This is a genomic window from Alkalispirochaeta americana (genome assembly GCF_900156105.1).
Classification (GTDB): Bacteria; Spirochaetota; Spirochaetia; order DSM-27196; family Alkalispirochaetaceae; genus Alkalispirochaeta; species Alkalispirochaeta americana.
Genome location: NZ_FTMS01000004.1, coordinates 1 through 57,671 on the forward strand (window position 1 = coordinate 1; position 57,671 = coordinate 57,671).

Annotated in this window: 49 protein-coding genes (1 of these 49 running past the window's edge); 12 read left to right on the forward strand and 37 right to left on the reverse strand. The window is 58.6% G+C overall.

Going from position 1 to position 57,671, the window contains the following annotated elements; all coding sequences use genetic code 11:
• Positions 1-484: 484 nt before the first annotated feature.
• A complete protein-coding gene (locus BW950_RS03815) occupies positions 485-742 on the reverse strand; it encodes a type II toxin-antitoxin system MqsA family antitoxin (RefSeq protein WP_076487975.1) in 258 nt (85 codons plus the stop codon).
• Positions 739-1,056, reverse strand: coding sequence for a DUF4258 domain-containing protein (locus tag BW950_RS03820; RefSeq protein ID WP_076487976.1), 318 nt, complete (start codon positions 1,054-1,056; stop codon positions 739-741). The genes BW950_RS03815 and BW950_RS03820 overlap by 4 nt, the downstream gene beginning before the upstream one ends.
• Before the next feature lie 216 nt (positions 1,057-1,272).
• Here BW950_RS03820 and BW950_RS14735 point away from each other — a divergent pair, with 216 nt between their 5' ends.
• On the forward strand, positions 1,273-1,623 hold the full coding sequence (locus BW950_RS14735) for an RpnC/YadD family protein (RefSeq protein WP_159438712.1): 351 nt from the start codon (positions 1,273-1,275) through the stop codon (positions 1,621-1,623).
• Between the two features lie 1,077 nt (positions 1,624-2,700).
• On the opposite strand, the gene BW950_RS03830 is transcribed toward BW950_RS14735, so the two are convergent.
• Positions 2,701-3,627, reverse strand: coding sequence for an Rpn family recombination-promoting nuclease/putative transposase (locus BW950_RS03830; RefSeq protein ID WP_076487977.1), 927 nt, complete (start codon positions 3,625-3,627; stop codon positions 2,701-2,703).
• Between the two features lie 199 nt (positions 3,628-3,826).
• Complete coding sequence (locus tag BW950_RS03835; RefSeq protein WP_076487978.1) at positions 3,827-4,456, reverse strand: TetR/AcrR family transcriptional regulator; 630 nt, start codon at positions 4,454-4,456, stop codon at positions 3,827-3,829.
• 103 nt (positions 4,457-4,559) lie between these two features.
• Here BW950_RS03835 and BW950_RS03840 point away from each other — a divergent pair, with 103 nt between their 5' ends.
• Positions 4,560-5,420 (forward strand): ABC transporter six-transmembrane domain-containing protein, encoded by an 861-nt coding sequence (locus BW950_RS03840; RefSeq protein WP_076487979.1) that lies wholly within the window; start codon positions 4,560-4,562, stop codon positions 5,418-5,420.
• 67 nt (positions 5,421-5,487) lie between these two features.
• On the opposite strand, the gene BW950_RS03845 is transcribed toward BW950_RS03840, so the two are convergent.
• The 4 genes from BW950_RS03845 to BW950_RS03860 all read right to left on the reverse strand — a co-directional run bounded on the left by BW950_RS03845 (position 5,488) and on the right by BW950_RS03860 (position 9,857).
• The gene (locus BW950_RS03845) at positions 5,488-6,507 is read right to left on the reverse strand and encodes a hypothetical protein (RefSeq protein WP_143559113.1); all 1,020 of its coding nucleotides are present in this window, start codon (positions 6,505-6,507) and stop codon (positions 5,488-5,490) included.
• Between the two features lie 238 nt (positions 6,508-6,745).
• Complete coding sequence (locus BW950_RS03850) at positions 6,746-7,618, reverse strand: carbohydrate ABC transporter permease (protein ID WP_076487981.1); 873 nt, start codon at positions 7,616-7,618, stop codon at positions 6,746-6,748.
• 1 nt (position 7,619) lies between these two features.
• Positions 7,620-8,498 carry a carbohydrate ABC transporter permease gene (locus BW950_RS03855; protein ID WP_076487982.1) on the reverse strand — a complete coding sequence of 293 codons (879 nt, stop codon included), beginning with the start codon at positions 8,496-8,498 and terminating at the stop codon, positions 7,620-7,622.
• Between the two features lie 87 nt (positions 8,499-8,585).
• Positions 8,586-9,857 (reverse strand): ABC transporter substrate-binding protein, encoded by a 1,272-nt coding sequence (locus BW950_RS03860; RefSeq protein WP_076487983.1) that lies wholly within the window; start codon positions 9,855-9,857, stop codon positions 8,586-8,588.
• 161 nt (positions 9,858-10,018) lie between these two features.
• On the opposite strand from BW950_RS03860, the gene BW950_RS03865 reads away from it, so the two are divergent.
• Both BW950_RS03865 and BW950_RS03870 read left to right on the forward strand, forming a co-directional pair.
• Positions 10,019-11,020: an ROK family protein gene (locus BW950_RS03865; protein WP_076487984.1), complete on the forward strand. Its 1,002-nt coding sequence runs from the start codon at positions 10,019-10,021 to the stop codon at positions 11,018-11,020.
• Positions 11,017-11,763 carry a DeoR/GlpR family DNA-binding transcription regulator gene (locus BW950_RS03870; protein WP_076487985.1) on the forward strand — a complete coding sequence of 249 codons (747 nt, stop codon included), beginning with the start codon at positions 11,017-11,019 and terminating at the stop codon, positions 11,761-11,763. Before BW950_RS03865 ends, BW950_RS03870 begins: the two co-directional genes overlap by 4 nt.
• Before the next feature lie 16 nt (positions 11,764-11,779).
• On the opposite strand, the gene BW950_RS03875 is transcribed toward BW950_RS03870, so the two are convergent.
• Together BW950_RS03875 and BW950_RS03880 are read right to left on the reverse strand one after the other, a co-directional pair.
• Entirely contained in the window at positions 11,780-12,661 is an 882-nt protein-coding gene (locus tag BW950_RS03875) for an SDR family oxidoreductase (RefSeq protein WP_076487986.1), read from the reverse strand.
• Positions 12,662-12,828: 167 nt separating this feature from the next.
• The gene (locus tag BW950_RS03880; protein WP_076487987.1) at positions 12,829-15,264 is read right to left on the reverse strand and encodes a glycyl radical protein; all 2,436 of its coding nucleotides are present in this window, start codon (positions 15,262-15,264) and stop codon (positions 12,829-12,831) included.
• Between the two features lie 227 nt (positions 15,265-15,491).
• On the opposite strand from BW950_RS03880, the gene BW950_RS03885 reads away from it, so the two are divergent.
• From BW950_RS03885 to BW950_RS03895, 3 genes are read left to right on the forward strand one after another with little or no spacing between them, the layout of a single operon-like run.
• Positions 15,492-15,686, forward strand: coding sequence for an OadG family protein (locus tag BW950_RS03885; RefSeq protein ID WP_076487988.1), 195 nt, complete (start codon positions 15,492-15,494; stop codon positions 15,684-15,686).
• A gap of 10 nt (positions 15,687-15,696) precedes the next feature.
• Positions 15,697-17,529, forward strand: a complete 1,833-nt coding sequence (locus tag BW950_RS03890) for a biotin/lipoyl-containing protein (RefSeq protein ID WP_076487989.1) — start codon at positions 15,697-15,699, stop codon at positions 17,527-17,529.
• 12 nt (positions 17,530-17,541) lie between these two features.
• Entirely contained in the window at positions 17,542-18,681 is a 1,140-nt protein-coding gene (locus BW950_RS03895; RefSeq protein ID WP_076487990.1) for a sodium ion-translocating decarboxylase subunit beta, read from the forward strand.
• 33 nt (positions 18,682-18,714) lie between these two features.
• On the opposite strand, the gene BW950_RS03900 is transcribed toward BW950_RS03895, so the two are convergent.
• Genes BW950_RS03900 through asnA form a run of 4 tightly spaced genes read right to left on the reverse strand, consistent with a single transcriptional unit; the run spans position 18,715 to position 23,606 of the window.
• The gene (locus BW950_RS03900; protein WP_076487991.1) at positions 18,715-19,848 is read right to left on the reverse strand and encodes a GGDEF domain-containing protein; all 1,134 of its coding nucleotides are present in this window, start codon (positions 19,846-19,848) and stop codon (positions 18,715-18,717) included.
• A gap of 30 nt (positions 19,849-19,878) precedes the next feature.
• Complete coding sequence (locus BW950_RS03905; RefSeq protein ID WP_076487992.1) at positions 19,879-21,456, reverse strand: sensor histidine kinase; 1,578 nt, start codon at positions 21,454-21,456, stop codon at positions 19,879-19,881.
• Positions 21,453-22,508, reverse strand: coding sequence for a TRAP transporter substrate-binding protein DctP (dctP, locus tag BW950_RS03910; protein ID WP_083943699.1), 1,056 nt, complete (start codon positions 22,506-22,508; stop codon positions 21,453-21,455). The genes BW950_RS03905 and dctP overlap by 4 nt, the downstream gene beginning before the upstream one ends.
• Before the next feature lie 48 nt (positions 22,509-22,556).
• On the reverse strand, positions 22,557-23,606 hold the full coding sequence (gene asnA / locus BW950_RS03915; RefSeq protein ID WP_200796784.1) for an aspartate--ammonia ligase: 1,050 nt from the start codon (positions 23,604-23,606) through the stop codon (positions 22,557-22,559).
• 71 nt (positions 23,607-23,677) lie between these two features.
• Between asnA and BW950_RS03920 the strand changes: the two genes are divergently transcribed.
• A complete protein-coding gene (locus BW950_RS03920; protein WP_083943700.1) occupies positions 23,678-25,936 on the forward strand; it encodes a patatin-like phospholipase family protein in 2,259 nt (752 codons plus the stop codon).
• Here BW950_RS03920 and BW950_RS03925 read toward each other — a convergent pair.
• The 12 genes from BW950_RS03925 to BW950_RS03980 all read right to left on the reverse strand — a co-directional run bounded on the left by BW950_RS03925 (position 25,924) and on the right by BW950_RS03980 (position 38,205).
• The gene (locus tag BW950_RS03925) at positions 25,924-27,252 is read right to left on the reverse strand and encodes a DEAD/DEAH box helicase family protein (RefSeq protein ID WP_076487994.1); all 1,329 of its coding nucleotides are present in this window, start codon (positions 27,250-27,252) and stop codon (positions 25,924-25,926) included. The genes BW950_RS03920 and BW950_RS03925 overlap by 13 nt on opposite strands.
• Positions 27,249-28,418: a site-specific DNA-methyltransferase gene (locus tag BW950_RS03930; RefSeq protein ID WP_076487995.1), complete on the reverse strand. Its 1,170-nt coding sequence runs from the start codon at positions 28,416-28,418 to the stop codon at positions 27,249-27,251. Before BW950_RS03930 ends, BW950_RS03925 begins: the two co-directional genes overlap by 4 nt.
• Before the next feature lie 67 nt (positions 28,419-28,485).
• The gene (locus tag BW950_RS03935) at positions 28,486-28,992 is read right to left on the reverse strand and encodes a flavodoxin family protein (protein WP_076487996.1); all 507 of its coding nucleotides are present in this window, start codon (positions 28,990-28,992) and stop codon (positions 28,486-28,488) included.
• Positions 28,993-29,079: 87 nt separating this feature from the next.
• Positions 29,080-30,123, reverse strand: a complete 1,044-nt coding sequence (locus BW950_RS03940) for an ABC transporter substrate-binding protein (RefSeq protein WP_076487997.1) — start codon at positions 30,121-30,123, stop codon at positions 29,080-29,082.
• Positions 30,120-31,550 (reverse strand): coproporphyrinogen-III oxidase family protein, encoded by a 1,431-nt coding sequence (locus BW950_RS03945; protein WP_159438713.1) that lies wholly within the window; start codon positions 31,548-31,550, stop codon positions 30,120-30,122. Before BW950_RS03945 ends, BW950_RS03940 begins: the two co-directional genes overlap by 4 nt.
• A complete protein-coding gene (locus BW950_RS03950; RefSeq protein ID WP_159438714.1) occupies positions 31,543-32,367 on the reverse strand; it encodes an ABC transporter ATP-binding protein in 825 nt (274 codons plus the stop codon). Before BW950_RS03950 ends, BW950_RS03945 begins: the two co-directional genes overlap by 8 nt.
• Positions 32,364-33,428, reverse strand: a complete 1,065-nt coding sequence (locus BW950_RS03955) for a FecCD family ABC transporter permease (protein WP_083943703.1) — start codon at positions 33,426-33,428, stop codon at positions 32,364-32,366. Before BW950_RS03955 ends, BW950_RS03950 begins: the two co-directional genes overlap by 4 nt.
• A 71-nt stretch (positions 33,429-33,499) precedes the next feature.
• On the reverse strand, positions 33,500-34,273 hold the full coding sequence (locus tag BW950_RS03960) for an energy transducer TonB (RefSeq protein WP_083943704.1): 774 nt from the start codon (positions 34,271-34,273) through the stop codon (positions 33,500-33,502).
• Between the two features lie 3 nt (positions 34,274-34,276).
• The gene (locus BW950_RS03965) at positions 34,277-34,738 is read right to left on the reverse strand and encodes an ExbD/TolR family protein (protein ID WP_076488000.1); all 462 of its coding nucleotides are present in this window, start codon (positions 34,736-34,738) and stop codon (positions 34,277-34,279) included.
• Positions 34,707-35,381 (reverse strand): MotA/TolQ/ExbB proton channel family protein, encoded by a 675-nt coding sequence (locus BW950_RS03970; protein ID WP_076488001.1) that lies wholly within the window; start codon positions 35,379-35,381, stop codon positions 34,707-34,709. Before BW950_RS03970 ends, BW950_RS03965 begins: the two co-directional genes overlap by 32 nt.
• A gap of 19 nt (positions 35,382-35,400) precedes the next feature.
• Positions 35,401-36,150 (reverse strand): HmuY family protein, encoded by a 750-nt coding sequence (locus tag BW950_RS03975; protein ID WP_076488002.1) that lies wholly within the window; start codon positions 36,148-36,150, stop codon positions 35,401-35,403.
• A 33-nt stretch (positions 36,151-36,183) separates the two neighbouring features.
• Positions 36,184-38,205 (reverse strand): TonB-dependent receptor plug domain-containing protein, encoded by a 2,022-nt coding sequence (locus BW950_RS03980; protein ID WP_076488003.1) that lies wholly within the window; start codon positions 38,203-38,205, stop codon positions 36,184-36,186.
• Positions 38,206-38,365: 160 nt separating this feature from the next.
• Between BW950_RS03980 and BW950_RS03985 the strand changes: the two genes are divergently transcribed.
• Complete coding sequence (locus tag BW950_RS03985; protein WP_076488004.1) at positions 38,366-39,181, forward strand: helix-turn-helix domain-containing protein; 816 nt, start codon at positions 38,366-38,368, stop codon at positions 39,179-39,181.
• A gap of 75 nt (positions 39,182-39,256) precedes the next feature.
• On the opposite strand, the gene BW950_RS03990 is transcribed toward BW950_RS03985, so the two are convergent.
• The 3 genes from BW950_RS03990 to BW950_RS04000 are packed head-to-tail and all read right to left on the reverse strand — an operon-like array spanning position 39,257 to position 42,851.
• Positions 39,257-39,613, reverse strand: coding sequence for a response regulator (locus BW950_RS03990; RefSeq protein WP_076488005.1), 357 nt, complete (start codon positions 39,611-39,613; stop codon positions 39,257-39,259).
• A complete protein-coding gene (locus BW950_RS03995) occupies positions 39,610-40,086 on the reverse strand; it encodes a chemotaxis protein CheX (RefSeq protein WP_076488006.1) in 477 nt (158 codons plus the stop codon). Before BW950_RS03995 ends, BW950_RS03990 begins: the two co-directional genes overlap by 4 nt.
• Positions 40,083-42,851 carry a [Fe-Fe] hydrogenase large subunit C-terminal domain-containing protein gene (locus BW950_RS04000; protein WP_076488007.1) on the reverse strand — a complete coding sequence of 923 codons (2,769 nt, stop codon included), beginning with the start codon at positions 42,849-42,851 and terminating at the stop codon, positions 40,083-40,085. The genes BW950_RS03995 and BW950_RS04000 overlap by 4 nt, the downstream gene beginning before the upstream one ends.
• Positions 42,852-43,207: 356 nt before the next feature.
• Here BW950_RS04000 and BW950_RS04005 point away from each other — a divergent pair, with 356 nt between their 5' ends.
• Together BW950_RS04005 and BW950_RS04010 are read left to right on the forward strand one after the other, a co-directional pair.
• Positions 43,208-44,467 carry a uracil-xanthine permease family protein gene (locus BW950_RS04005; RefSeq protein ID WP_083943706.1) on the forward strand — a complete coding sequence of 420 codons (1,260 nt, stop codon included), beginning with the start codon at positions 43,208-43,210 and terminating at the stop codon, positions 44,465-44,467.
• 312 nt (positions 44,468-44,779) lie between these two features.
• Positions 44,780-45,547, forward strand: a complete 768-nt coding sequence (locus BW950_RS04010) for a hypothetical protein (protein ID WP_076488008.1) — start codon at positions 44,780-44,782, stop codon at positions 45,545-45,547.
• An 88-nt stretch (positions 45,548-45,635) separates the two neighbouring features.
• Here BW950_RS04010 and BW950_RS04015 read toward each other — a convergent pair whose 3' ends face one another.
• On the reverse strand, positions 45,636-47,747 hold the full coding sequence (locus BW950_RS04015; protein ID WP_076488009.1) for an InlB B-repeat-containing protein: 2,112 nt from the start codon (positions 47,745-47,747) through the stop codon (positions 45,636-45,638).
• Positions 47,748-47,939: 192 nt separating this feature from the next.
• On the opposite strand from BW950_RS04015, the gene BW950_RS04020 reads away from it, so the two are divergent.
• Positions 47,940-49,649, forward strand: coding sequence for an alpha/beta fold hydrolase (locus BW950_RS04020; protein ID WP_076488010.1), 1,710 nt, complete (start codon positions 47,940-47,942; stop codon positions 49,647-49,649).
• Between the two features lie 50 nt (positions 49,650-49,699).
• On the opposite strand, the gene BW950_RS04025 is transcribed toward BW950_RS04020, so the two are convergent.
• The 7 genes from BW950_RS04025 to pfkB form a co-directional block, all read right to left on the reverse strand.
• Complete coding sequence (locus tag BW950_RS04025) at positions 49,700-51,799, reverse strand: HTH domain-containing protein (RefSeq protein WP_076488011.1); 2,100 nt, start codon at positions 51,797-51,799, stop codon at positions 49,700-49,702.
• 4 nt (positions 51,800-51,803) lie between these two features.
• On the reverse strand, positions 51,804-53,525 hold the full coding sequence (gene ptsP / locus BW950_RS04030; protein WP_076488012.1) for a phosphoenolpyruvate--protein phosphotransferase: 1,722 nt from the start codon (positions 53,523-53,525) through the stop codon (positions 51,804-51,806).
• The gene (locus BW950_RS04035) at positions 53,522-53,812 is read right to left on the reverse strand and encodes an HPr family phosphocarrier protein (protein WP_076488013.1); all 291 of its coding nucleotides are present in this window, start codon (positions 53,810-53,812) and stop codon (positions 53,522-53,524) included. The genes ptsP and BW950_RS04035 overlap by 4 nt, the downstream gene beginning before the upstream one ends.
• A 111-nt stretch (positions 53,813-53,923) precedes the next feature.
• Positions 53,924-55,213 (reverse strand): alcohol dehydrogenase catalytic domain-containing protein, encoded by a 1,290-nt coding sequence (locus BW950_RS04040; protein WP_076488014.1) that lies wholly within the window; start codon positions 55,211-55,213, stop codon positions 53,924-53,926.
• A gap of 1 nt (position 55,214) precedes the next feature.
• Positions 55,215-55,697: a PTS sugar transporter subunit IIA gene (locus BW950_RS04045; protein WP_076488015.1), complete on the reverse strand. Its 483-nt coding sequence runs from the start codon at positions 55,695-55,697 to the stop codon at positions 55,215-55,217.
• Positions 55,698-55,703: 6 nt separating this feature from the next.
• Complete coding sequence (locus BW950_RS04050) at positions 55,704-57,086, reverse strand: PTS mannitol transporter subunit IIBC (protein WP_076488016.1); 1,383 nt, start codon at positions 57,084-57,086, stop codon at positions 55,704-55,706.
• A 170-nt stretch (positions 57,087-57,256) separates the two neighbouring features.
• Positions 57,257-57,671, reverse strand: partial view of a 1-phosphofructokinase gene (gene pfkB, locus BW950_RS04055; protein ID WP_076488017.1) — the 3' portion only. It continues 557 nt past the right edge of the window; 415 of the gene's 972 nt are visible here — the last part of the coding sequence; its start codon lies off the right edge, out of view — the gene reads right to left on this strand; the stop codon is at positions 57,257-57,259.

The following is a 57,671-nucleotide window of genomic DNA, read 5'->3' on the forward strand; positions in this document are numbered from 1 at the left end:
CGCCAGAAGGAGGCGCTTCTGGTTGCCCGCAGGCTGCTGGCAACAGGCATGACCCTGGAAGAGATCGCCCCGATTGTAGACTTCCCCCTGGCCGAGCTGCAGGCCCTGCTAGCCAGGGAGGATTAACCCTTCCCCTGGGACCAGCACACACGCGTCAGGGACAGGAGGGGTGCCGAAGGCAGTCGGGGCCTGCAGGCCCGAGGGTACGGCAGATCCCGCTGCCGGGGTTTCCCCTCAGCCTGTCTGCTCAGCACCTGCAGCAGCTCGAATTCATGATCATCTGCCGGCAGCTGTGAAGCCGGATCGGCCGTGTGAGATAGCTCATTCTGTAGTGATGTATGTTTCTGTGACATTTATTAGAAAGCTGAATTCAAGGGATGGGTGAAAATAATTGAATTTTTTATATGACGACTGCGATGTCTGTCAGTCACTTTATAACCACCGGTAATTGCAAGCTCCTGTGGTGGATCAATTTTCGATTCTGCTACAAGGCAAATTCAGCAAATTCTTCCACCGGGACAGTCACTTCCTGCCGGGCTGTCTTTTCACCGCGTTCCAGGGCTTCAAATTCAGCCTCGATCCTTTTTAGATTTTTAGCGGCATAATAGCGTTCACCACAAGAGTTACATTCCTCACACGGCACATTATTGACTACAAAAAAATGTCCGTCCCTGCGGTAAATATATTGCACACTTTTTTGGGTAAACTCAGACTGACCACAAAACTGGCATTTATCTTTCATTTTTCACCTCGTTGAAACGGCGTAACGAACTTTGGTGGCCCAGGCACATAGATAGTAACAAGAACTAATACGTTTTGCCTGCTTCCGCACACTGCATGCACCGGCAGCCCCTTCGCGGTAAAACCTACCACAAGGCAACTTTCACCTCGACCACTGTCTTCATAATACTCAATAATCCTTGCATTCTCTATAGCCTGTTCCACTTCCAGGATAGTGAGCGCATCATTCATTCTCTCTTCATCAGCATGAGAAGTGAAATAGTAGGTTCCTTCGCGCACACATTGCGCGATCCATTGTTCGGTAATAGAATTCATTTTGTTCTTTCTATATTTTTATTTTACCATAATTTCCACCTGCAGCACAGATATATCAAATTCTGTTTGCGGCTCCCAGGGTGTGGTTTGTACTCAAACTGCGAGGGATCAAAAGTGGTGTGTCGCCCGCCGGTGACTATACAGCCGGATCGGCCGTCTGAGATAGCTCATTCTGTAGTGATGTATGTTTCTGTTATAATCTCACGGCCCTCCCCGATGACCGGATCGGCGGGCCCCCGGTTCCGTCAGGTTCTGCTCTATCTGCTCTACGCCGCAGGCTTGACCCGGGAGGAGTTGCGGGAGAAAATACAATCCGAGGTGACCGATCAGGTTCTCCGGGAGGATATTATGAGTACGGCCCAGCTGTTAAAGATGGAGGGACACCAGGAGGGGCTTCAAGAAGGGATGCAGGCAGGCATCCAGGAAGGTCTCCGGAAGGGCCGCCAGAAGGAGGCGCTTCTGGTTGCCCGCAGGCTGCTGGCAATAGGCATGACCCTGGAAGAGATCGCCCCTATTGTAGACTTCCCCCTGGCCGAGCTGCAGGCCCTGCTGGCCAGGGAGGATTAACCCTTCCCCTGGGGCCAGCACACACGCGTCAGGGACAGAAGGGGTGCCGCAGGCAGTCGGGGCCTGCAGGCCCCGACGGAACCCCCGCATGGCCCGACGGCAGCCGGTTTCGGCTGCCGGGACGCCCCCCTCCCCTCATCAGGGTCAGGATGCGAATACGCTCGCTTGCCTGACCGCAGGCGTCAGTGCAGAAGGAACTGCGCCACAGGACAGACCGGACCAGAATCGAAAGATCCCTATCGAACTCCATCCGAAACACGGGTGGTGGGGCGGATGCAGCCGGTGTGGATATAGCGGCTGCGATTGTCATGATCGCACAACACCGATTGTTCGAGATCGACCGGTATTCGGTCAGGCGGTTGAACTCCGCGTCGTCCTGGGTCGGTTGTATGATTGCTCGAACTGGCAGGCAGTTAACTTGGGATGAGATAGAATCCTTGTTGTCAAATGTGCGGTTCGGTTCCTATGTTGTAGACAATCAGGGACAGCTGGTGGTTTCCGCTGCAGTATCGTCGGATGTCGATTTTGCCCCGGTATATATTCCCGTGCCCGATGGTGGCATTGATGTAGGCCTTTCGTCCCCCCGGGTAATTCTGCATTGCCCAAAGTCGAGCTGACACTGATCCCCGGGTTCCGATTCCTCTTGTGGACGGCGCAACGGTTTCTGCTTCTTGAGCTCCACTGCACCGGTAACCTTGAGAGCCTGAACATAACGCGTCAAAACGGTGGCGCCGTATTGATGCGCGCCGGCAGTATGCCTGGTATTCCTGTTCGCTCATGTTCCAGAACTTTCGGACTATGCCCCGGGCAAGGCCCAACGGTGTTTGTCATATCTGAGAACGCTGCACTGGTCAACAAAAAGTTACTGAATCTTCCTCTTGTTTCCCGTAAGCCTCTTGCAATCCTGAATCTGTTGGTACACACTCACGTTAGCCACCTTGTGGTGCCCTCCTTGTTGCTGGTTTTTCTTCAACTGCAACTATACAGGAGGGCTTTTTTTTGGTTCTACGTGGTCAATCCTGTTTTCCCCGCTCTGTCAGCGCCGGGGTGTTGCCCTCAAAATCGCGCCTTACCTGCTTAGGCGTGGATTTGGGTCTGGTTATGCGGTTCCTGCAGATCCTTGATTTCCTGCTCGGACAGCCCGGTGATGTCGACTATGTCCTGGATGGAGAAGCCCTTGTCCAGCATTCGGCGTGCATCTTCACGAGCCTTTTCCCGCATACCTTCCTGGCGGCCGCGCTGCATGATTAATTGTGCCGTGCTCATGAATTCCTCCTGGAGTACCGGGTTGGTTACCTCGGTATAAATTTGCTGGTGGATTTCCTGTTCTGTCAAGCTGCTGGCGGAAAATATGTAGGTCTGGATCTGTTTGAAGTCCGGACTCAACAGAAATGCGGTTCCGCCCTCGCGGGCCAGGCGGTTAAGAACGCGCAACAAGGCTGTCAGGTTGTCACGAGCGTACTTCAGGCTGTAGAGGGCGGCCGCGACGGTGGCTGAACAGGAGCCGGGAATGGTTTCGGGCAAACTCAAATTGTAGATAATCAAATCCAGCTCCGGCTGCCGGCCCCTAATTTCCGCGCTCAGGCTGGGCGGAAACAGCGAGCGGAGCGAGGGATCAATCCTGCGTGTGGGACCGTGATAAAAGAGGATCGGCAGCACCGGGCAGAGGACGCTGCTTTTCTGCTCCTTTAGCTCCTGTTTCCAGATGCGGTAGATGTAGTGGTACATTTGCAGATGCACCCATTTGTTCGGCCAGGATTTGTGTTCGACCAGGATGTAGATTTTGTGCTTCTGGCCGGCGATGGTGGCCGAGCCAGCGATGTCAGAGAAATATTCGCGGCCTTTCTCGTCCAGATAGCTGTCCGGCTCTACCTTCAGACTTCCGGGATCGAGCTGGCGGAAGAGTTCTGCCGGCAGGATCTGCTGCAGGAGTTCGCCAAGCTCCCTTGTGCGCCCGAAAAAGGTTCGGAAAAAGCCATCGTGCGGCTTATGCAGTATTTCCATTGTTCCCCCACGTATCACTACCGCCTTTTTGATGCTGCTGCATCAATTGGGGGGTGTTTTTGGGGGAAACTGTATGCTGGGGCTCAGCACCGGGTCGGGGGCTTGAATGGGCGGATAGTATGTCTTGCTCAGGAAAATGCACGGTGGCAGTACGACTATCTTCTGAACAAGCTTCCATGCCGGCCATCAGGAAGTTTTCTCACCCCATGTGCTGAATACTCTGCATCAGAAGAGATAGTCCGAAATCAAACTCCCCGTCAGGATTCGCACCGGAAAGGGTCGGGAGAAAACGGGAGACCATCGGGAAGGCCCCGGCATCTTCGCTGTTCATGAAATCTTCTGCCTCCTGGTCACACATAAAGAGCTGACCCGTAATCTCGTCGCAGCAGAAGCCGGTAACATAGGTAATAAGCGTGTTGTATAGCCGTGGCGCCCGTTTCTCATCGATACCGCCGGCAACGAGGGCGCTCAGAATCCCCTCTGCAATGGCAAGCTCACTGCGGCACATCACCTCCTGATTCATGGCCGCAAGGAAGAGCGCGGGGTGCCGTTTTGAAACCTCACGCAGGGAACGACAGATCCTCTCCACGGCCTTCAGGCCGTCGGCCACGCCGGCGGTCTCACATTCGCCAAGGACAATATGAATCGCCCCATGCAGGAGGGCCTGTTTGTCGGGGAAATAATGATAGATCGCCATGGGCTGCACGCCCAGCGCTGCAGCAAGACGGCGCATGCTGAACCCTTCAAACCCCTCACGATCAATCAACGCTACCGTTTCACCCAGAATGCGATCATGGGAAAGGGGGGTCCGGCCTTTGGAACGCGGCATATACTCTCCAGTTGTGTCTTCCAGTTCTATCTTTCAGTTGACATTATTGTACAGCGTACAATAAAATTGTTTGTACACTGTATCATAGCATAGGAGTTTAACGATGTCCGCTGCGACCAGGGTTCTCTTTCACCCGTATCGGTTTCGCCTCGCCTTTACCTACACATTATCCGTGACCGAGTTCGTCTTGGGCCTCCTGTATCCCTTCACAATCGGCTTGGCGATCAACGGGTTTTTGGACGGCCGGGGAATTATAAGTATCGCGCCCCTAACGGCAGTCTGGCTGCTTCAGGCCGCGTTCAGCGCCCTCTACCAGATTACCGCATCCCGCCTCTTTGCAAAAATCTACCGCACCATTGCAGGCAAGCTCATTCTTGGAGAACAGAACACACCGGATACTACCAGCGAGATTGCTGCTCGTGTGATCATGGTGGAAAAGATCTGCGATGCCCTCGCCGATGAGGTGCCCCTGCTGATCAGTGGCATCGTCGGGATATTTGGCTCAGCTGTGATGCTCTTTCTCTACGATCTCCGGGTTGGAGCCGTTGCTGCGGCGTTGATAGTGATTATTGCCCTGCTGCAATGGTGGTTCAGTATCCGGGCGGTTGATCTCAATGAGCGGATAAACACCCTTCGGGAGTCTCACGTCAAGGTGATTTCACAACCAGCACCAGCGCGCATTCGCGACTACTTTCGGGCTATTACGCGATTAAACATACGCTTCAAAGACGTGGAAACCGGCGCATGGTCGATAGCCGATGTCTTTTCGCTGGGTGCTGTCGTTCTTGTGCTGTTTCTTGTAACACGAAACAGCACCTTTGATGTGGGGTCCATCTACGCGATGGTTGCCTACGTCATGACACTCACTGACTCGCTCGAGAACGCTCCCGATCTGGTAGATGAAGGGGCTCACTTCTACGATGTGTCTCTCCGTATTGCCACGCAACTAAGGGAGCGCACCTAAGGGAGCGCCCTGGGGCAAGACGCCCACCCCTGTTCCCGACAGGGCACACCCCGCCGGGAACACCTGGCTAGATCTGGATCTCAAGCGAAAAGGCCAATCCGCCTTTGCCCAGAATCTGCTCGTAATTTTCGCTCCTGACCGCTACTCCGTTAAAAAAGAGGTTCATGTCGAAGCGGGCTCTGTTCATCAGGAAGGCTCCAAGACCTGCCTCGAAGGAGGTGTCAAGAACGCCTTCTCCCTCAACGATGCGGTAGCCCAGGCTCATGCCCGATACCCATTCATCGTTCATTCTGGTTATCCCGAAAAATGTCCAGGAGTAGCCAAAGGTTAAGTAGGGAAGGAAATTGTCTCCCGGCTGCGCTTCGACAAGTATCGAGGTAAAGGAAACGTTGGCGGTCAGGCCCAGGGAACGGCTTTTAAAGGACTCTGCCACGAGGCTCCCCTCTCCCCCTTCCTTGAAGGCAGGCAGGGCAGTGTCCAGGCCGATGTAGGTGATTCCTCCATAGAGCTCCATGAGCCTCTGGTTCTGGCGCCCCGCCCTCATCCCTTCTGTCGATAGAATGCCAAATTTGACGATATCGAGCCTGGTATCATATTCAAGTTCTTCGCTGGTCCTCTTTGTAGCTGCTGGAGCGCGCAGCTTGTAGTAGGTCCGCGTTTCCTGACTCACCCGCCGGTATCCGAGGTACCAGGGGCCCAGATGGAGGTCGGCCTTCAGTTCATCGTAGGAGAGCGAGTCGTCCTGGTCCTGGTTGAACTGGTTGGTCACGTAGCTGAATGCAACGTTGGCACCGGGGAAGAGATCAACCGTGAGGTTCAGCTGATGGTGCGGCTCGAAGTGGGTTTCCAGATCGGTTGTCTCGACCCAGGCAGTGCCGAGACCGCCAGCATCGAGGCGCATTCTGTCGAAGGTATGGGCATTAACGGTAACGTATTGGTAGGTATACATTCCCGATATGCTCCTGCCTCCTTCCTCATCGATCAGGTGAAAGAACGGTCGAGGTCCGAAATCAAAGGCCTGCGCCAGGGGTGCCACAAGGGTTACACAAAAGAACGCAATGCCCACGGTTTTCCTGATTCTTCTCATCTCTGCCCCCATTCTTCCGGAGCGATCTTCCGGAGTGATCGCTCCGGGAAATCGCAGGTTATCCTCCCCAGGCCCTGCACAGGCAGTTGGCCCGGCCGTACCATAGAGACACAATACCGGGAATGGGAATTCCCGACTACCGAATTAATACTATTACATCGCAGATCTGCTGTACAGGAAAGATTGCCCGGGGAGAGGATTCTCCCCGGGGAGGGACTGCGGGTGGAGCCCTGGGTGGTTATCCCTTGACGGACCCCGACATGAGACCCCGCACAAAATACCGACCCGAAACAAGGTAAATTACCAGCGTGGGCAGTGCTGCCATGACAGCTCCGGCAAAGTGCACGTTATACTCAAGAACCCCCGTGGAGGAGCTCACCAGGTTGTTCAGGGCCACCTGCATGGGCTGGCCTCGGGAACCGCCAAAGGAGGCCCCAAAGAGGAAATCGTTCCAGATATTTGTGGTCTGCCAGATCACGGAGACCATGAAAACGGCCACCGAGTTGGGCAGAATGATGCTCAGAACGATCCGCATGAAATGAGCCCCGTCCACCTGGGCGGACTGGACCAGTTCGTGGGGAATCCCGGCGTAGCTGTTGCGAAAAAAGAGGGTGGTAAAGGCTACCCCGTAGACGGTGTGAACCAGAATGAGTCCCCGGGTTGTGCCCGACAACCGCAGCATCCCCAGGATTCGTGCCATGGGAATAAGCACCGTCTGGAAAGGGATGAACGCCCCGAAGAGGATCAGCCCGAAGAGGAGCTTGCTGTGCTTTACCGGCCACTGGGACAAGACAAACCCCGCCAGCGCACCGATCACCGTGGAGAACATCACCGAGGGGATTACCATCACCACGGAGTTCATGAAGTAGGGCCGCAACCCCGTGGCCTGAACCCCTATCTGCGCCGTGGCCCAGGCCTTGCCCCAAAACTCCAGAGAGAAACTCTGGGGAAGGGCCATCATGTTGCCGGCCCGGATCTCGCTCAGGGGTTTCACCGAGTTTACCAGCATTACATAGAGAGGAACCAGAAAATAGATCGCAAAGAGCACCATCAGCGCTACAATGAGGCCTTTTCCGAAGCGCGTCATTCGTACCGTTCCGCCAATGGTCATACTAGAGCTCCTTCACCTGGGACCGGATATAGGGAACGATGATCACGGCGATTCCCAGAAGCATGATCACCGCCGAGGCAGCACCGATACCCATCTGATTCCGCTGAAAGGTGTAGGAATACATGAAGGTCGAGGGCAACGCCGTGGCGCGTCCCGGTCCGCCTCCGGTCAGGGCGATCACCAGATCGTAGGATTTGATCGCCATGTGCCCCAGAATGACAAAGACCGAGAGAAAGGATCCCGCCAGTTGGGGGATGATCACCTTGGTATAGAGATTAAAAAATCCCGCGCCGTCTACCACGGCCGATTCCACCGTTCCGTGATCTATTGCCCGGAGTCCCGAGAGAAAGATCACCATCACAAAGCCACTGACTTGCCACACCGCAGCTATCACCACAGTATAGATCGCCATCTCGCTGTTTTTGATCCAGTCAAAGGTGAACCCCGTGAGCCCCCACATGCGCATGATGTGCTGAAGGCCGATCCCCGGGTCCAGGAACCATTTCCAGGCTGTTCCGGTAACAATAAAAGAGATCGCCATGGGGTACAAAAAGATTGGCCTGAAAACCCGCTCTCCAAAACGATGGAGGTCTATCAGGATCGCCAGGAACAACCCCACGATGGTGCTGATACCAATATAGAGGACAAAGAAGATGCCCATGTTCCGCAGGGCCACGTACCAGTGATCCAGCCGAAAAAGGCGCCGGTAGTTCTCGAACCCCACCCAGCTGTGAATGGGAAGAATTCGGGACCCCGTGAAGGAAAGATAGACGGTAAAGAGGATAAAACCATATACAAAGATAAGGGTGATGATGATCGCCGGGAACAATACAACCCGGGCCATTACATCGTCGCTGGATAATCGCAGACGAGTTTTCATGGTGCTCGTGTTCCTTAAATGGGAGAAGCCCCGGGGCACGGCCCCGGAGATCTTCTCCCGGTGTATACGTTGAAAAACCGCCCGTGCTTACCGCGCCTGGGCTACGGCGTCTGCAAAGGCCCGAGCTGCTGCCTGACTGGAGACCTGGCCGTTGAAGTGGGCCGTGATCACGTCAAGCATCGCTTCCATAACCTGTACGGGGTTTCCGTGGCGGTGGGCCACCGAACCGTGGAGCGTTCCTGCTGCGTTTGCCTCCTGGAGCTCGCGCATCGCCGCCTGGCCAATGCTTTCGAACTGGGTGTCAGGGACGTCGGTCCGGGCCGGAACGGAGCCTTTCACGGTGTTGAAGGCGATCTGGAACTCGGGATCCATGACCGCACTGGCCGTAAGGTTCTGGGCGTTGCGGTACTGGGGTGCTACCTGGAACATCACAAACTGATCGGAGTTGAAGAGAACCGTTCCCTGGGTTCCGGGGGTACGAAATCCCTCGAAATCTACTCCGGGCTCCATTCCGGCGTTGATGAACTCACCCTTGGCCCAGTCACCCATCATCTGGAAGAGGGCCTGTCCCTCAATTACCATGGCGCTGGCCAGGTTCCAGTCGCGGCCGCTGAAGTTGGGATCCAGGTATCCTGCCAGCTGCTCCATGCGCTGAAAGGTTTTCAGGATCGTGTCGGAGCGCAGTGCGCCTTCGTCCAGATCGATCATGGCCCGCTTGTAGAACTCGGGGCCTCCCGTGGATGCCAGAACTGCCTCGAAGACCGTTCCGTCCTGCCAGGCCTGACCGCCGTGAGCAAGGCCGACGTATCCTGCAGCTTCTGCTGCGTCCATGGCTGCAATGTAGTCATCCCAGGTGGTGGGGATGTCCAGGCCCAGCTCGTCCATGATGGACCGGTTTGCCCAGACCCAGTTGGTGGAGTGGACGTTCACCGGAGCGGCGATCCAGTTTCCATCGTACTTGGAAAATCCCTTGATCGCATCGGGGACAACCTCGTCCCAGCCTTCGGCTGTGGCGATGTCGTTCATGTTTGCCAGAAGGCCCAACTCGGCCCAGTCGATAATGTCCATTCCCAGCATCTGGACCGCTGCGGGGGGATCACCGGCGGTTGCCCGGGAGCGGAGAACGGTCATTGCCTGGGTTCCGCCGCCTCCGGCGATGGGAGAATCGATCCACTCGATTCCCTGGGCTTCGAGGTTGTCTTTCAGGACACCCAGGGCTGCTGCCTCACCGCCCGAGGTCCACCAGTGGAGCACCTCTACGGAATCAACCGGCTCGACCTCTTGCCCTCCCCGGGCAAAAAGAAACGCCCCCGGGGCCGCCATTAATACAATCAGTGCCAACAAAACAAACTTTCGCATGGAACCTCCTTGTGAACCCTGATGTCAGGAGCTCCGGAAACAGGCTCAGAGATCAGGGGTCGTTTGAATCAGTGGTAAAGTTTTTTGACTTCACCCTGAAATACTGTTACAGTCTATGTTCAGCCTGACCAGCTGTCAAACAAAATATCCGGCAGGAACCAATGATACATCCTGATGAATTGGGACAGCTTCTCTGCGGAGTTGACCTGGGCGGAACAAAGATAGTTACGGCGCTCGTTTCCGATGATGGCACCGTGCGTGCCAAACGGTTTATCCGTGATCACCGGGGCCAGTCGCCCCAAATGGTGGTTGAGGGTATCGCCCGGCAGGTGCGGGAACTTCTGGCCGATCAGAATATCCCCCTCTCGTCGCTCTCGGGGATCGGCGTGGGCACCTCGGGCCACGTGGATTACCGAAACCGGCGTATCATCATGAACTCAAATCTCCCCGGGTTTGCCGGTTTCCCTCTGGGCCAGGCCCTGGAAGATGCTCTGGGCGTGGCTGTCTCCCTTGACAACGATGCCAACGCCCAGGCCTATGCCGAGTACCGTTTCGGCGCGGGCCAGGGCTTTCCTCATATGGCCTTTGTAACGGTGAGTACCGGCATTGGTGCGGGGCTTGTCCTGGGGGGATCGCTCTACCGGGGTGTAACCGGCACAGCCGGCGAGCTGGGTCACACCATTGTGGAGCCCGCAGGGATCATCCGCTGCGGGTGTGGCCGTCAGGGGTGCCTCATGGCTCATGCAGCGGGGCTTTGCCTTGGCCGGACAGCCCGGGAACTTCAGGAAGAGGAGGCTCTTCCCTCGGAGGTGATCACCGATGATCTCCAGGATCAACAGATCACGGGAGAGGTCGTAGCCCGGGGGCTTGCCGTGGGTGATCCCCTCTGTTGCCGCCTGGTCCAGCGCTACGCCGATTATCTTGCCATTGGTCTGAATAATCTCTTCCAGATCCTGGACCCGGGGCTGATCGTCCTGGGAGGCGGGCTTACCGCCTGGGGGCCTGTCTACCTTGACCGGGTGCGAGCCCAATTTGCAAAACATCTCCGGGGCATGACCACCGCGCCTCCCGAGATTCGTCTGGCCCTGCTTGGCGCCGATGCTGCCGTGGTGGGCGCGGCATCGCTTCCCCTCGAAGGCATCTCCCTGAAGGAGCACCCATGAACGACCGACAGAAGGACATTCTCCGGCTTCTTTCCCGCAACCGGGAGATTTCCGTGACCGACCTCTCCACCCGTTTTGAGGTGAGCGGGGTAACGATCCGCCAGGATCTGGACACGCTGCAGCGGCAAGGGCTGTTGCAACGCGTCCACGGGGGGGCCGTGTTGCAAAGCGCCGACGAGATATCATCGAGGATCGGCATCAACTACGATCGCAAGCAGGCGATCGCCGAGAGCGCCCTGGATCTCATCCAGGAGGGAGAGACGATTTTCATCGAGTCGGGGTCGGTGAACGCCCTCCTGGCGCGCCAGCTCAAGGAGCGCAGAAATATCACCGTGGTGACCAACAACCTCTTTATCGCCCGAACCCTCAAGAACTCCTCCGTCGAGGTGATCACCCTGGGAGGGCTCTACCAGCACGACAGCGAATCCCTGGTGGGGTCCGTGGCGCGCCTGGGGCTGGAGGCTCTGAACTTTACCAAATGCTTTATCGGGGTGGACGGGTTCACCTTTGAGACGGGTTTTACCTGCACCGATATGATGCGGAGCGAGGTTGCCGCCACGGCCGCCCGCAAGAGCCCCCTGGTGTGCATCCTCACGGACTCCAGCAAGTTTGGTGCCGTGGCGCTCTCCCGGATTTGTGCTCTGGACCAGGTGGACCACCTGATCACTGATTCGCACATCCCCGGGGAGTTCCGGGAGCGCCTCCAGGAGCACTCCCTGACCCTCACGGTGTGTCAGGCCTGAGGGCCTGACGCGGATGCTACCGGGACGAGCCCATCCCGGTGGTCATGAAAGCCCCCAGGCACTGCGATATTGCCTCGGTGCTGACAGGAAAGCGGATTCCCCGGGCTGTGATCTTTTCTGTGTCCAGACGGATATCCCGGGGGCGTTCCCGATAAAGTTTATGGTCAGGAACCAGAAGCTCCTCAACCCGGTGGGAGATCCCCAGCTCCCGAAAGACATGGCGAAAGAGATCGTAACGGTTCAGATCGTTCTCGCTCCCCACATGGTACGTACCGGAGGGCATCTCCAGAAGCGCCGGGAACCGGTCCAGCAGGTCGTAGACCCAGGTGACACCCCGGTATTCGTGAACTGCTACTTTTGTTCGTTTTCCCGATACGGCAATTCTGATGGCATCCCAGACCACGTTGGAGTTCACCGGTTCCCGAAACTCGGGGAGTCCAAAGAGCCAGGTCAGGCGCAGGATCAAAAGATTGTCGCAGGTTTCCCGCAGCTGCTCTTCTGCCTCCAGCTTTGTCTTGCCATAGACGGTGTTGGGCACGGCCTGGTGGTCTTCGCTGTAGGGGCCAGGCTCGTCGTTACCGTTAAAGACCTGTTCGGTGCTCAGAAAGACCATGCGGGCTCCCGCGTCGCGGGCCGCTGCAGCTACGTTGAGCGCTCCCGTGACATTTATCTGCCGGGCTTCGTCGGGGTTTTCCTCGCAGAAGGCTGTGGCCGTCACGGCAGCGCCGTGAATGATTATCTCGGGACCACAGGCGGCGATCTTCCGCTTCACCGCGTCGCTGTCCAGAATGTCCAGATCGGCCCGGCCCACGCCTTCTATCTGATGATCCCTGCCGTGATATCGTTGAAACCGTGTTCCCAGAAACCCCCTGTTTCCGGTTATCAGGATTTTTGCCATCCTGCGTTCTCCTTATACTGATCAGCCCGAATACCAGTATGCCCACGCGAAAGGGCGTGGGCATACCGAAGTGTGCGATTTTACCGCTGGGGAAAAGGTATCAGTAAACCTGCCGGATATCCAGTTTTTTCCTCCCGGGAGACGCTCTTTTTCACGGTTCCCGTTGTTCAGAGGGCCTGCTCGGTTCGGGCGATGATATCCTCCTGGGCTTCCCGGGACAGGGTTGTGAAGAAGGCCGAATAGCCCGCGACCCGGACAATCAGATCCCGGTGGGCTTCGGGGTTTTCCTGGGCGGCCAGAAGCGTGGCGCGATCCACCACGTTATACTGCACATGCCACCCCTTGAGCTCGCCAAAAAAGGTTCTCAGCAGGTGTTCCAGCTTGAGTCGCGCCGAGGGATCTTCAAAGAGCAACGGCGGGACTTTCTGGTTCAGCAGAACTCCTCCCAGGATTTTTTCCGTGGGAAGCTTGGCTATGGACTGAAACACCGCTGTGGGTCCCTTCAGGTCTGTCCCGGCCGAGGGAGATGCCCCTTCGGCAAGGGGCGTGAAGGCCAGGCGTCCGTCGGGTGTGGCGGGAACCACCGCGCCCGAGGGAACGTTGGCCGAGATACTGGAGGTTCCTCCGTAGTAGCGGCAGCCGATGGGGCCCCGGCCGTCCCGAATGGTCCGGTACTGTTCAAGTTCGTCCAGGTACATCCCGTAGGCCCGAGCCAGCAGGAGGTCCACCTCGTCTTCATCGTTGCCGAACTTGGGGGCACCCATAAGCAGATGCCGCCGCACGGCCTCGCCCTGGACACCGGCAAAGTTGCTGCCCAGATGCTCCATGAGGTCCTCGGCAGAGATGGTTTTATCCTGAAAGACCAGTTTGCGGATCGCCGCCAGGGAGTTGCCCAGGTTGGCGATCCCCACCTGGAGGCCCGAGACAAAATCATAGATCGAGCCGCCCTGGTGGATCGTCTTTCCCCGGCCGATACAGTCGTCTACAAAGGCCGAGCAGAGCAGGTCCGGGGCATCCTCCTCCAGAACGGTGTCGATCGCCGTATCGATGGCCACACCGGCCCGGGCGTAGTGGCTGATCTGGTGCTTCCAGGCCTCCATGACCTGGTCGAAGGAGGTAAAGTCCTCGAGCCGGCCCCGTCCGGGGAAGAAACGTGTCCCCGACATGGTGTCCAGGCCGTCCCGCAGGGCCGCCAGAAAGACCCGGGCAAAGTTGATGAAGTGTTTTCCCGTGCACCGGTATCCCCACGTGCCGGGAACGGCCACCTCGATGCAGCCGATGGCGGAATAGTTGTACGCGTCCTCCCGGGAGACGCCCAGGTCAATAAAGGAGGGGATTACCACCTCGTCGTTGTTGAAGGCGGGCATTCCAAAACCCAGGCTTACCACCCGGAGACACTCCTGGAGAAAATCCTGGCTCATGGCCCGATGAAACCGGACCGAGAGGTTGGGCTGGGTCAGGCGCGTGGCTGCCACGGAGCGCAGGATCAGATAGCTCAGATCGTTCACAGCGTCTGTTCCGTCCGGGTTCTGACCGCCGATGGTGACGTTCTGGTAGAGAGGGCTTCCGGCGGAATAGCGCGTGTGCGACCAGGAGCGGATCTTGTTGACCGAGAGCAGCTTGACCCAGAGGTTTTCCAGCAGCTCCCGGGCCTCGTCCTCCTGGATGCGTCCCGCTTCACGGTCGGCCTTATAGAAGGGATAGAGATACTGGTCCATGCGCCCCAGGGAGAGGGAATGACCGTTACTCTCGATCTGAAGCACCAGCTGTACGAACCAGGTGAGGTGCACCGCCTCGTAGAAGGTTCGGGGAGGGTTCACCGCTATAAACTGACAGGTTTCGCGGATCCGCTGAAGGTCCTCCCGACGCCGGGGCGTGATTGTTCCATCCTGGAGCAACTCCGCTGCCAGGTCTGCGTAGCGGAGTATGAACCCCCGGAACGCCTCCAGGGATAGTTCCAGGGCGCGAAAGAACTGATCCCGGGCAAGGCCTTCCCGGGTGGCAAGATCGCAGTCCCGGCGGCGGGAAGTAACCCGTTCCAGGTATCCCCCCAGGCCGATAGCCAGGATCTTCTCGTTATTCACCGCGATGTGGGCATCACCGGAGGTGAGGTTTCCCTCGGCCCGGATGATTCCCGCTTCGTGGATCTCTCGCAGATGGGGCGCCATGAGGGCCCGGCCCCGGTCCAGGGTGGTTTTTCCCCGCCAGAACCGGCAGATTTCCAGCAGTTCCTCCCGCTTTTCCCTGGCCTGGTCTGCCTCCGAGGCCAGATAAAAGCGGTCTCCCGGCCGCTGGTCAAACTGGTCGATCTCCTGCTCGATCCATTCCACGGCGTATTCCGGGAAGATCGGGGCCGCCCGGAGCTGCGAGGAATGGTTGCCCGCCAGCAGGGTGTCCCCTTCTATGAAGATGGTCATATCCGAGAGGGTCTTTTTCAGGGCCAGGGCACGGCGGATCATCACCGGTTCCCGGGAAAAATCCTGATACACCCGGGTGTAGCACCGGGCCCGTTCCAGGCAGATTTCAGGCCGTGCCTGGAGCACCCGCTCCCGCAGGGTCGCTATCCGGTGGGTTTTCCCGCTCTCTCGTATCGCCGCTTCCATGAGATCCTCCTGCTCGTATGAATTCAATCATATATTTGTTTTAAATGAAAGTCAATATGGTATCAATTGAAGTAAATATGATACCCAATGAGGATCAAAAAGGAGGAAAAATAAATCTATCGAAGAAATAAAATAATCTGCTCTTTGGTTTGCAATTTTGCATCGAAGGCTGTTATAACTAGCGAGACCTGAAATAACCAAGCAGAACGTGTAAGGAGACCCACACTATGCTGATGGACGGTGTACAGCTCATGATTATTGGAATGAGCGTTGTCTTTGTGTTTCTTATCCTTTTGGTCATGCTCATGACCGTGATGACTTCAATCGTACAACGCTTCTCGCTTCGATCTTCTGCCGCCGCCGCACAGGAGCGGACCGCTGCCGTGCTGGCAGTTGTGGCAGCCCGCAAGAACCACTCATAAGGAACCTTTCATGAAGAAAATCGATGTAATGATTACCGCCTTCCGGGACGGATTCCAGTCGGTCTACGGGGCCCGGGTTCTGACGAAAGACTTTATTCCCGCCCTGGAGGCTGCCTCTCGAGCCGGCCTTCGACACTTCGAGGTGGGTGGAGGCGCCCGCTTTCAGTCGCTCTACTTTTACTGCAACGAGGATGCCTTCGAGATGATGGATGCCTGCCGCGAGGCGGCGGGGCCCGATGCCAACCTCCAGACCCTGGCCCGGGGAATCAACGTGGTGGGGCTGGAAAGCCAGCCCAGCGATATGATCAAGCTCCATGCCGAGCTGTTCAAGAAGCACGGGATCACCACGATCCGCAACTTTGACGCCCTGAACGATGTGGATAACCTGGACTACAGCGGCCGCTGTATCGAGGAGGCCGGGCTTCAGCACGAGATCGCCATTACCCTCATGGGGCTTCCCCCGGGGCTCTCGGGCGCTCACACGGCAGAGTTCTACGACAAGACGCTCCAGCAGATTCTGAAGGCCGGGATTCCCTTCCATTCCCTGGTTTTCAAGGATGCTTCCGGGACGGCCACACCCAAGGTGGTCTACGAGACAATCAAGCTGGCCAAAAAGCGCCTGCCCCAAGATGTTCCAACCCGGTTTCATACCCACGATACGGCGGGAACGGCGACCCTCACCTACAAGGCGGCCCTGGAGGCGGGTGTGGACGGGATCGATCTTTCCATGGCTCCTGTGTCGGGAGGGACGGCCCAGCCCGATGTCATGGTGATGTGGCACGCCCTGCGGGGTACCGACTTTGACCTGGATATTGATATAGACAAGGTTCTGGAGGCGGAAGAGGTCTTCAAGGACTGCATGAAGGAGTACTTCATGCCCCCCGAGGCGCTGGCCGTGGAGCCCCTGATCCCCTTCTCGCCCATGCCCGGTGGTGCCCTCACGGCGAATACCCAGATGATGCGCGACCACAACGTGCTGGATCGCTTTCCTGATGTGATCGATGCCATGCGCGAGGTTGTTGCCCGGGGTGGTTTTGCCACGTCGGTTACTCCTGTTTCCCAGTTCTACTTTCAGCAGGCCTTTAACAACGTCATGTTTGGTCCCTGGGCAAAGATCGCCGAGGGCTACGGCCACATGGTTCTGGGCTACTACGGCAAGACCCCCACAACGCCGGATCCGGAAATCGTCGGGATCGCCCGGGATCAGCTTCAGATGGAGCCCACCACCGAGAGCCCCCGCATTCTCAACGACCGGGACCCCAAAAAGGGGCGCGCCCCGGCTGAGGCTGCCCTGAAAGAGGCGGGTCTCGAGATTACCGACGAAAACGTCTTTATTGCCGCCACCTGCAAGGACCGGGGAATCGCCTTCCTCAAAGGCGAGGGCAAGCTTCAGGTTCGCAAGAACGAGGCCCCTGCCGCAGTGGCAGCCCCCGAGGGCTCCCCGGGAGGCGGTGACGGCACCTACACGGTCACCCTCGAGGGCGAGCGCTATACCGTAAAGGTTCAGGGTGGAACGGCCACGGTGAATGGCACGAGTTATCCCTTCAAGGTGGAGCAGGAGTCGTCCTCCGGAAGCGGCACATCCTCCGGCGGCGGCGCTGCGGCAACCACGGGCGAGGCTGTGGCGGTTACCGCTCCCATGCCGGGGGTCGTTCTGAAGGCTCTGGTCCGGGCAGGAGACTCCGTCTCGGCGGGTCAGCCCGTGATGCTCATGGAGAGCATGAAGATGGAGATGAACGTCGAGGCCGAGGTAGCTGGTGTGGTAGGTTCCATCGAGGTTTCCGACGGCGACCACGTGGTGGCAGATCAGAAATTGCTCACCATTAACCCCGCCGCATCCTGAGGAGCGTAGTCCATGGATTTTTCACAGTCTGTTTACAGCCTCTGGCAGGCCACCGGTCTGGTGGCCTTCACAGGAGGCCAGCTTGCAATGATCGCCGTCAGCCTGGTTCTGATCTACCTGGCCGTGGCAAAGAACTTCGAGCCTCTGCTCCTGCTTCCCATCGGCTTCGGGGGCATCCTGGCCAACGTGCCCGTGGCGGCGATCGCCGGCCCCGAGGGATTCCTGGGAATGATCAGCATGGTGGGCCTCGATACGGGTATCTTCCCCCTCCTTATCTTTATGGGTGTGGGGGCCATGACCGATTTTGGACCGCTCATTGCAAACCCCCGCACGGCCCTTCTGGGCGCGGCGGCCCAGTTTGGCATTTTTGCTACCGTTCTGGGAGCTGTTGCGTTGAGTGTCTACGCCGGGTTTGATTTCTCTCTCCAGGATGCAGCCTCGATCGGGATCATCGGCGGTGCCGACGGACCCACGGCGATCTTCCTCTCCTCCCAGCTTTCGCCTGATCTGGTAGGGGCCATCGCAGTGGCGGCCTACAGCTATATGGCGCTGGTGCCGATCATCCAGCCACCCATTATGCGGGCCTTCACCACCCCGGAGCAACGCAAGATCGTGATGAAACAGCTCCGGGAGGTTTCCAAGGTGGAGAAAATTATTTTTCCCCTCCTCACTCTAGCTCTGTGTATCCTCCTGCTGCCCACGGCGACGCCCCTGATTGGTGCGCTCATGTTCGGCAACCTGGTGAAAGAATCGGGCGTGGCCGACCGGCTCTCCAAGACCCTCCAGGGGCCGTTCATAGACACCGTGACCATTCTTCTGGGGCTGGTGGTAGGGTCCAAGCTTGAAGCGGCCATGTTCCTGCGGATCGAGACCCTGGGAATCGTGATCCTGGGACTGGTGGCTTTCGCGATTGGCACCATGACCGGGGTACTTCTGGCGCAGCTCATGAACAAGGTCTCGCGGGTTCCCGTGAACCCCTTGATTGGCGCTGCGGGCGTTTCGGCGGTGCCCATGGCTGCCCGGGTGGTGAACAAGGTGGGGCTGGAATCAAACCCCAGGAACTTCCTGATGATGCACGCCATGGGTCCCAACGTGGCCGGGGTTATCGGATCTGCCGTTGCGGCGGGAATCCTCCTGGCTGTGTTTGTCTGATCCCCTGGTGTCCGCTTTGCCGGGGCCTGCTTGTCAGGCCCCCTGGCAACCGGCTGCGGCCTCCCGGGTCAGGCGCCGGCGGCGGGCAATCCCCAGAAGGCCGGGGCGACAGGTCTGCACCTGGTTCCGGCCCCGCTCCTTCGCCTCATACAGAGCAAAGTCAGCCCGGGCGATCACATCGGCCGGTTCCTCCATGATCGCACAGCAGCAATAGGTTACACCCACACTCACGGTCATGCGGATTTCCTCGCCCCGGAAGGAGAAAACCCGCTCCTCTGCCGAACGGCGTATCCGTTCAGCCACGGCCTGGGTATCCCGGGGCGGGCATTCCACCAGGAGAGCCAGGAACTCTTCCCCTCCGTACCGGGAGACCACGTCCTCGGTCCGCACCGAGGATTCCAGAATCCGGGAAAACTGATAGAGCACCTCGTCGCCCGCCAGATGGCCGTAGGTGTCGTTCAGCCGCTTGAAATGGTCGATATCAATCTCCAGAAGGGCAAAGCGCGCTCCGTAGCGCCGGACCTTGTGGATTTCTTCCATCAGACGCTGGTTGAAGAAGGAATGGTTGTAAAGACGGGTCTTGTAGTCTGTTACGGCGCTGACGTAGTGAAGAATGTTCTGGAGGCCGATGGAGGCAAAGACAAAGAACTGGTTGATGTATTTCAGCTCTTCCTCTGTGTAGGCTTCGTCCAGAATACGCGTCCCGATAACCACTACCCCGTAGAGACCGTTGAGCCCCAGCAGGGGAACGATCAGCTCCGGGTCCAGGGGACGAAGCTGCTCCGCCTCACGAGGTGCCGAGGCCAGCACCGCTTCGAAAGCGACTGCCTCCTGGGATGCGTCCAGGACCGGCCCCAGCCATTCTATTGAGGTCAGCGTCACCGGGGGATCTTCCGGTTTCAGGTTTCGGTAATAGAGGGTCTTTACGGGGGCGTTGTATTCCAGGGGATCCAGAAACACCGCCACATGACGAGGAACAAAGGCCTGAAGCAGGGACGATACTACGTAGGAGACCAGGTCCTCCTCGGTGCGCTTGGTGAAGAGTTCCACCGACTGGTTTACCAGCTGCTGGAGCCGGTCTGCTTTGTTACGGTACTCCTCAAGCTGCTTCAGCGCTCCCGTGTCGTGAAGCGCTCCGTATACCGATAGAACCTCGTCCTGTTCCATGACTCTTGGAGTATACCGGAAAAAGGTGTGCTACGGGAGAGAAAAACTGATTTTTGTGTGCGCTCCCTCCTGATTCCACTGAATCATCTCTCCCTCCAGATCGTCCACCAGGGCTTGCACAAGGAGCATTCCCAGGGAATCCCCCTCTCGGGGGGTAAAATCATCGGGAAAGCCGGGGCCGTTGTCGGCTACAAGCAGAAAAAGCCGGGACTGGTCCTCCGAGCCGGGTTCTTCCTGACCAAAATGAAGTGTGATCGAAAACTCCGGAGAATCCCCGGCATATTTGAAAGCGTTCACCACCAGTTCCTGAATGATCAACCCCAGGGGTTTGACCACCTCCAGAGGAAGATGCATCTCTTCTATATCCAGGCAGAGCGTTGCCGCTTTTCCTTCGGCCTCGTAGGCCTGGCAGATATACCGTATCAGGGAGCGGCAGTAATCCGGAAACAGGACTCTTCCCAGTTCTTCACTTTGGTAAAGCATGGAATGGATCAGCGAGATCGCCGTAACCCGGCCGCGCAGATCCTGCAAAAGCACCTGTATCTCGGGGTTCGGGGTTCTGGAGGCCTGCAGAGAGAGAATACTGTCGATCACCGTCAAATGGTTCTTTACCCGATGATGGGTCTCCCGGATCTGGATTTCCCGCTCCCGGGCCAGCGCTTTGGCCTCTCGAGACTCCCATACCTGGGCCGCCCTGCGGTGAATGGCCCGCAGGAACCACCCCAGGGCGGAGAGAGCGATCAGCGAAACCAGCAGAAGCACCACCACCCTGGAGCGCCACTGCCCCAGGAAAAACTTGGGGCAGAGCACCACCGCCACATCCAGGGGAACCCCTCTGGTTCGGATGACCGCCACCAGATGGCCCTCCCGACGGCGGCTGAAGAGGGCCTGATCCACGCCCTGCCGCTCTTCTGCCCGCACCGCCGCAGCGTAGCCCCGGGGATCTCCCCATTGGGCCACCACCTCGCCCTGGCGGGAAAAGAGGACCCCGCCCATGGTGTCACCCAGAATCATTTGAAGATTCCTGGTCAGGTACGATTCCCGCACCACCGCCTTCAGAACCACTCCTTCCTCGCTGCGATGGGAAAACCAGAGGAGCCCTTCTGCGGGAGCACCGGGCAGAGCAAGACGATGGGATGCGCCAAAGGCTGGACAGAGAAGACATTCCTCGGGGGGAACCGGCTCGGTGCGACGCAAGACCACCTGGCGACGTTCCTGGACATCATAGACAGCGGCGTTGGCCACGGCCTCAAGGAAAAGAAAATGCTCCTCCAGGAGCCCCTGGAGGACCCGATCATCAGAGACCTCCAGACCGGCCCGGTGACGGATATCCATTTCCCGGGCCGCTGCAGCAAGGCCGGTGCGAACCTCCGCAAGGCAGTTCGTCAGGATTTGCTCCACCAGCTGCACCTGAATAAGGGCCAGCTCCTCGGCCTGGTTCACTGCCCTGCGATGGCTCAGGGTCAGATCCACCGCGACAAAGAGCACCACCGCAACCACGGCACCGATAAAAACACCCAGACCAAGACGTACGTCGGGGGGCTGGCGGGTTTTTCTGCCTCGCTTCGGGTTCCTTCTGGATGTATCTGTCCCGGGGGTTTTTTTCATGGCATTCTCGAACGATCAGGCCCGCGCGGCGACTCCTGCAAAATCTCCAGAAGAGCCGGGTCTATCCCCAGACGGCGGACAAAATCGGGTTGTGCCTCCAGCAGAAGACGACGGGCCCGTTCCTGCTCGTCGTGATTCACCCGATGGATTCGAACCCCCTGGCGGACCAGCTCCCGCCGGGCCGCTTCCTGGGCTTCGGCGGCGGCGCGCCGCTGCTTTTGCACCTCTTCCTCCCAGAGAGTGCGAAAAAGGTCTTGCTCTTCGGCAGTAAAAGATTCCCAGACCCGCCGGCTCACCAGGGGGATATACTGGGGCATGTACTGGAAATCCTCCAGGGCAAACTGAACGCCCCGTTCCCAAAGCCGCCCGGAGCGTACCGTCTCGAAGGTGGTCAGAAGCCCGTCCATTTGGCCCCGTTCCAGCCGTCGGGGCACTTCCCCCCAGGCGATGGTTACCGGCTGAGCCCCCAGCTCGGCAATGCGCAGCTCGTTGGCAAGCCCCCCGGCAACGCGGATCACCTGGCCCTGCAGGTCGGCGTAGTTCTGCACCGGGCCCTGGCGGAAAAAGAGGTGCCCGTGACCCAGGTCAAACCAGCGTCCGGGAACCACCACAGGCAGGCGAGCCTCAAGGCGGCGATTTATCGCTGCTCCCAGGGGGCCATCGGCGTGATGATGAACAACCGCGAGGTCTCGCCCAAAAAACTCCGGGAGCAGAAAAACCGCTACGTCCGGCACAAACCGGTCAAGCTGCCACGTTCCGGGAACGCCCATCTCCAGGGCACCCCGGTGAAGCGCCTCAACAACGTCGCTGTCGCGAAAAAGCTCCCCCGAGGGAAAGACCTCGGCTGCGATGGCACCCTCCGTCTCGTTTCGCAGGCGTCGGGCAAACTCCTGGACCGCCAGGACCTGGACGTGGCTCGGGGCGTTTTCCAGGGATATCCGAAACTGTCGGGGCGTCCGGGCCGACAGGGTCGGACCATTCCAGAAGAGCGCCTGAATGATCAGGACCAGGAGGATCCTGCCCGGTGAAAGAGTTCGTGCTGTTCTCACCATTCCAATTCTGAACCTCCCCGGGGGTTCTTGCAAGGCTCTTCGTCGCCTTTATAGCAAGGGTATTCCCGCCTCCTGGCAGGCCCGAGCCATCTCCCGGGGCCAGAGCCCCGATTGGATCTCACCTATGTGGGCCTTGCGCAGATAAAACATGCAGAGCCGGGACTGACCGATCCCCCCACCGATCGAGGCCGGCAGTTCTCCTGCCAGAAGTCGCCGGTGAAAATAGAGCTCCCGCCGATCGGTGGCTCCCGATATCTCGAGCTGCCGCTCCAGCGCCGCCGGGTCCACCCTGATTCCCATGGAGGAGAGCTCCAGGGGAATATCCAGGACCGCATCGTAGACCAGGATATCTCCGTTGAGGCCCCGATAGCCCGGTTCGATCTCGGTGGTCCAGTCGTCGTAGTCGGGGGCGCGTCCGTCGTGGGGGGGGAGGTCTCCCAGGGGAGCTCCGATTCCCATGATAAAGACTGCACCGTGGTCACGGCAGAGCTGGAGTTCCCGTTCCTTGGGAGAAAGCCCGGGATAGCGCCGGGCCAGGTCCAGGGCGTGAACAATCGTGATCTCCCGTGGCAACTCCGGGAGAAGCTCCTCATACTCGTGACAGATGTAGCGCTCGGTTCGGCGGATGACATCGTAGACCGTCCGGACAACCCGCTCCAGCGTGGCCCGGGTTCGTTCTTCGGGCTCCAGCGCCAGCTCCCAATCCCACTGATCCACATAGAGGGAGTGGATGTTGTCCATGGTATCGTCGGGACGGACGGCGTTCATATCAGCGTAGAGCCCTTCCCCCGGGGAAAATCCCAGGTCAGCCAGGGCAAGACGCTTCCATTTGGCCAGGGACTGAACGATCTCGGCCTCTTCGTTGCCCAGGCCTCCCACCTGGAACCGCACAGGACGCTCAACGCCGTTCAAATCGTCGTTGATCCCCTGGTGGGCGCGCACAAAGAGGGGTGCTGTGACGCGGACCAGGTTCAGCTCGTAGGCCAGACTGGTCTGAAAGGCCTCCTTGATCTTCTGGATTGCCCGTTCGGTGTGACGAGGATCCAGAAGGGGTCGGTACCCGGGTGGTACAATAAGGGTAGACAGGGAACTCTCCATGGGAAGAGTGTATCATAACGGCCCCCGTTACGTTTACCTTCCCCGGCCGTTGCGATAGATTTGGAGGTACCATGAACCAGCCCGTGCTATGCCGAATTCTTGCAATCGGCCTCTTGATCGGTTTTTTTTCCGCTTCCCCGGCGAAGGCGTCGGAACCACCCCGCCCCACCGTGGCGGTGGTTCTGGCAGGAGGAGGAGCCCTGGGCTTTGCCCATGTGGGTGTCCTGGAGGCGATCGAGGCCCTGGGAATCCCCGTGGATATCGTGGCGGGCACCAGTATCGGCAGCATCGTGGGGGCCTTCTACGCTGCAGGCTATCGGGCAGACCAGATGGTGGCAATCACCGAAACCACCGACTGGAACGAAGTTCTCTTTGACGCCCCCGACCGGCTTCAGCTGGGCTACACCGACCGTCGACAGCGCCGGGCTTTCCGGGGATCAATCAAGTTTCGCGAGGGCGAGTTGCTCCTGCCCTCGGGAATGTCCAGCGCCCAGAGGGTGGTGGAATACCTGGACGATCTTCTTCGCGCCCAGGCCCTGACCGATTCCTTTCTGGATCTTCCCCGGCAACTTGCCATTGTTGCTGCTGATTTGCTGACGGGAGAACAGGTGGTCTTCACCGAGGGAGACCTGAAAACGGCGATCCGGGCCAGCTTTTCCGTGCCCGGAGCGTTTAACCCCGTCTATTATCAGGGACGCTATCTGGTGGACGGGGGAATCATCAACAACGTTCCCGTGGATGTGGCACGCAACCTGGGTGCCGATATCGTGATCACCGTGAACCTCAGCGCCATGCGGAACAAACCCGAGGAACTGCGCTCGATCAGCAATATTCTGGATCAATCCATGCTGATCATGCGCAAGGAGATGCTCGACGAGCACCTGGCTCTCTCGGATCTGATAATCAGTCCCGACGTGGAAGGGCTGGGTCCCGCCGATTTCTCCCAGGCTTCGCTGCTGATTCAACGGGGCCGCGAGGCGGCTCAAAACCAGTGGGACGAGCTTGAGCAACTCGCCCTGGAGATTCGCAAGACCCGGGGTTTTCCAGAACCTCTGACCAGCCGGCCCGAAGCTGATCAACCACTGCGGATAGGCTCGGCGCGCTACGAAGTGCCCCCCATCATCCTGGAGTCGACCCGCCAGTTCAACCCGGGAGCCTATCTGCTTCTGGAGGAACTTGTCGAATCTCTTGCCGGGACCGAGACCACCGTGAGCGGACTTCAGGAGGCGGTCTACGGGCTCTACCACACGGGGCTTTTCCGTTCCATCTCCTACGATGTGACGGGTGGGTCCGAGGTGATGATCCTGGCCTCACCCGAAGAGATTCCCAGCTCGTCCCTCTCTGTGGGGGTGGGGTTGCGGGGCCAGTTGATCGAAAACTCCCTGGGCATGGCCATGACCCACCTGCGCTACACCTACGATCCCGGCGACGGCGCCCCCCGATGGATCCTGGAGGGCTGGCTCGCACGCAGCACCAGCCTTCGGGCAGCCCTGGAGCGACCTGTTACTCCCTGGTTTTTTATCACCCCCGCCGTCTACGCTCTGGCGGAGAATATGCCCTTCTACGATGGCCGATCGGTGGAATCCTTCTATCTGCGGCGGCGCTTCGGCGCCGAGCTGGGGGTCTCCGCCAGGATCAGCAAGAACTGGCAGTTCCGGGCCGCCGCTTTTGCCGAGTGGCTCACCTTGCAGCGCCTCGAGGGCAGCCGTATCGATGAGTTCGACTTTGAGGGAAGCGCCCGCTACGGCGGCCGATTCGAGTTCGACCGGGACACGCTGGATCGGGACCTCTTTCCCCGGCGCGGATCGGAGACACGCATCGCCCACCGAATCCACTGGGACGAAGAACAAGAGAAGTTTGTTCACCTGGGCACGCTCTCGGCCCGACGCTACTGGACGCCCCTGCGGCACGTCACCCTCCAGATGCTTGCCCGCGGAGGGTCCGATTCCTCCACGGGTGCGGCTGTCTACGAGCGTTTCTTTCTGGGCGGGGTGGAGAACTGGTACGGCTACTACTACCACGAGCTTCAGGCCCGCCATTTTGCCGTGGCCGGGGCCGACGGGCGCCTTGCCGTGGGGCGGCTCCCCCTGGGTGTGGGCGACCGGATCTATCTGGTGGCGGGTGGTCAGTACGGGGGAATTCATTCGGAACAGCCCGAGACGTTCCGGGAAGACGCCGATTACCGCTGGGGCCTTCACGCGGGACTGGCCCTGAACACCATCCTGGGAGCGCTTCACATCGGAACGGCCGTGAACAGCGAGGGCCGGGTCATGACCTTTATCGAACTGGGCCCGGCCTACACCATGGAAGGAACCGGCTACGACTGGTAGGGTCTCTCGCCGGGCACCACCACCAGGCTCAAGGGCGAGGCCGGATACAAACGGGGAACCCCCTCCTGGTCCACAGCGCGGCCCCAGCCGCACCGGGCCTCATCGCGCCGGGAGAGAGGGGCCGCCTCCGGTCCGAGCCGACTGATCACGCCGATCCGGCTGATCCGGGTGATGACAAAGATATTGGGGTGATCCCACCCCTCGCGAAGCGTGCCGTGAGTAAAAAGAAACCGGCCCGGCTCGTCCAGGGACGAGAGCCCCTGCCGGTCCCGGAGAATCTCCTTCAGCACCCCTTCGTCAGTGCAACCCGGCGTAGCCGAGAGCCCCCCCTTTCGTGGTTTCGGGTTCATCCAGAGACCGCTCCTGGGATCGCGGGGAAAGTAGCCCCGGGCCGTATCGTCCGTGGCCAGAGACCGAAGGTACAGCCCGTAGGGGTCGTGGCTCTCCATCTTCTCCAGGAGAGAATCGCGTTGCCGCCGGTATTCCTCTTGGAAAAAAAGCAGGCAGGGCCCCATCTCCCGGGGATCCCGGGGGTCGAAATACAGGCCTGTATCGTCCAGAAAAATCAGGGACAGGACCTTTACCCCCCGGTAAAAGAGTTCCTGCTCACGCCGCAGATGGATCTCGATCACCCTGCTGATCCGGGCCGACCAGCAGGCCTCCCGAGCCTGGACCACCTCCAGCGGTTTCAGGAGCCCCCTGTCCCGGGCAGCCTGCCCATCCAGACGGTAGACCGGCCGCAGGGCCTCGCGATGAAGCGATGAGATCAGAACCTCCAGGGAGGGATGCAGCACCTCCAGAACAGCCCGCACCCGCCGGGCACTTTTCTGGTGCGGCTCCTTGAAGAACACCACCGGACGGGTGGCCTGAATCACCTCCAAAGCGCTGCGCGACTGAAACCGGTCCTGCACCTGAGACAGCTGCCGATGGTCCCTGCGGGACGACGAAATATCCTGGACAGTTGCCACCATCACGGAAACTCCCCCCTCAAGAGCGAAGGCCTGAATACGGTGCATCTCTCGGGGAGCATATCCAAAAAACCGGAGCCTGCGATGATAGATCGCGCAGAGATGATCCGCCGAGCGCTTCAGAGTATCCAGAACCTTCTCTTTTAGCTCTTGCGAGGGAACCAGAACGACAAAGGTTCGCTGGCCTCGCCGTCGGTGTAGTTCGAAGATGAATCGCACGGCGCAATAGGTACTGCCCGTTCCCCGCTCCATCTCCAGGGCAATACGACTCGAGGTCTCGGCACCGCCTATCAATGCGTCCAGTGCCTCCCGGTGGTGCGGTTCTTCAAGAAAGACCGATGGAATCATAGATAGCCTGCCACCGTACCCGGCGAGGACTCCCGGAGAAACCGTTCCAGGGCCTGCTTCTCTTCGTTCCCGGCGCAGGCACTCTCCCGGAAGACCGCGACCCCGGGGCGACGCCGAAGGATTTCTTTCAGGATCCGATCGGTCAGAGTATGACCAAACCAGGCAACAAGCCGATTATGGCCGGCACAAAAGAGGGTTCCTCCGGCCAGGACCTGCCGCTCCAGCGGGATTCCCGGGGAAATGCCACAGCTCAAAAGCGCATGAAAGAGGAGGTCCTCGGGGGTTCTCCCGGGCTTGATCCGGTCGATCTGGAGAGGAAGGTCTTGCTGGAGCTCGTCATCGTCCTGCACGCAGGGGATCTCCCGGGTAGCGCTGTCGCCCCGGAGTAGCCGGAAGGGTATCTCCAGTGCCCGCACCTGCTCCAAGAGCCCTGAATCCTCGGGGTGCCCCGAATCCTCCGGGGGAACGATCAGAACAAACGACCTCTGGCCCTGGTCCTGGCCGTTTCGTGCCAGGACCTCTTCCATCGTTTTCAGGGGATCTTCCGGATCGGCCAGGGCAAGGAAACAGCCCTGCCTGTCCTGCCAGGGGCTTTCTGCGGTGGTACCGGCCGCAGCGTTTTTGCAATACCTCACGGTCCTTCCGGGACCGGCCCCCTCGCCCCAGGAGAAAAGCCGCTGTTCCTCGCCAAAGAGTTCGTCCAGCACACAGAGAAGCGGAATCTCCTCTCCCGGGGGGAGGACAACCCGAAGGAGCCCCCGATCCTGCAGGAGGTTCCAGGCAAGCCGGAACAGCGGATAGGCCTCTGAGAGCCAGGCCGAATGGTTCTGGCCCTGACGCTCCGGCTCCGCCGGGGGAGCAGGCAGGGAGAGGGAGATCACCGCCACCTGTTCCAGAAGGCTCTCCTGAAGCATTTTGAAAGCCCCCAGCGGTTCCTCCTGAATCACCATGTTCCGGGCCTGGTCAAAGAGAAAACTCTCCTCGCGCCGGGGCCGGAGAACCCTGTCGGTTGACTCCCGGGACCGGCGCAACGCCTCAATCCGCCCGGGCCAGTTCAGGTGGTAGCGCTCACCCCCGGCGGGCGGGGCCGAGCCGGGAGGGTTCACCCCCCAGGGGGTGCCAGGAGGGTCCTCGAGAGGAAAAAAAGCCGTGTCAATCTGTTCCACGGTGCCAAGAATAGCACATTTTCCCCTTCCCCGCAGAGCCCCGCCTCGGGGCAGTTTCAGGGCAGAATCAGGATCTTTCCTCGCGGATCAACCCTCGTGCCCAGACCCGGGCAGCCTCACAATCCTTCCCGTCGGGATGGGTTGAAGCATCGCGCCACCGTTTAAGACGTTCCTCGGTAGGTCCATGAGGATGATCAGGCGGGAGACTCTCCATCCAATTCTGAAGCTTGGAATCCACTGCACCCTGGCAGACAAAAGATCCCACCAAAGGGGCCCCAGAAAGGAATTCCGAGGCACGCTCCATGCTTTCCCGGGCATGGTTCGAATCGGGATATGCTCCCAGGGTAGCAAAGAGGGCCGTTGGCGTGGTCCCCACCCGTTGCAAATACTCCCGGGCTGCAACATCGGCAGTTCCCTTGTCAACCCAAAATCCCAAGACAAGAAGGTCAAACCCCTCCGGTGAGGGCGCCTCTTCCACAGGGAACAGTTCTGCCCGGGGCATTTCCTGGTGTATGGCCCGGGCAATCGTCTCGGTATTTCCCGTCCTGCTGGAATAAACAATCATGGTTTTCATCTCTCACTCCTCGCTATCTGCCTATGTACATATTCGATTGCCTGCGTGGCCTATCGTCGGTGTCGGACTCCTGTCTTCCCTGACGGTCTAACTCTGTGATCGGTGTGGCGGAAGTTTTTCCGCCAGCCTTTCCATCTCTTCCAGAAGATGGACCGAGGCACGCATGATCATGGTGGAAGGAATGATCTCTATATTCTTCTCCCGTCCGGCCCGGGTCATCACCACGGCCTGATCAGCCAGAAGAATATCGTCCACACTCTGCAGACTCATGGCACCCCAGATAAAGTCGGGATCGGCTGTCAGGAGATACTCGGGAGATACAATGGGCCTCGCCCCCGTGAGCGGGTCAGCCAGATTTTCCACCCCCAGAAGCCGCAAGATGTCTCCCGCCAGGGAAGTACTGGCAAAGGCCTGCATGGGGTGGGCCGTATAAATAAAGAGTCCTCGCAGGGGAAGTTGCCCCTCCCGATCCCTCTGGCGTTGCTCTAGCAAAGACTCCAGGGATATTACCATCTCCCTCGCCTCCTGGCCCGTTTCCGTGAGATCACCCAAAATCTCTGCGTGCTCGAGAATAGACTTCACCGAAGCAGGGTTATAGACCAGGGCGGGAATGCCCCGGGAGTAGAGTGTCCCGGCTAAATCCGGGTTCATGGGGTCCACGATTACCAGATCGGGATCAGCCATCACGAGGTGCTCCAGACTCACCCGGGAAACGGTACCCACCGTGGGCAGCCGGGCAGTCTCTTCGGCAGGAGCAATCGGTATACGGCTCTCCACGGTGGCAATAATCCGGTCACCCCCGCCCAAGGCAAAGATCGTCTCCACCGCGCCCGCTGCGAGGACAATAATCTCCCCGTAGGGGCGCAGGGGAACCCGGTTTCCCAGGCTGTCGGCAATGTAAAGATCCTGCCCCTCCTGAACTCTTTGCCAGGAGCTGTCGGACCCTGCCGGTCCGGCAGGGACAGCCGATCCCCCGCCACCCTGTTCTCGGGACGATCCTCCCGGGGATGCTCCCGAGCGGGCTTCGGGGCGCACCCCCCACCGCGCCAGGGAGGGAAGAGCCAGAAAAAATCCCCCCGCAGCAACAATTATTCCCAGAGCCAGAAGGGCTACTCTTTTTTTTCTCGTCATGGTTTTTCCTTTCTCTTTTTCTGCGTCGGGTTGAAGGATGCCTCAGGGGAGAGAAGAGCGCGAAGAAGATCGACGGCTATGTTGTTCCCCCAGAAAACGCCCCTCTCTGTGAGCCGGGCCTCGCCCGGGGCTACAGCATCCATCAGCCCCTCACTCCGGTAGCGTTCAATATGCTTCCGGATTATCCCCCCGAGTTGGGACTTCTCCAGGGAGAGGCCACCAGTTCGAGCCATAATCAGGATCTCCGGCACCAGCTCTTCGGGTCGGTAGATTCCTCTCTGAAGAGTTCCCAAAAGACGGTTCGCCGCCTCTTCCGCCTCCGATCGCGGAGCAACCATGACCATCCCCGGCTGGGGTCTCATGAGACATTTCCCGGGAACCCGGCCGCCCGCTCCCGTTCCAAAGGGGAGAACACTTCCGGCGCCGTACATCAGATCGATGTAACGGTAGGCATCACGTCCCGGCAGAACAACCTTCGTAAGCTCCCGCAGCTCGTACCCGCCCCCGTAGAGAAGGGAAAGAAACCGGCGATGGAGCTTCTCTTCCGTTTCGAGGGTGCGATCGAAGGAAATCGCACCGGCGCGCACGCTCTTCTCCAGGGGGGAATCTTTCTGAAGCATGAGCGAGTAGAAGCTGACGCTATCCACTCCCAGATCAATGGCTCGGCGTGCATCGTCTTCCAGATGTTCCAGAGTCTGACCGGGATAGCTGTAAATCAGATCTATCGAGAGAGTTCCGGGAAAGTTTTTTCTGATCTCTGCCACCCGGCGAAAGGCGCGCTCACCGTCGCCGCTCCGGGCCAGGACCTTCCGGCCCTGATCACTGAAAGTCTGAACGCCAAGACTCAACCGGTTCACACCGCCCCTCACCAGGGTATCCAGCATCTCCCCGTCCAGATTGTGAAGCGTGGTCTCTACGGTGATTTCACACTGCGACGAATATCGGAAAAGCTCTTCTGCCGAAGAGAGGACCGCTGAAAAATCTTCCGGCGAGAGCACCGTGGGAGTTCCCCCGCCAAAATACAGCGCTTCGACCCGCCCCTCTCCAAAAAAGGGGTGGCCCTGACACTCTTCAAGCTGGGAGCAAATGACCCCGGCGTACTCCCTGGCACGTGAGAAAACCCTGACTGGATCTCCCCCTATTTTTTCCCGGTTCAGGTTGCAGAAGCTGCAGAGACGATCACAGAAGGGAACGTGGAAATAGGCCCCGTAGGAATCGCCCCCGGATTCTCCGGGCAAGTGAGCGACCAAAGGGGCTCTTCCGGGCCTCTGGCCTCCTCCGGCAACCGGACCACGGGGGTGGTGGCCCGGCGGGCGTTGTCCCGACGAGGGGTGCCCTGGTCCGGGGTGGTCCGGTATCGAAAGCAGATCAGCGATGGCGTGCTGGGCCTCGTGGTGCGAGCGAAGACGTCGGGAAATCTCACGCACAGGAAACCTCCCTCGCTGCGGAGACCCTGGGAAGGACGTAGGGAATCCCCTCCTGGTCGTGGTGAACAACCAGCGAGACACCGTAAACCTCCCGTATAATCTCCCGGGTGATCACCTGCCCGGGCTCCCCGCAGACAAAGACCTCACCCGCTTTCATAATGGCGATCCGATCACACCAGGAGGCAGCCAGGTTCAGATCGTGCATGACCGACACAACCGATAGGCCCTCCCTGGCGACCTTGTTTTTTACGATTTCCATTATTTCAAGGGTGTGGTGGATATCAAGATTACTGGTAGCTTCATCAAGAAAAAGAACTGGAGCCTCCTGAACAAAGGCTCGAGCCAGCAAAACTTTCTGAAATTCACCACCCGATAACTCTGTTACCGGCCGGTGAATGAACTCGCTGAGGGACAGATCCCGCAAAACCTCTCTTGTCAGACGGAAATCGCTGCCGCTATACCCGCCAAATCGCAATCCCTTCCGGGAATATCTCCCCATAAGAACAGCCTGAAATACCGTCAGGGGAGCCCGTAAACCCGAATTCTGGGGAACAAAGGCGACCTTTCGTGCTCGCTCCCGGGGTGTCAGCGACTCCAGGGAAAGACCCGCAAGCTCGATCTCTCCTTCCCGGGCCTTCAGGTGCCCGAACATCGTCTTGAGCAGGGTTGATTTCCCCGATCCGTTGGGCCCCAAAACGCCCAGAATCTCTCCCGGCAGCAGATCCAGACCGATCTTTTTCAAACAGGGCCGGAGATGGTAGTCAAAAGATACATCCCGGGCCCTGAGCCTGATCGCTGACCCTTCACCAGATATCACAGGATCATCCCCGAACTTCGCATGCGGCAGGCCAGAACGATAAAGAAAGGCGCCCCCGTGAAGGCCGTCACAACTCCGATGGGAATCTCCGTGGGAGCCAGAAGCGTCCTCGCCAGAATGTCGGCGACCAGCAAAAAGACTCCTCCCCCCAGGGCTGAGGCGATCACCAGTCGCGTATTGGAGTGACCCAGAATCAACCGGAGCGCGTGGGGAACGATAAGACCCACAAAGCCGATCATACCGCAGAAGGCCACGGAAAAGGCTACAATCAGGGCGCTCACCGCCAAAAGCTCTTTCTTCAGAGCTCCCACCCTGAGGCCCATGGCGTGAGCTTCCTCGTCGCTGCACATGAGGGCATCCATTTCATGGCGGCGATACACAAAGAAGGTCGTTGCCAACACCATTGGAAAAGAGGCGATCCCCACGCGGGACCAGGTGGATCCTCCCAGATATCCCATGGTCCAGACAATTATCCGGTAACTGTCCTCACCGATCGCATACATCGCGAAAGAAGTCATGGCCCCCAGAAAAGACGACACAGCTACCCCCACGATGAGAAGCGTTGAGACACTGAGCCCGTCTCCCCGTGCGGCAAACCGGAAAAGCAGCAGCGCCGTGGCCAGACTTATGCCAAAACCGATAATCCCGTACCACACCTCGGAGAGGCCCAGCGAATAGGCCAGGACAGCGCCAGCCACGGCGCTCGCACTAATACCGATGATGTAGGGATCGGCCAGGGGATTCCGGAACACCGCCTGTACCACCGTACCCGATGTGGCGAGCATGGTTCCCACCAGGAGAGCCATGATCACCCGGGGCAACCGCAAACTCCAGATTACGGCGACGGCCTGAGCCTCTTCCGGAAGAGACCTGCCCGCCAGCGCCCGCAGAACCACTCGGGGCTCCAGCGGGACAGCCCCGATCATCACTCCCAAGAGGCAGAGCCCTCCACCAGACAGAAAGACCATCACGAGAAACAGGGAAAACCCCCGTGATCCCCCAGTTCCGGAGAACCTGTATCGACCCGGATCAGAAACCGCAGATCGGGCAACTTCAGCCATCGTTTTTCCTCCCTGACACCACACGCTCCTTGAAAACAGCATCCAGCCCTTCGGGTCCCCGGGCCCGAATCTTATATCTCCAGCCGAAAATGAATTGGCACAACAAAGGTGATAATCTCCCTCAAAAACCCTTCGGAAAACTCCGCAAAGGGAGCCGCACGGGTAACCGCCTCCAGGGCGGCCCTGTTCAAGGCAGGATACCGGGAGGGACTGTGAATATCGGGCCCCTCCACGATCGTTCCCGCCGAAGAGAGAGAGAACCGGACCACCACGGTCCCTTCCTGCTCTCTCCGGCGAGCCACCAGGGGATACTGCCGGGCCTTTTCTATCCCTGTCCGGACCTGACCGATGTAGCGCTCCAGAAGATCCTCCCGGGATGGTTCGGGCCCTCTCTGGTCCGGAATATTCCGGGAGGCCTCACCCGGCACGCCATCGGTCTCTTCGGGTTCGATGGAGCCTGCGGACTCACCGGCCCCCTCGGATTCGCTGGCTTCTTCGGTATTTCCGAGGGGCTCTTCTTCCCGATCACGGGAAACATCCGCCTCCTGATCGTAAGGCTCTTCCCGGTCCGGTTTTTCTTCGCTGTCCCGAGTTTCGGGTTTCAGGCTCTCCGGCTCGGGAAGCATCCGGTCGGGTTCTTTGGCAACTCTCTCGGGGAGGTCTCCCCCCGGGGCGGGGATTCGCTCCCGCTCTTCCGGCCAGGATCCCATTGCAAGAGATATTTCCCGAGCTTCTCCCGGAGCAGATTGATCGCCCCGGGAATATCCCGACAAGCCAGCCAGCACCAGGCCGTGAACCACCAGCGAAAAGAGCACCGCGGCCCTTCCTCTTCCACCAAATCTCATCGGTCACCAGATTTCATCACTGCCCGCAGCGTCTCCGGTCCGGTGCGACAAATTGATTCGCTCTATGCCGAACTCCTTCAAGAGATCGATCACGGAAAAGATGACCCCGTAGGCGGCCCCCTCATCACCCCGGATCGAGACCACCGGTGATGCCTCCCCGGGATCATCGCGGAAAGATCCGAACCAGGAAAAAAGAAAGACCTCCAGCGACTCAAGACAGGCCCCCTCGCCGTTCACTCTTAACCGACCCCCGCCATCAACTGTTATGGCGATATCAGGGACCTCCCCCGGGAGGGGCGAATTTTCCCTGGAAAGGGGAAGATTCACGGGCACAGCCGGATCCACAAAGACCGAGGTAAGAACAAAAAAGAGCAGTAGCATGAAGAGCACATCGATGAGAGGTGTCATATCGATGCTCACCGCCTTGGGGTGATCATGATACCTGAACGCTACAAACCGCTTCATAGTCCTCGTCAGACTCCTCCCGGGAGGACTCCCTGTCCCTTTCCTGATCGCTCCTCCTGTCGGTGTCAAAAGAGACGGAACGCCCGAAAAAATCGTTCAGATCATCAATGAAATCCTCCATCCTCTCCGCCCTGCGGCGGGAGAGGCTGTGAAAGATATGAAAAGCCGTCATGGAGGGCACCGCCACCATCAGACCGAAAGCAGTTGTAAACAGCGCAACCCGGATTCCTCCCGCCAGGAAATGAATCTCGGCCCTCCCTCCGCTTGCCTCGATCCCCTGAAAAACACCAATCATCCCCAGCACCGTTCCAAAGAGCCCCATGAGGGGTGCCAGGTGCGCGATCGCCGAGAGCACCCCGAGGCCCCGGTTGAGCTCCCGAATCATGGCGGCGGCCCCCCGAGACACTCGTTTTTCAAGGATTTCCCGGGGCTCATCACGGGATGCGGCGTAGATCGTCGCCAGCCTGGAGAGCTCTCCCCGGCCATCGGCAACGGCGCCATTTCTGCAGTTTCTGATCACCCCTTGCGGGCACTCCATGGAACGGACGAAATAGATCGTCCGTTCCGCAGAGACAGCCAGGGCAAGGACTGAAGAAACCAGGATGGGGTACATGGGCCACCCGCCCTGAATAAACCAATCCATGCGCACTCCTTCCCGGGACCTACTGCAACGCTTTGTACTGCAGCTCGTAGATTCGGGAAGAATCCTCCCCGTTTTCGAGACCCGAAACCTGTACCGCCGAGTAACCGCTTCCGTCACCGTGCCGGACAATGTACACCCGGTTCCTCACGCGAAAATCAGGAGGCATTCCGCCGGCGTTGTAGTAATACTCCTCCTGGTTATACAGAAAGATCGCGCTGAAGGGATCGCTCTCGCTCCCATCGGCGGTACCGTCTGAATGGGGCTCGTTGTCGTACCCCACGTAGGTCATTACATTCATTCGAACCGGGCGGGAACCGCCCATCATCGCTGGGTAGTCGATCCACCGGAGGGCGTCTGTGTTATAGACTCCTGCAAAGGTGGCTCCTGTTACGGAATGGACCTCGTCCAGGCTGGTCTTGCCGGTGTACCACACGCCACCCTCGCCACCGGAGCTGTAATGGTCCGCCGTGGCCCCGCTGTTGGTATAGATAAACCTTCCGCTGTCCAGGGCCAGATCCCACCGGTCGCTGGCGGCAAGGTCCTCATCACCGCTGGCAGAGACGCTCCCCGTTGCAAGGGTGACAAACCGGATGCCACCATCGGGAACTGTCAGGGCCACCGTGCCCTGTGACCGTCGGGAGGAACTGCTGCTCCCGGAATCGAAGGCATCACATCCGGCCAGAACCGTCAGCGCTACCCCAAGCAACCCCACGAGGACACCCTTTCCGAAGGAAGGGACCCCTTCTCTCATCCTGATCACTGCTTTCATTCTGACTCCTTTCGTGGCGACCACACAATTTTTCTAGAAGATCGCCTCAAATCCGATCGTAAAGAGGGGTCCGTAGTAGGGCCCCAGGTTCGAGTTGATGTATCCCGTGATATTCTCCACCGCTGCAAAGATCGAGAGGGCCTGACCAATCTCCTTTGATCCCTGCAGATCAAGGCGGTAACGGTGATCCCCGCTGCTCCCTCTCTCATCAGGGTCCAGAGGAGACCAATAGAGACCGGACAAACGGAACGAGAGTCCCCTGGCAGGATCGTCAAAGCCCCAACGGCCCCGGGCCGTGAGAAAGGGTTCCTCCCGAATCAGGGACGTCTCGCTCCGGTTGTAGGCAAAGAGATACCCCGCTGCTCCCGAGAGGTATCCTCTCCTGCCCAGACCGATTCGGCCCTCCAGGTCCAGACCAGTCCGGAGACTTCGATCCAGGTTTTCTGTGCGGTATATGATCTTCCCGCTCTGGGTATCCTCTTTTCCGGTATCGCGATACATGATCTCCCGGTAGAGCTCGGTGTAGTAGGCGTTGATCTGGAAGAAGAACGTTCCGGCGACGTACTCGAGACCCAGATTCCCCCCCAGACTGTATTCCGGATCAAGGTCGGGATTTCCCGCGATCGTATAGGGCATGGCCGAGATCTGGTTATTGTACAGATAGAGATCGTTGAAATCAGGGGCCCGGTATCCCAGACCCAGACCTCCCAGAAGCCGAAGTTCCTCTGCCAGATAATACATGGCCGCCAGGCGGGGTGCCGCTGCATAGCCGTACCGGGAATCCCGCTCCACCCTCATGCCCAGAACCAGTGAATGCTGCCCCTCGTGATACCATTCCCCCTGCACCACCAGGGCCTGTCCGTTGCGGGAAACCTCTCCGCCCCTTCCTCCCAGGGTGAGGACGTCCCGTTCCATGGTGTTCAGGCTCGCCTCCATGCCAGCCACGACCATCAGGTCATCCTGTATGTCCATGGTGGCGTAGAGGTCTCCCGCAAGAATATTTTCCCGCTCCGTATCGCCCGAGCTCCAGGTTCCAAGAATCCCCGAGTACTGTTCCCGATCCCTTTGGTAATAATGGTTGTAGATCTGACCCTGCCACGATATCCGGTCACCCTGAAAATACTCACCCTTAACAAACCCTTCGACGCGGCTGATATCCTGGCGGCTCAAACTTCCCTGAAAGTTTGTCTGCTCATCGGAACGCAGCGAGAGGAGACTGCCACCAAGCCGGAGGTCTCCCGCCTCGGCCAGAGCCAACCGTGATTCAAATCCCGCCTTGATCCGGCGATATTCGGGAAGGATCGAGCGGGCCCCCCGCTCATCAAGGTAGAGTTCTCCTTTCCCTCCATCGAGGGTTATCCGATTTTCCAGGGGCCCCGCAGAAAAGGTCGCCTGGGCTGCCACGGTCTGCTCCCGAAAGGCCGATGCATCCCCGGAGGAATTATTGTCCCCATCGGGGTCTTTGTACGGAGGAAGCCCGGAATTTCTTACCCGGACGGTAAGAGACCGATCCCCCGAAGGAGGCACGGTGACAACGTTGATCACGCCCCCGATCCCGTCAGATCCGTAGAGAGCCGACTGCGAACCCCGAACGATCTCGATCCGTTCCACGTCACCCACAGGAAGGGTTGCCCCATTCAACCGCCGGGCAACCCGGCCGGGAACCCTTCGTCCATCCACCAGGAACAGAACCCGACTGCCACCCATGCCCTGAATGGTGATGTAGTCCCCCATGGCGTTGGAGGTAAACATCAGGCCATGATCTTCCAGCACATCCGAAACAGTCGAGGCGTTGGATCGCTGAATGTCGTCCCTGCTGATCACTTCGGTAAAGACCGGGGTATCCTTCAGGCGCTTCCTGACCCGCAGCGCGGTAACGGTGATATCATCCAGAACGATATCGTCCGCTTCCATCTCCGGTTCAACCAGGACGATCTCGTGGCGGCCCCGATCTTCTTCCTCCCGAATCTCTTCACCCGCAGTATCACGGACTGAGATGATTGCAAGGCCTATGGTAATCAGGAGAGCCGCTCTCCCCTGTAACAAGTTGATCATAGTCTCTCCAGAACTTACGTAGACATAACTAACTATATTCGTTATACCTAATTTCAGGAGCAATCCTATCTGGTTTCACCAGGCAGGAACTTGTATGAACGCGACAAGTTTCGGGTTTTCTGTCACCCCGGGCGGGTAAGATCCGCAGTGAGATATGAAAATGGAGTATCAAAAATACGAACCCCGGGAGCAGCTCCAGAACTACCTCCGTTATTTCTGGAGTCTTTCCGATTACTCAGCCCAAAACAGGATGGAACGCCTGCTCATGCCCGATACAGACACCTTTCTCTTCATTCACCGCCAGGGGGAATGCTTTGTCGGTCTATCCGAAGAAAAGCAAAACCCTGCTCCTCCTGTCTGGGCATCGACGCCTCTCAGAGAGCCTCTTCGGGTATCCTTCAGCCACATCGGGTTGCTGGTGGGAGTCTGTCTGAAACCGGGAGCAGCCCGTGCGCTGAAGCTCTTTACCCCGGAGCAAGACAAGACCTTCTTCCCGGACCTCTACATCAGGGAGGTGCAACACGAGCACCGAACCATCCTGGAAAGCTGCCTTACCAAGCCCCCTCCGGAGGCCGTGGATCGGATTCAACACTATCTGATGAGCCTGGTAAGCGAATCGTCATCGGACCCCACTGCATTGGCTAATACAGCATTCTTCAAAGAACTGGAAGAAGTTCAGATTCCCGGCAAGCGAGAACTTGCCCGTCTTAGCCGGTGCCAGGGATGCTCCCTGAGAAACCTGGAGCGGGCTTGCAAGGGCTGTACCGGTTACACTCCCCGGGAGTACGCAGCGATCAGGACCTGCGCCAGGGCGCGCCACCTCATCCGAAGCCGCCAGTACACCTCACTCACGGACCTGGCCATCAATCTGGGCTTCTGCGACCAGGCTCACTTTTGCAAGGTCTTTCGCCGCTGGAGCGGCATGAGCCCCGGCAGATACGCCAAGTACTGCGCCAGCGGCGATCAGGCATCCTGAGCCGGTCCCGAACTGCGCCAGCAGCTCGAGGCCGGATCGAAGCAGGATCGGGCAGTTTCAGGGCAGGCTCGGGCGTTACTGAAAAAGCCGGTTCACCGCCTGGAGTACCCGGTCACTCTCGAAGGGCTTGATGATAAAGTCCGAGGCGCCCTTCTGCAGGGCCTCGATCACCTGCCGTTTCTGGCCAACAGCACTGACCATCACAATTTTGGCCTCCGAATCCAGGGCGCGGATCTTTTCCAGAGCGATCACTCCGCTCTGGTGGGGCATGGAGATATCGAGAGTTACAAAATCGGGGCGGTGGTTCTCGTACATCCGCACCGCCTCGGCACCGTCACCTGCCTCGGCCACAATCTGAAAGGCTTCTTCCAGGATATCCCGCAGACGGACCCGCATGATCGCTGCATCGTCGACGATCAACCCGCGTTTCATTGTTCCTCCTGACTACCCAGAATACCGATGTTGATCTCCAGAACCCCCATCTCCGAAAGAAGACGGAGACAGATCGTGGGCACCTCAAGAAAATCAACCTGCAGATCCGATCCGGTAAAAACCGCCGGCGGTGTGATGTGAATGATGTTGTCCTGCCCGGCAAGCTTGATGCTGGCCTGGCCGGTCACCATATTGGCGATCTCCCCCACGGCGCTGTTCACAAGCTTTCGCAGTTCGCTGGGAAGCTTGTTGGGCATCATCACGTGGGCGATATCCTGGGCGAAACTCTGGTCCAGGGAATAGACCACCTGGCCCCGCACCGAGCCGGTTATCCCGATCACGATGGAAACGGGCAGGCCCGGCAGGGGTGCCTCCTTGCGGACCAGGCTCTCCCGGGTCATTTTTATCCCCAGTTCCTTCTGGAATACCGTGACGGCGCTGGTGATAAAGACATTGGCGTACTCAGCTTTCATGATGCCTCCTGAACTCCTTTCTGGAGTGGTATTACGATGGTAAATCGCGATCCTTTTCCGAGGCGGGTCTTGAGAAACAACCGGCCTCCCAAGCCCTTTACTTCCTCCTTCACCGCAGCCAGCCCCACACCGCGGCCCGACACCGCCGAAACCTGGCCAGCCGTGGAAAAGCCACTGCTGAAGACCAATTTCAGCAGGTTCGTGGTATCGAGCTGTGCATCGGCCTGGATCAACCCCTTTTCCCGGGCGATCTTCCCGATCGCCTCTATGTCGAACCCGGCACCATCATCCTCAAAAGAGAGCGAGACGGCCCCCTTCTCCACAGTGCAGCCCAGGGTGATCTGGCCCTGGGCGGGCTTTCCGGCCCGCTCCCGCTGATGAGGCCGCTCGATACCGTGATCCACCATGTTGCGCAGGAGATGCGTGGCGGCGTGGGAGAGGGCTTCGTAGTTTTCCCGGTCCAGCAGGAAATTGTCCCCCTGAAACTGAAGATCTGCCAGTCGCTTTCCCCGGCCCGAGGCCAGATCCTGGGCAAGCCGTCGCAACCGGTCCACCAGGGGAGCAAAGGGGACCATCTGGAGTTTCCTCAGGTGATCGGCCAGAACCCCCGGGTGGAGTTCTCCTTCCTGTAGCTGGTGCTCCAGTTCCAGAAGCTGGAGCCGGGGAATGACCAGGGTTTCATCGGGAGCGATCCATTCAGCCCCCAGGTTTTCCTTCACCATAAAGAGCTCCTGCCGGTACTGCCCCGATAGCTCCTCCAGCCCTTCCTGGACCGACGGCGCGTCGGCGAGGATCATGAAATCGTTCAGGGCATCTTCCAGGGCGTGGGCTGCGGCTTCGGTTTTCCGGAGTTTCAAATAGGCCGCGTTGGCCTTGAAGGTGTGAACCTCCCGCAGTGCTCCTTCCAGAGCGTGGTGCGGTGCCTGATCCAGCCCCCGGGCAACCAGGGCGTTCAGAAGTTCAAAGAGTCGGTCTGCTTCCCGAACCAGGGCGGCAAACTGATCCCTGTTAATTACCACCGCCAGGAGCATCTCCCGAAGCTGGTTTACCCGGGTAATCTGTTCTTCCAGCATCCGTTGTTCTGTCACGTCCACCAGGGAGCACATGATCACTGTGTGATCGATTGCACGATAATCAATCTCGATCTGCTTCTCCCGGATCACCAGCTCTTTGTCCAGAAGACCAAAAACAACATCGGCCGTGGAGGCCCCGTTGAAGATCAGCGCCAGGGCGTCGGCAAGATCCTCCCGGTCCCGGCTGTTATCGTAGAGGAGCGCAGCCAGATTCTCTCCCTCGATCTCCTTCCCGAAAATCTCGTGACACTCCCGGGAGTACTCCGGGCGGACCCGCAGGTCCGACCCGAACGAGAGGAACCCCTGGCCCGAGAAATCGAGCAGGCTCTGAATGGACCGTGTGCGCTGCCGCACGTACTCCTTTTGCTGCTCGATCATCTCCTCCATGGTCCGTTTCTGATCGTCGTGGAGGCGGTTGATCTCTTTTTTCTGGAAGAAGTGGCAGTTTTGAGGGCGGTTGATGCCGTTGAAAATCGCCTTTGCCATGGCGTAGCAGTCGTTGTATCCGCAGGAGGAGCAGTGGTAGATATCCTCCGGGCCATACTTGTGCATCTCCCGCAGGATCTCTTCCATCTCTTCCGGCGAAGGTTCGGAGAGAAGGGCATACTCGCTGCGGTCCTGGTAGGTTCGGTGGTAGAGACCGGGCTCCCAATACTGGTCCACGAGCTGCCTGATCGCCGCCGGGTCGGCGGGGGTACCGCCCGTATGCTCGCGAAGGCGTGCTTCCAGGGGTGCTTCCAGAAGATCGATGGAACGGTTTCCCGAGGTCGTGCCGGGCCCGCCGTTGCACCCCAGGGAGCAGTTCAGACAGTCCACCAGGAGGGGATTGTCTCCCGCCGCCAGGACCTCTTCAAGCTGATTCAGATAGGGATAGACCTGGTCGGGCCCTTCGATCTTTCTGACCCCTTCTGCCACTCCGGGTTTTTCCCGTGCCACCGTCCGCAGAAGTCCTCCGGGAGAGGAAAAGAGAACTCCCCGTTCGGCGGGCGGGCTTGTGTAGGGTTCCCGGTTGTAATCGGCCAGGGATATTCCGGTGTTTTCCAGATAGGTCGCCAGCGAGGCAAAGGTTACGTTGTAGTCGATCAGCCCCGTTTCCTCGAACTCCCGTTTCTTGGCCAGACAGGGCGAGAGCGCGGCGATCCGGTGATCGGCGTAGTCGGGGTAAAACCGGCGGATCATCCTGGCGGTGTGGCCCATGGGGCTCTCCAGAGGAGCAAGATAGGGCAGGAGCTCGGGACGAAGGAGCTCAATGTAGGAGACGATCGCCGGACAGGGTTGGGCCAGGAGCGTTTTTGGCTGCTCCCGCTCCAGATAATCCACGTAGGAGCGAGCCGTGAGTTCTGCACCAAAACTCACATCGAAGACGGCAGCCGCTCCCAGGGAGCGGAGGAATCCGTTCAGGCGCAGATAGTTCCCGGGAAATACCGAGGCTACCGAGGGTGCCACCAGAACCACCAGGGGGATCCGGGCCCGAAGGTCGGCAAAAAATGCCCCGGCCTGATCAAGGGGCGTACGCGCTCCGTGGCGGCATACGGCGATGCAGCTTCCACAGCCGATGCAGGCTTCGTGATTCACGGCAACGGCATCGGCGCTGCCGTTGATACAGTACTTTACCGGACACACCGAGATGCAACGGTGACAGTTGACACACCGTGTGTCATCGGTGGCGATGACAGGGCTCAAGCTTTCCATAACAGGCCACCCCCGCAGGGCCAATAGAGAGATGCACGGAATATATTGTTATCGATACTACTATCACGGCCATAAAAGGATTCCACTTTTTTAGTTGCTTCGATTGTCAGATTCTACCAGTCATCCCGGGTGCCGGCAACTTTTTTCCCCCTTTTGTCCAAAATCTGAACACCTGAAACATGGGGATGTATCAAATTTCGCCCCCAGCGCCAGATCGGACTGGCCGGCGGTCTGGCTGGCGGGCAGGCTGGCGGTCTGGCGGCCAGGAGAGGAAAAGAAGAGGATGGAAAAACTTTTCCTTGCGCCAAAAGGAAAGTGTACGTACCATTGAGGGATCACATCAGAAGGAGCTGACGATGTCCGATAATTCGAATCGACCTGATCCCGGCCAGGAAAAAGACTACGACCTTGAGTTCCGCGAGGGGAGAGACATCTCCGGCCGCTTTTCCACACCCCAGAAGGTACTGATCGGCCTTCAGCACACCATGGCCATGCTGGGCGCCACCGTTCTGGTTCCGGTTATCACCGGTTTGAACGTATCGGCCACCCTTTTTGCCGTTGGTGTGGGTACCCTGATCTTCCATTTCTTCACCAAGGGTCGCGTCCCCGGTTTTCTGGGGTCCTCCTTCGCCTTCATTGCTCCCCTGCTTATCGCTGCCGAGACCTTGAGTCTGCAGCATGCCCAGGCGGGTATCATCGGTGCCGGTATTGTCTACGTCCTGGTGGGGCTCCTGGTTCAGTGGATTGGTCCCGAGCGGGTGGCCAAGGTTTTTCCGCCCATCGTTACCGGGCCGGTCATTATGGTTATCGGACTGGGCCTTGCTCCTGTGGCAATGGGCATGGCCGGTGGTCACTGGGGAGTTGCTGTTCTCACCCTCCTCGCCGCCGTGGGAATCACCATGTTCGGCAAGGGAATCATCAAGGTTGTTCCCATTCTGGGTGGTCTGGTTATCGGGTATATCGCCGCCACTTTTCTGGGGCTGGTTGATTTCAGCGGCATCGCCCAGGCTTCCTTTATCGGGCTTCCCGGCTTTACCCTGCCCAAGTTCAGCCCCCAGGTGCTCCTGATCGTCACCCCTGCGGCGATCGTCTCCGTTATCGAGCATATCGGTGATATCCTGGCTATCGGGAATACCATTGATCGCGATATGAAGACCGATCCCGGTATTGCCCCCACTCTCTACGGAGGCGGTGTGGCCACGATTATCTCGGGTCTGCTCGGTGGTCCCTCGCTCACAACCTACGGCGAGAACATTGGTGTTCTGGCGATCACCCGTGTGCACGCTACCTTTGTGGTGAGTATGGGTGCAATCTGGGCTATCGTTATGGCCTTTATCCCCAAGGTTGAGGCTCTCATTCAGTCGATTCCCGGGCCTGTTATCGGGGGTGTGTCGATCCTGCTCTACGGTATGATCGCCGGGGTTGGTATCCGCACGCTTATCGAGGGCAAGGTGAGTCTTATCAAGCCGCGCAACCTGATTATTGCCAGCGTGATCCTGGTTATCGGCGTGGGCGGCGTGGCTTTCACCGTTGTGGAAGGGCTGGAGCTGAGCGCTATGGTTCTTGCTGCCGTTACCGGTATTATCCTGAACCAGGTTCTTCCCCAGGAGGCGTAACCTCTCTTCTCCAGGCCCGGCACCGGGCTCTTTCTCACACCAGCCGGCAGGAGCGATCCTGCCGGTTTTTTTGTGTCTCCTTTGTGGCTCCCCTGGCAGCGGGGCCAGCTGTATTATATTACCAAAAAAATTATGTATTTTTTTATCTAAAAATCCGGTTTTTCCCGGAGACGGGGATATAGTCTCACTGGGCGTTGCCTCGGTGATCCCGTTTCCGAGAAAAAGATAGACCTGACCAGGAGGGCACAAGCCATGTATCTGTAGCTCTACAAGGATTGAAAACGACAAAAAAACATTTTAAGGGAGATTTTTGTGAAAAACAAAGTATGTAAATCGATTCTTGCTGTTATGTTTACTGCCCTGGCCGTGGTTCTTGTGTCCTGTGATGATCTGGTCAGTAGCAGCAGCAGTTCCAGTTCCAAGGCAAACCCGGGCCACCTGGGAGAGTCTTTTACCCTGCCTGTCGGGGAGATCTGGGGGTGGCCCAGCGAACAAAGCGCTACAATCGAGGCGAGGATTAATATCCCCGGAGGCATGTCCTTCCCTATTACCAGTCGTCCAGAGGTTACCGGGGATTTCCCAGCTATGGAAATCACAGCGCCAGAGGATACGGATGGTATGTCTGTTATATCCGCCATCCTTGATTCCGACGATTTTACTTGGAGTGACCCCGAGGCAAGGATCGCGTTTCTCGAGATAACTGTAGTTGGCTATCAAGAAACCCTGGGGGAGATCTACCGCGAGTACTACGACTGGGAGGAAGACGATGACGGGAATGACATATTCGAGGAGATAATTGATGTTGAATGGTGGTACGTCACTGCCGATACTTCGTTCCGGGGTACCATTGAGGACGACGAGTGCGAGGACGAAGATGAGTGCGAGGACGTTATTCCTCTTGTTGTGAACCTGGACCTCCGACAAGGATGGAACCGCGTGGTTACTCGTTTTTACGCGTCCGACTCCAGGGAAGAAGCAACCATGACGGTCGGAGCCGAACCGGCGGGGGTCTACTGGGAATACTGGGAACACGATGACGATGACGATGACGATGACGAAGGAAACGGCGACATAGACTAGCCGCGCCTTCCCTCCAATGCCCTGGCCTCGGGGAGGGGAAAGCCCTCCCCGAGACCGGGACCCGTTGACTCCGTCCGCTGCCAGAATATCAGAAGCGGCGGACGGGGCGGACTCGCGGACTGTTAGTACCGCCATTGCTCCGCGATCTGGTTCCTGCCTGAGGTGTCACGGATGCTGAGTCAGACACATGAACGAAAAAGGCATTACCGTTCATGTCTCCATGTCCATATCCGCCATTATACGTGGTAGAAGTCCAGTATTGGCGAGTTGCGCCAGAACCGAATCTCATTCCTGCGATTTCCCATACTGATGTTCCCGCAGAATTGCGGGCATTTGCTATTTCAATTAACTCGGACGCTGATGGCAAGTACCAGACCGCATTCAGATCTGTAATAGTGGTTGGTTTGAGTCCCCCAATGTCTGATTCTCGTGCTTGTCTTGCTACCGTCTCACTACCATGACCAGAACCTGCCCAAGCGATGATTTCTGCCGTGGAAGGTCGGCCACCGCCTAACACATCGAGCGTCTTAAGGAGGTCGAACTTTCCATGGGCTGCGTTGCCTGACCCAGGGTCTGTAGTAAAAACGGTTTGCCAATCTGTTCCTGATGATAACCAACCCGGATTAGGATTTGGGTTCTGGACCGTATCCTCAGGTTCTTCGACTGGTGCCACAGCAAGAAAACGCCAGTTTGTGCTTTCATTTGTGATAGACGCTTCAACAAGCTCATTGCTTTGGGGCTGTGTTCTCTGAGGCTCGCTGCCCCCAAGGATATGGAAGATAATGCCTTGATTGCCTGGCAGTACTTCACCAATTTCATACTGCGGAATCCAGCCAGCATACAGTGTCAGAGGTCCCGTCACAGAGTCGATGGTGAACGAATCCGAGCTATTTGCTCCAGTGGAAACCTTGTTCGAGACAAAGAATTCCGGTGCATCACCCTGCTCGGTAAACCAGCCACCAAAAACGTCGTGCTGGGCGCGAGCTGTACTAATCCCCGGAGCCTCAATAACCATGGCTACGCCGTCGGCGGTCACATTCGTAAGAATCGTAGTTTGAACGTGCTGAGAAAGGCCAGCCAGAGAACCTCCATTGGGATCGAACGTAATTCCCGTCTGCCACTGGGCGTACAGAGTGGTATCTGCTGTAGCATTGGTAAACCAGTCGTCTCCGCTGTAATCTGGATCGAAAAACCAGTCGTTGGCGAAGGTCAGGTTACCCCGCGTGGGTTCAGGTAGCTGTGTCTCACTGCTCATGCCCCACCAGCCAACGTTGTTGGCAATCGGTATATCAGCAAATGCGTCGCGAGTTACCACACCACTGGACATGGTTCCACCGTTGGCATCGAAGGTTATGGTGTACACCTGTCGTGGCGTGTAGGTAATGCTCACTGGGCGCAGACCCGCAACTGGACCAGACCCGTTGGCAGCGAAGGTTGCTAAATATTCACCTCCATTATTGAACACAAACTGCCACACTGCGGGAGTCCCGGCAGGGGGGCTATTGGCGTTTCTGGAGTAGGAAACGGTTTCACTTTTCCATTCCCAGACGCGCTGGTTGGAGCTCACCGTCCACGGAGCCGAAAGGGCATCCTGAAAGTAGGCCGTGCGCTCAAAGGGAAGTACGTCACGAAGGTGCATCACTGGTCCATCAACCGTCCTCGTTCCGGTTCCTGGTTCGACAAAGGTCACCTGCGCGGCAATGTTGTCAAACTCCGGCAGCCAGCGGATATAGAGGGTAGTATTTTCGTTAAAGGTCGCCTCGAAGCCTGGAAGATACCAGCCATCATCGGGCTCTGAAGAGCTTGGATTCATTATGCGTTCATACTGTGAACTATAGGGCTCTGTCGACCAGCCCGAAGCATGGTAGGTCAATGCCCCCCCTCCCGGACCAGGCCCTGTTGCCGTAAAGCCGATCCCCTGATCAAGCCGAAGGGGAACGCCGGCGGTTGCCGCAATGGGTGCCGGGGCAGAGTGGCTGGTAGAAAGTGTCATACCCTCGCCGGCATCCGTATCCAGCACAAAGGTTATGGTGATGGGTGTTGGCGCCACATCCCCTACAAGATCAGTCGTCCCTCCGGAACGTGTGCTGGAGCCCATGGGGTTGGCGCATCCAGCCAGAACTGCAGCAAGAACGATCGTTGCCGGGATGAGATAGCGCACCATGGCGTGTCCTGTCTGCTGAAATCTTCCTGTGGTCATAAAATCTGTCTCCTTCAATCAGACGAAATAGTCTGTAATTGAAAATTCCACAGAGTCGGACGCAGGACATCTACCATATGGTATAAAAGCATATAATTTTACTCAGGAATTCGCCGAATGCCCCGAATCACGGCCGGAACTGTCACGAAAACCTCCCCCGGGGGTCAGGGGTTTTAGTATATTATCCGGGAAATGCTTATCGGGACCCCGGGATCTTCGCAGGACACCACCTCCGGACAGGGGAGTTCACCACGCCTTAAGGCGCTGGTGCGCGCCGTGGCTGACGGTACGGAAGAGTTCGAGCGCCTCTCGCGTGAGCTGCTGCCGCTCCTGCAAAGCACCAGCGAGTTGCCGGCCCATATCGCGCTTGAGCTCTCCACCGCGCTCATAGAGCTGGAGGCAGATAGCTCAGCAGATGATCAGTTGTACGCCCTGGTGAACAATCACGGTGCTGCAGCACTGGCACTGGCCAGGTCCGGTCAGATCCTGGCGGCCAACGCCCCGGCATCGGCCTTGTTCGGCCTCGCAATTGGCGACGGCTTAAGCGCCCTGCAGATTAGCAGAGACGATTTCGACCGCTTTGCCCGGCGTCTTGCAACAGCACCCGGGGCGAGCCTTATTAAGGCCTTCCGCGCCACACCAGCCTCACGCAACCTTCCGGTCCTCTTTTCCGGCACCTACAGCCCCGGATATCAGGCTTTTCTCCTCAGGGCACTCCAGAACTACTGGCCCGATTCGGTGGATCACGCCCTGGCGGAGCTCTTTGGCCTCTCGGCGAGCGAGCGTGAAGTTCTCAGGGGCCTCTCCTGGGGACAGACAAGCGAACAGATTGCGGCACAGCGCTTCCGCTCTACCGGGACAGTACGGCAGCAGGTCAAGAGCATTTTGCAGAAACTTGGAGCAGACACCCAGCTGGAGGCCGCAACCATGGCGGCTGCAGCCGCTGCTACCGCTGCGGCCCACGAAGAGCCGGGGGGCGGCACCAGTGGCCCCTTGCCCCAAAACTCCCGGGAGTTCCCCCTGGAGCTGGGCAGTTTTCTCCGCGACGGCCGGCCTGTGGGGTACCGCCGCTTTGGCGACCCCTCCGGAAAGACGGTCATCCTCTTTCATGGCCCCTCCTTCGGTGCCGGTGAGTATGCTGCGGACAGACGGTGGGCCCGCGAAAACCGCCTGGATATCCATGCTGTGGAACGACCCGGTTACGGACGAACCCAGGTTCCTTCCAAAGACGAGGATATCCTGAGCTGTCATATCAGGGATCTTCAGGCGTATCTCGGGCAGTCAGCAATCACGCCGGTGGCTCTTCTGGCACATGAAGTGGGCCTCATCCCGGCTCTCGCGTGGCTTCACCGATACCCCGGACACCTGCGCTGCCTTCTCGGGGTGTCCGCAGCCCCCCCTTTCAGGGAACTGGAGCAGATTAATGCCATGCCGGAGCACCAGGCGATCTTCCTTCAGGCAGCGCGGCAGGCTCCGTGGCTGGCCCGTCTCATGACCAGGCTCCTCACCATCCGCACCCGGCGCCTGGGCGTAGAGCGCTGGACCGATGTTATCTTCAAGGGGCTGGAACCGGACGCAGCCGTAATGAAACGTCCTGGTCTTCGTTCCGGCATCATTGGAAGCTACAGCTTCTACCTCAATCAACTCGGGGCCGGGTTCGAGCTGGATCTGCGCATGATGCTGGACGATTGGAGCCCCCTTGTTTCCGGTTTACCGATGCCCACGCTTCTCATGCACGGTGATCACAACCCCACAACTCCTCTCAACTACCTGGAAATCTTCCGGAGGCTCAACCCCGCCGTCTGCATAGAACCGGTCGACGGCGCGGGGCTCACACTGGCCGTCTCGCATCCGGAGCTGATTTACCGGCGGCTTGCCGGGTTGCTCGAAATCCGGGGGTAATCCAGGAGAGATACCGCCTCTGTCAGGTATCAGGCATCAGGTATCAGGCATCAGGGAAGCAGAGCCCGACGACCGAAGAGGCTCAAAAGCGCTGTCTGGATCTCCGCACGATCACTGTGGATGAGATGGTGAGCGAACCCCGGGTGATCGCTCAGCGCGACTACCAACTCGGACAGGACCTGCGTCTGTGGCGCAGGAGTTGATGGCGGTGCCACAAGGACCAGCACGGTCGGAAGAGTCGCCCCGCACCGTAGTACGCCTGCCCGGGGTTCCGGGACGCCCTTCGATCTACAGTGCAGTATTTGAATATTATACTCCTCGAAAACGAGACTCCCGTAGGACTCGCGCCGTTCGAAATCCGCCTGGAGTTGTTGTGGATCGCAATCTCCCCGACGGGTAAGATATTCAACGGCAACCACAGTTGCATCAGCATTTGCCGGCAACTCCGCCACGAAGAATCCGTAAACCATGTTCATGATGGTTGGCAGCGAGAGCGCCGCCGAATCAAAAGCGCCACTGCCCTTGGGTGGCCCCGGGGGAGATGCGGGTCCGGGGGTGTCAGATGATTTCGGGGATATCACCCGACGGCCAAGCCCGCGCACCGCTTCTGCTATGGTCTCCCGAAGCTGTTGCGGGGATGTATCACCGGTCACAACAATACCTGGAGTGTCACCGATCTCTACAGGAAAAGTGGAGATCACCAGATCATATCCGGTCGAGATTTCTTCAGCTTGCAGGCGGCCCGCCCAGCGGGTATCAACGAGAGCACCCGGAGGTAAGAGCTCACGAGTGATAGCGGCCAGATACGACGACATTCCCAACCCTTCGTAACACATGATCTTCACCCGGAGATCCGCCGAACGCCTCCGGCGAAGTCCCGAGAGTTTCGCAGATAAGGCGAACCCGGCCTCGCCTAGTTCGTTAGCCAGCAAAGCGCGAAGGTGCGGCGCCCCGGAGAGCATCCCGCCAAACTCACGGAGCACCTCATCCAGGAGCAATCCATAGTCATCCCGCTCGTTTGGTAACTGTTCCAGCTCGACCAAATCAGCATTGGAAAACTCGCTCCATCGAGGTATGCCCAGGGAAACACGCCGCACAGCCGCCGCAATACTCATGCGCAGATAGTTCAACAGCGAGCGGTCGTCGTGTAACCAGAGGTGTTCACGTTGCTCTACGGCGGTAAGTGTCCGTTCCAGGACCGCATCCACACCGGGACCTATGCTCCCGGTCACCACACTTACCTCGATGTCCGGGATCTCGGCAGCCTCAGCAGCTGAAAGAAGGCGGCCGAGAACCTCAATTTCGCCACCGGGGGTCGGTCCTCCCAGCATATCCCCAAAGGCGGCGGTCGCCGCAATCCTGGCTGCATCAAGAAAAAGTTGCGGGGTTTCTATCTGAGATTGCGGGATCCCTGTTACAGGTCCCAACTCCGGGAGCCTGCGTCTGACGACATACATGTAACCGTACACGAGGCTGGAGAAGGAGGGGGCAAATCGAAATCCGCAGGACTCTTCCGCAGCTGCGATTCCCCGCATGATTTGTCCCGCAGGGTTGTATATCCCCAGGGATGAAAGCAAACGCCCGGCCGCTGTTCGTTCCTGTTTTACCCTCCCATAATCCCCCCGTTTCGTCTCCCGCACGACCAGGTTGCGCGGGAATATCCGGGGAAAGACGGAAAGAAAGAGCATTCGCGCCCGATACTCGTCACACTCCAGCCGAACGCCCACACCCTTCTGGCGTCCGATACCGACACCGGGGGCCAAGTGTGGCTCCAGAACAGAGAGGTCGGAACTAACCGAGGAGTCACTGACCATAAGCGAGTGCGCAAGTTCCGAGATCTTGATCCATCTTCCCGAGGCGATCAGATATAGAAGGATAAGGAAGGGGCGCCGACTTGCGACACCGGCGCGAGCTGGATGATCTGCAACGCCCGGCGAGAAATCACCCGGAAGCGCATCAATCAGCCGCACGCCGTACCCGCGCCGCCGCTCGAGACGGATCCCGCGTAGCGCAAGGCTTCTTTCCAGACGCTCGATATCACGGTGAATGGTTCGCACCCCGGCGCCGGTTATTTCGGCAATCCGCTCAATGGTGATGTAGTCCGTTTCGCCAGAGAGCAGCTGCAGAATGAGCGGAAACCGGTCCTCCATACTGCTACTCCCAGGGCCATTGCACTGCGGCCGTCAATTCTGCGGCGTGGGCCGCTGCCACTGCTGCCTCAGACGCCCCGAGGAGCTTCTCTGTGAGTGCCTGCAGCTGGTGCGAACTCACCTGTGCAATTGTGGCCTTGATCTCTGGAATAGCGTCGATCCCGGAACTCAGCTGATCGACACCCAGCGCAAGCAAAGCTATGGCGGAGTCGGGACGGCTTGCCATATCACCACAGACGCTCACCGATACCCCCGCAGCGTGACTCTGCACAACGACCTGGTTGATGGCTGCGAGAACAGCCGGATGAAACTCCTGATACAGCCTGGCAACGCCGGCATTACCCCGATCCACTGCCAGAATGTACTGTGTTAAATCATTGGTACCGATGCTTACAAAATCCACCAGCGGCAGGAGATGGTGCAGCGCCAGCACCGATGCCGGAGTCTCCACCATGATTCCAATCTGAAGATCACCCTGCACCTGCTCACGCACTGTGCGAACCTCCCCGGGGGAGATCACCATGGGAATCATCAGTTTAACCGGATGTCCTTCGTCCGCACAGTCTGCTATTGCCGCGACCTGCGCGTGCAACTGCTCCGGTCGCTCCATCAAAAACCGGATACCCCGTTCGCCCAGGTAAGGATTATCCTCTGCTTTTTGCCCGGCGTAGGGCAAGGGCTTGTCTGCTCCGCAGTCCAGGAGGCGGATTGTCACCCCATGCGGAGACAGGGCCTCACAGATTCCGCCATACTCGACACGCTGGTCATCGCGGCTTGGGTAGCCGGTGCATCGCATGAAGAAGAACTCACTCCGTACCAACCCGGATCCTTCCGCACCAATCTCGCGAGCCGCCTCGGCCTCTGCAATACTGCCAACGTTGGCGGACAGCATTACCGCACGGCCGTCTGCGGTTGCGGCCGGGTGCTCTTTGCTCCAGAGCCGTCTGTGCTCAACAAAACGCCGTGATGCGGCAGCCCGAGATCTGAAATCATGGAGGATCTGCCTATCCCTGTGCTCGTCGAGGGCGGTCCAGACCTCACCCCGGTCCCCATCTACTGCGACGAGCTCATGGCCCTTTATCCGGCTCAGCAATCCTGAAACACCGGTAACGCACGGGATGGCCAGGGAGCGTGCGAGAATCGCTGCGTGTGATGTCCGCCCTCCCTTAACCGTGACCAGCGCCGCGACCTTGCCCAGATCAAGCCGCGCCGTTGCCGAGGGGCTGAGCTCATCAGCGATAATCACGCTTTCCTCGACCAGGTCAGTCGAGCCTGCAATTTCACCGAAATGAATTGCTTCGGCCAGCCGCCGGCCGATGTCACGAATATCCGAGGCCCGCTGACGGAAATATTCGGATTCAAGTTCCTCAAACTCCCTGGCTGTTGCCTCACAGAAGGCGTGAACCGCGGCCTCGGCAGGCCGGATTCGCGCGGACAGAAGTTCCTCAACACCTTCCTCAAGGTCCTCACTCCCAAGGATCTCAAGGTGTCCTTCAAAGATAGCTGCCTCGTCGTCTCCGGCAGTGGCGCGCACATTTTCGGTTAGTTCCCTGTAGTAGGCCAGCGCCGCTTCCCGTCCCTGGAGAAAGCGCTGTCGCTCTTCTTCACGCATCCGGGTCTGGCAGGCGCCGGAGCCCGGGTCTGGCTCTGGCGGGACTTCCCGTTCAACCAGCACCACCGCGCGCCCGACACCCACACCGGCCGAGGCGGGGATACCTTTCATCATGATGTCTCACCCATGGTTCCCTCACCGCCCTGGCCTGTGCCGAGCAGAAGAGCCCGAACCGCCTCCATTGCCTGCTGTTCATCCTCACCATTGACCGCGAGGGTTACGGTATCTCCCTGCACAACGCCCAGCTTCATGATCTTGAGCAGGCTCGTGCCGGTAGCAGTTTTCTCACCTTTGGTAATGGTGATGAGGGAGTCAAATCCTTTTGCCAATTTCACAAACTGATTGGCTGGTCTGGTATGAAGCCCTTCCTCAGTGACCACTTGTACGGTTTCTTCGATCACGATTCTCTCTCCCTTGGAGTCGGCCCCGGGCCGATGATCCCGCTCGCCCTCCCGGGCAATCAGCGCTCTCGCCGTCGGTATGGCCCCAAAGCCGACGATCCTGCGATTTACCTATCTACATTTTTCCTCGATTGCCGGCGCGTTTGCCAGCAGCCATCGCTCGGCTTCACCGCTCCAGAGGCCGTCGGCGCTCGAGACGAGTTGCGCCAGGGGCTCGTACCAGCGATCCCCGGCAGCGATCTGATCAAGTTCATCGAGTGCAACCAGCGGCAGATACACCCCCGGATAGACCAGCTTCTTTCCTCCGGGAAGGGTATCAAGGTTCAATGTCGCACCGGGCACCGCGTTGAGGCCACCAACATGAGTGACCAGTGCCTGGGGCCGGGTGAGTCCCTTTTCCAGCAGTTCCAGAGCTTCCTTCTCATCATCCACGGTTCCACCGGTTGTTCCAATGATGTGATGCTCCAGGTAGTGTACCCCGTAATAGTTCAACTTCGCACAAAAGGCCGTGTCGGTGGGGCCTGCAAAAAAGCTGAGACAGCCGTTGAAGCCCAGGAGACGATCAGCCTGCTCGAGCAACTCCACAACCGGCACCATCACCAGGATGTCGTCATAGCCATCCCCGCCCGAAATTCTCCGCAACTCCCGTTCGGCCGCCTCCGGCGTGCCATCATCAACGGTAGAGGGATTCACAAAGAAGAGGCTGATACCCCGATCCGCCGCAACCGGCTGGAATATCCGCCTGGCACGGCTCAGCCTGTCCTGGTCAAGGTCCGTCACCACCAGTTTGGCCGGACGCTGGGGGCCGCTTAATGCGTAATCAATTGCCGCCAGGCCCATGGGGCCACCGCCCCCGAGAATTGCCATGGAACCGCCGGTGCGTATGCCCATGTAATGGTTATGGCTGCTGCGGTCCGTTCGGAACAGCCCTCGTGCCGCACCAATGACACAGGAGTACGGTTCTGCCAGGGCTGCCCGGAAGTGATCGGACACGGTGTGCGGTAACAGGCAATCAACTTCCATGAGCTCTCGGGGAAGTATCATGTACGTGGCATCACCACCACAGAACTCGTAGGAGTATCCGGGAGAATCCATGCTTCCCCGATAGTTCAGGGCGGGCTGGATGGTGAAACGCTGTCCGGCTTCATACTTGTTCTTCCACGCCGCTCCAACCTCAACCAGTTCACCGGCGAGTTCATGCCCCAAAAGAACAGGATGCTCCGAGAGGTTTTCCGGCACGCGCTTGTGATCCGAAGCAAGCGTTGCGGCCTTAAGCGTGCTCATGCAGAGACTGTCGGCGTATACCCGGACCAGGATTTCGTCCTCCCTGATCGGGGGCAGTTCAAAGGCCTCAACCCGTATATCCTTCTTCCCGTAGAGACGGGCTCCAAAGCTTCTCATATCACAGTTCCCCCGCTTCAAAGGCTCGTTCGAAATCGCGCAAAACAGAGATGGCCGCCTCAACCGTAGGAGCCCCACGCAGTCTTGCTACATAACTTTCACTGTCACAAAGCTCGGCCACCTGGGGCACTACCTCTTCGTTGTGGTCTTCCCTGCTGATTGCTCCCGCAAAAATAAGAAGATCTACCGGATCGTTCTCGGGGTCTCCAAAGCTCACGGGCTGAGCCAGAGTGACCACGGCGTATCCGGTCTTACGGACACCCTCTTCCGGCTTGGCATGCGGCATGGCGATGCCGGGAGCCAGGACGTAGTAGGGTCCTATCTTCTTGTGATTATCAACCATCGCATCAATGTATGACTGCTCAACGAGACCGGCGCTCTTCATCATCTCACCGCCAAGCCGCACGGCAGCCTCCCAATCGGAGGTTGCCTGCCTGACGGCGATGGTCCTGGTTGCTATGACGCGTTCAACAAATCCTGCCATTCCCGCCTACTCCCCGGATTTTCCTGAAAGTTCTTTTACGATATCGTCGTACTCCGGAGCGTTCACAAAATTGGTGATGCTGAAGTGACGTGCGTGGGGTGCGCTTGCACGGGCACGTTCGGTCAGGTTCACGTGGGAGATCACGAGCTGAGCGTCCTGCGGAATGTCATCGACCGAGACATGCTCAACAACCGGTGTGAGACCTGCGGCCTTGAGCTTCTTCTTCAAACGGTTGGCACCCATGGCACTGGAACCCATTCCGGCGTCACAGGCAAAGACGATCTTCTCTACCTTGCCCAGGCCCTTGATCTGCTTCATCTGATCTTGAGCCCTCGCGAGATCGGCCTCACCGTCTACCTGACGACGGGTGAAGCTGCGCACAAAGGGCATTGCCACCGCAAAGCTCACGGCGGTTGAAACGATCACACCTGCAAGAATCGCGATGTGTCCGCCACGAGGAGCAACTGCCATCAGGGCGATGATGCTGCCGGGTGAGGGGGTTGCAACCGCACCTGCTCCCAGCATCCAGAAGGTCGCCACACCGGAGGCGCCACCGGCAATAACGGCCAGAATGAGGGTGGGGTTCATCAGAACATAGGGGAAATAGATCTCATGAATACCGCCAAAGAAGTGGATGATGACCGATCCGGGAGTTGAGTTTTTGACGGCCCCCTTGGAGAATACGAAGTATGCCAGAAGGATACCCAGGCCCGGCCCCGGATTGGTTTCAAGGAGGAAGTAGATCGATTGTCCCAGGTCCTGCACCTGAGCTGCACCAAGAGGTCCAAGGATACCGTGGTTGATTGCGTTGTTCAGGAACAGGATCTTTCCCGGCTCAATGAACAGCGATGCGGCCGGAAGCAGTCCGAGATTCACGATGGCCTCAACGCCGATCTGCAACACCGAGGTCAGAGTGTTAACTGCCGGGTTAATAACCAGCAGCGCCACCACCGCAAGCAGGCTCCCCAGAATGCCAGCCGAGAAATTGTTCACCAGCATCTCAAAACCAACCGGCACGTGGGGTTCAACTGTCTCGTCAAACTTTTTCATGACCCAGCCGCCGAGCGGGCCCATCATCATAGCACCAAGGAACATGGGGATGTCGGCACCGACAATCACGCCCATGGTTGCTATGGCGCCAACTACACCACCGCGAATGTTCCAGACAATCCGGCCACCGGTGAAACCAATTAACAGCGGCAAGAGGTACAGGATCATGGGCCCAACGAGTTCCGACAGTCTTTCGTTGGGAATCCACCCGGTGGGGATAAACATAGCCGTGATGAGTCCCCACGCGATAAATGCGCCGATGTTCGGCATGACCATTCCACTGAGAAAACGTCCGAAACGCTGAATTCGCGCCTGTGCGCCCATTGTCGCTGGTTCCATTGCATAGCCCTCCAGTAATCTTTTGTAGTTCCATGCTCACCCGGAATCGCCCGACCCGCAATAAATAGCACCACGAACTTGGCAGTAGCAGAGAGAAGGTGATTTGGCAGGAGACCTCTGAAGCGGAGAAATCTGTGCAGAAAGGGGGGCGGAAACAGGGACAGAGCGGCCTAAAGCCGCTCTACCCGTAATCCTCTGCGATAACGCTGTACATCATCCGGGCTCTGAATGCCCGTTCCAGGGTGACTCAATGCGGCCGCCGAGAATGCAGCACCGAGGCTGGCCAGGCTCTCAAGTTCAGGAGCGACGGGGGCTGCCACTCCCTCTGCCCCTGACGCAACAGAGGAGGCGATGAAACCGGCCAGAATGCCGGCCACCATTGCATCACCAGCTCCAACGGTGCTGCGGACATCAACCTTTGCAGGGTAAACCCGCACCGCACCATCAGCATCCTGTAGCAACGCTCCTTCCTCCCCCATCGAGATCGCAACCAGCGACACACCCTTCTCTATGAGCCCCCGTGCCTCGGCACGTATATCCGCTATTCCATCAATCGGTCGTCCGGCGTACTCGGCCAGCTCATGG

Bases quoted from the DNA above. Each gene is read 5' to 3' on its own strand.
- BW950_RS03815 (WP_076487975.1), bottom strand. From the start codon at position 742: ATGAAAGATAAATGCCAGTTTTGTGGTCAGTCTGAGTTTACCCAAAAA.
- BW950_RS03820 (WP_076487976.1), bottom strand. From the start codon at position 1,056: ATGAATTCTATTACCGAACAATGGATCGCGCAATGTGTGCGCGAAGGA.
- BW950_RS14735 (WP_159438712.1), top strand. From the start codon at position 1,273: ATGACCGGATCGGCGGGCCCCCGGTTCCGTCAGGTTCTGCTCTATCTG.
- BW950_RS03830 (WP_076487977.1), bottom strand. From the start codon at position 3,627: ATGGAAATACTGCATAAGCCGCACGATGGCTTTTTCCGAACCTTTTTC.
- BW950_RS03835 (WP_076487978.1), bottom strand. From the start codon at position 4,456: ATGCCGCGTTCCAAAGGCCGGACCCCCCTTTCCCATGATCGCATTCTG.
- BW950_RS03840 (WP_076487979.1), top strand. From the start codon at position 4,560: ATGTCCGCTGCGACCAGGGTTCTCTTTCACCCGTATCGGTTTCGCCTC.
- BW950_RS03845 (WP_143559113.1), bottom strand. From the start codon at position 6,507: ATGAGAAGAATCAGGAAAACCGTGGGCATTGCGTTCTTTTGTGTAACC.
- BW950_RS03850 (WP_076487981.1), bottom strand. From the start codon at position 7,618: ATGACCATTGGCGGAACGGTACGAATGACGCGCTTCGGAAAAGGCCTC.
- BW950_RS03855 (WP_076487982.1), bottom strand. From the start codon at position 8,498: ATGAAAACTCGTCTGCGATTATCCAGCGACGATGTAATGGCCCGGGTT.
- BW950_RS03860 (WP_076487983.1), bottom strand. From the start codon at position 9,857: ATGCGAAAGTTTGTTTTGTTGGCACTGATTGTATTAATGGCGGCCCCG.
- BW950_RS03865 (WP_076487984.1), top strand. From the start codon at position 10,019: ATGATACATCCTGATGAATTGGGACAGCTTCTCTGCGGAGTTGACCTG.
- BW950_RS03870 (WP_076487985.1), top strand. From the start codon at position 11,017: ATGAACGACCGACAGAAGGACATTCTCCGGCTTCTTTCCCGCAACCGG.
- BW950_RS03875 (WP_076487986.1), bottom strand. From the start codon at position 12,661: ATGGCAAAAATCCTGATAACCGGAAACAGGGGGTTTCTGGGAACACGG.
- BW950_RS03880 (WP_076487987.1), bottom strand. From the start codon at position 15,264: ATGGAAGCGGCGATACGAGAGAGCGGGAAAACCCACCGGATAGCGACC.
- BW950_RS03885 (WP_076487988.1), top strand. From the start codon at position 15,492: ATGCTGATGGACGGTGTACAGCTCATGATTATTGGAATGAGCGTTGTC.
- BW950_RS03890 (WP_076487989.1), top strand. From the start codon at position 15,697: ATGAAGAAAATCGATGTAATGATTACCGCCTTCCGGGACGGATTCCAG.
- BW950_RS03895 (WP_076487990.1), top strand. From the start codon at position 17,542: ATGGATTTTTCACAGTCTGTTTACAGCCTCTGGCAGGCCACCGGTCTG.
- BW950_RS03900 (WP_076487991.1), bottom strand. From the start codon at position 19,848: ATGGAACAGGACGAGGTTCTATCGGTATACGGAGCGCTTCACGACACG.
- BW950_RS03905 (WP_076487992.1), bottom strand. From the start codon at position 21,456: ATGAAAAAAACCCCCGGGACAGATACATCCAGAAGGAACCCGAAGCGA.
- dctP (WP_083943699.1), bottom strand. From the start codon at position 22,508: ATGGTGAGAACAGCACGAACTCTTTCACCGGGCAGGATCCTCCTGGTC.
- asnA (WP_200796784.1), bottom strand. From the start codon at position 23,606: ATGGAGAGTTCCCTGTCTACCCTTATTGTACCACCCGGGTACCGACCC.
- BW950_RS03920 (WP_083943700.1), top strand. From the start codon at position 23,678: ATGAACCAGCCCGTGCTATGCCGAATTCTTGCAATCGGCCTCTTGATC.
- BW950_RS03925 (WP_076487994.1), bottom strand. From the start codon at position 27,252: ATGATTCCATCGGTCTTTCTTGAAGAACCGCACCACCGGGAGGCACTG.
- BW950_RS03935 (WP_076487996.1), bottom strand. From the start codon at position 28,992: ATGAAAACCATGATTGTTTATTCCAGCAGGACGGGAAATACCGAGACG.
- BW950_RS03940 (WP_076487997.1), bottom strand. From the start codon at position 30,123: ATGACGAGAAAAAAAAGAGTAGCCCTTCTGGCTCTGGGAATAATTGTT.
- BW950_RS03955 (WP_083943703.1), bottom strand. From the start codon at position 33,428: ATGGCTGAAGTTGCCCGATCTGCGGTTTCTGATCCGGGTCGATACAGG.
- BW950_RS03960 (WP_083943704.1), bottom strand. From the start codon at position 34,273: ATGAGATTTGGTGGAAGAGGAAGGGCCGCGGTGCTCTTTTCGCTGGTG.
- BW950_RS03965 (WP_076488000.1), bottom strand. From the start codon at position 34,738: ATGAAGCGGTTTGTAGCGTTCAGGTATCATGATCACCCCAAGGCGGTG.
- BW950_RS03970 (WP_076488001.1), bottom strand. From the start codon at position 35,381: ATGGATTGGTTTATTCAGGGCGGGTGGCCCATGTACCCCATCCTGGTT.
- BW950_RS03975 (WP_076488002.1), bottom strand. From the start codon at position 36,150: ATGAAAGCAGTGATCAGGATGAGAGAAGGGGTCCCTTCCTTCGGAAAG.
- BW950_RS03980 (WP_076488003.1), bottom strand. From the start codon at position 38,205: ATGATCAACTTGTTACAGGGGAGAGCGGCTCTCCTGATTACCATAGGC.
- BW950_RS03985 (WP_076488004.1), top strand. From the start codon at position 38,366: ATGGAGTATCAAAAATACGAACCCCGGGAGCAGCTCCAGAACTACCTC.
- BW950_RS03990 (WP_076488005.1), bottom strand. From the start codon at position 39,613: ATGAAACGCGGGTTGATCGTCGACGATGCAGCGATCATGCGGGTCCGT.
- BW950_RS03995 (WP_076488006.1), bottom strand. From the start codon at position 40,086: ATGAAAGCTGAGTACGCCAATGTCTTTATCACCAGCGCCGTCACGGTA.
- BW950_RS04000 (WP_076488007.1), bottom strand. From the start codon at position 42,851: ATGGAAAGCTTGAGCCCTGTCATCGCCACCGATGACACACGGTGTGTC.
- BW950_RS04005 (WP_083943706.1), top strand. From the start codon at position 43,208: ATGTCCGATAATTCGAATCGACCTGATCCCGGCCAGGAAAAAGACTAC.
- BW950_RS04015 (WP_076488009.1), bottom strand. From the start codon at position 47,747: ATGACCACAGGAAGATTTCAGCAGACAGGACACGCCATGGTGCGCTAT.
- BW950_RS04020 (WP_076488010.1), top strand. From the start codon at position 47,940: ATGCTTATCGGGACCCCGGGATCTTCGCAGGACACCACCTCCGGACAG.
- BW950_RS04025 (WP_076488011.1), bottom strand. From the start codon at position 51,799: ATGGAGGACCGGTTTCCGCTCATTCTGCAGCTGCTCTCTGGCGAAACG.
- ptsP (WP_076488012.1), bottom strand. From the start codon at position 53,525: ATGATGAAAGGTATCCCCGCCTCGGCCGGTGTGGGTGTCGGGCGCGCG.
- BW950_RS04040 (WP_076488014.1), bottom strand. From the start codon at position 55,213: ATGAGAAGCTTTGGAGCCCGTCTCTACGGGAAGAAGGATATACGGGTT.
- BW950_RS04045 (WP_076488015.1), bottom strand. From the start codon at position 55,697: ATGGCAGGATTTGTTGAACGCGTCATAGCAACCAGGACCATCGCCGTC.
- BW950_RS04050 (WP_076488016.1), bottom strand. From the start codon at position 57,086: ATGGAACCAGCGACAATGGGCGCACAGGCGCGAATTCAGCGTTTCGGA.